A 53734-nucleotide genomic window follows, 5' to 3' on the forward strand; every position below is an offset into this window, starting at 1 on the left:
TTCTTGAGCAAGTTCATCGCGATCTGCAGAAACGCGTCCTTGTCCATCATCACCGGCGGCAGCGACGGATCGAACCGCTCCTCGATCACCATCCCGCGCGCAAAGCCCGCCAGCGCAACGCGCCGCGCATGGTCGAGCAGCGGATAGATATTGTGCGGCGCCAGCTTGGGCGGGCGCGTATCGGTGAAATCCTGCATCCGGTCGATCAGCGCGGCGATGCGATCGACCTCGGTCGTGATCAGCTGGGTCAGCTCGGCGCGCGTCTCCGCATCATCGTCGCCGCTCAGCAACTGCGCCGCGCCGCGAATTCCCGACAACGGGTTCTTAATCTCATGCGCCAGCATCGCCGCCGCACCCACCGCCGCGCGCGCGCCCGCGCTGCGATCCGCGCCGACCGACAGCCGGCGCGACGTCGGCGCCTGATGCAGCGTCACGATCCGCCAGCCGGGATGTTCGGTAATCGGTTGCTCGATGAAGTCGACCCGCGTGCGCGGCGACCGCGTCGGCTCGATCTCGACATCGAACGCGGCAAAGCCATGCCCGTCGCGCCGCCCGCCATAGCCCTCGGGCAGCGCAAAGATGCGGTCGAGCCGCTGCCCCAGCATCGCCTTCTCACTATGATTGAGCAGATGCTCGCACGCCATATTGGCGCGCGTCACCCGATCCTGCGGGTCGAGCACCAATGCGGCGCACGGCAACCCGCCGAAAATCTCGGTCAGGTCCGGCTCACCCGGCTGCGGCGGCGGCCTCAGGCCGCTTCGCGTGACGGCCATGATCCCAGCGCAGGCATGCCGCGGAACGGCGCATAGAATTCGTCGAGCATGCCCAGCACAGTCGCCGCCTTGGGCTCCTGGTTCACCTTGTTGCGGAACTCGGCCGAACCGGGCAGCCCCTTGGTATACCAGCCGATATGCTTGCGCATCAGATTGACGCCGGTCATCTCACCATAGTGATCGAGCATCATCGCGTAATGCTCTGCGATCAAAGCATATTGTTCGTCGATGCCCGGGTCGGGCCGCTCACCCTTGCCGGTCAGCGCGTCCATCACGTGGCGCAGCACCCACGGCTTGCCATAGGCGCCGCGCCCGATCATCACGCCGTCTGCGCCGGATTGCGCCAGCGCCGTCCGCGCATCCTCGATCGTGCAGATATCGCCATTGACGATGACCGGGATCGACACCGCATCCTTGACCTTGCGCACAAACGCCCAGTCGGCGCTGCCCTTGTACATCTGATTGCGGGTGCGGCCGTGCACCGTCACCATCTTCGCGCCCAGCTCCTCGGCGACGCGCGCCAGCTCGGGGGCGTTCAGGCTGTCATGGCACCACCCCATACGCATCTTCACCGTCACCGGCACGCTGACCGCCTTGACGCACGCCTCGATCAGCTTTGCGGCAAGGTCCGGCACCCGCATCAGCGCCGACCCGGCGTCGCCATTGGTCACCTTGCGCACCGGACAGCCCATGTTGATGTCGATGATCGCCGCGCCGCGATCTTCGTTCAGCTTCGCCGCCTCGGCCATTTCATAGGGCGTGCAGCCGACCAGCTGCATCGACACCGGCTCCTCGATCGGATCCCACGCCGCCTTCTGCACCGACTGCCGCGTCTCACGGATCGCTGCCTGGCTCGCGATCATCTCGGTAACGTTCAGCCCCGACCCATAGCGCCGCACCAGCCGCCGGAACGGCAGATCGGTGACACCCGTCATCGGCGCCAGAATCACCGGCGTCTCGACCGTGACCGGCCCGATTTGGATAGGTTTAAGCGTCATCATAGTGCCTGAAAAATAGGCACGAGCGCCTACAGCGGCAATCGGGCAGATGCAAGCGCGACAGCCGGAGCCCCCTCCCTTCCTCTTAAGCCCCTCCCGCTTGCGGGAGGGGTTGGGGAGGGTCTTCTTCTAAGGCCCGAAGGACACTAGGGCAGCGGGACCGCCTCCGGAACTGGCAATGATTCCAACACTGCCCGCAATTCGCGATTTCGCTCTGCATACTGCTTCGGTTCACAGCCGAAATCGGCGATATACCACTGCCCGCCATACGAACCGCGCCAGTGGATCGTCACCCCGCCCTGATCGGTCACTTCCTCACCCTCGCATGTTCGCTCCAGCAGTGCCCCAGCCTCGGCCTCGTCGACCGTTTCATCCAACCGCCGAAATCGCTCAAGACGCCGCTTCAGTTCGTCATAGCGCTCGTTCGAGAGCAAGAAGCCGCCTCGATCGACCCGCCCCGTATGGAAATTTGATCGGACAAAGGCACCTTTCCCCTTGCCGTCGATCGCCACCTCTAACCCCGGTGCGCGCAGCTCGATCCTGTCGAACGCCGGCCTTTGCGATTCAAAGCAGCCGGTCAAGCACAGCAGTAAGAGGCAACCTGGAACCCATCGCATGGCTGGGACCGTCGCATGCCGAAGTGAGTTCGACAATTGCCCGAGTTGCTTTCCTACACGGCCCGGCCTCGCTAGGCAGATCCAATGCAGTTTCCCCTACCCATTTTTGCCTCTCGTGCAGCTGCCGCGCATCCGACGCCCGGCCGTCGTGACACTGTCGCCTTGCTGCCGGGCACTGTCGCGCAATTGTCGCGCTATCGTCGCGTGACGGGCGTTTCCATGTTCAAACGCGTCATGTCAGCATCGCTCGACTGTCGCCTAAGCGTCACATCATGACCACCGCAGCCATCATCGTCGCTGCTGGAAAAGGCACCCGCGCAGGCGGAACCGTGCCCAAGCAGTTCGCCCCGCTCTGCGGAAAGCCAATGGTTTCTCATAGCGTTACCGCACTAACCTCCCACCCGCTGATAACCCAAGCCATCATCGTCATCGGCGAAGGACAGCAGGACCACCTCCGCGCAATACCCCTCCAAAACGTCCGCTTCGTCCAAGGCGGGGCCGAGCGCCGCGACTCGGTCCGCGCCGGGCTGGAGGCACTGGAGGGCAAGGGGGTGACCCGCGTCCTGATCCACGATGCCGCCCGCCCGTTCATTCCGTCAGCGGTGATCGACGCCCTGCTCACCGCGCTCGACAATAGCCCCGGAGCGGTCCCCGCCCTCCCCGTCGCCGACACGCTGGCCAAGGGCAGCGAAACCCTCGGCGACAATGTCCCGCGCGCCGGACTCAACCGCATCCAGACGCCCCAGGCGTTCCACTATGACGCCATCCTCGCCGCCCACCGTGCCTGGCCCGACGGCGACGAAGCCACCGACGACGCCCAGATGCTCCGCCGCGCGGGCCATGACGTCAGCCTCGTCCCCGGAGACGCAATGCTCGAAAAAATCACCCACCCCGCCGATTTCGCCGCTGCCGAGGCGCGTCATGCCGCCAATCTCATCTCGCGCAGCGCGATGGGGTATGACGTGCACCGCCTCGCCGTCGGTGAGGAACTCTGGCTCGGCGGCGTGCTGATCCCGCATGACAAGGGGCTGGCCGGGCACAGCGATGCCGATGTCGCGCTCCACGCCATCACCGACGCGCTGCTTGGCACGATCTGCGCCGGCGATATCGGCATGCACTTCCCGCCCAGCGACCCGCAATGGCGCGGCGCGGCGTCCGACCGCTTCCTCGACCACGCCGCGTCGCTGGTGCGGGCAGCGGGCGGCATCATCGACTTCATCGACCTGACGCTGATCTGTGAGGAGCCCAAGATCGGCCCGCACCGCGAAACGATCCGCGCGCGCATCGCCGAAATCCTGAAGCTGCCCGTCGCGAAGGTCAGCCTCAAGGCCACCACCACCGAACGCCTCGGCTTCACCGGCCGCGGCGAAGGGATCGCCGCACAGGCAATGGCTACCATTCGCATCAAGGGGGATATCGAATGACCAAATTCGCAACGCCGTTGCGCATCGCACTCTGCGCCGCGCTGGCCTTGCAGTCGGTTCACGCGGCGCAGGCACAGGCCGCTGACTGCATGCCGGCAAAAGAGGCGGAAGCGCTGTTCCTCACCATTGGCCCGACTTTCGTCAACCAGATGGTCAAGACCTGCACGGGAACGCTCGCTCCCGACTCGTATCTGCTGCGTAGCGGTCCCGATCTTGTGAACCGCATCAAGGCGGCGGCCGCTGGCCGCGAGGACGAAGCCGTCGCTGCGTTCAAGCGGTTCGGCGACGGCGAATTTGAGGGCTTGGACACTGAGGCCGTCCTTCCTCTCGTCCGGGACACGATGGGGGCTATGATTGCAAAAGATCTCCGCGCCAAGAATTGCGGCGGCTTTGACGCCATCTTCGCCCAGCTGGATCCTCTGCCTGCTGCGAATCTCGCCGGGGCGATCGTCGCGATCGTACAGCTTGTCGATGCGGACCGCCCCGCATCGCGAACGAAACGTAAAAAGAAGAGCGGTTCAGACTTCGATATCTGTCCGGTCTCTACAAAGCCCTGACGGGGCCGCCACGTCGCGGCTGCCGACGGAGTAAGTCCATGCGTTTCCGCCACCTCGCCACCACCGCCCTGTTCTGGACCGGCCTCGCCGCGTCCAGCGTTCAGGCCCAGCCGCGCCCCTGCCTAACCGATGGCGAGGCAGAGGCGCTGTTTCAGGTGCTGCTGCCCGACATGGTGAGCGAGATGGGCCGCGTCTGCACCGCCCTGCCCCCCTCCGCCTTTCTCCGCCGCCCCAACCCGGCCTTCGCCGCCCGCCTCCAGTCCGGCGTCGCCCCGGCGCTTCCGGCGGCACGCAGCGGCATCGCCAAGCTGCTCGGCCCCGATATGCAGGCCATCGCCGGGTCGATGTTCGTTCTCCCCGCGATCAAGGTGATCGTCGTACCGCTCGCCGGGCAGATGATCGAACCCGCCGATTGCCCGAAGCTCGACAAGATCGTCGCCAATCTCGCGCCCCTGCCGCCCAAAAATCTGGCTGGCGTGTTCGTCGGCATGGCACAGCTCGACGCCGACCGTCGAAAAAGCGGGCCAAAGCTGCCGCTTTGCCCTATGGCGCGGCCCAAATGATGGACACGATTCTCCCCGCCGAACTCGTCGATGCCGCGCGCCGCGTCGTTGAAGCCAACCGCGCCGCCGGCCGCACCGTCGCGGTTGCCGAAAGCTGCACCGGCGGCCTGGTCTGCGCCGCGATCACCGAGATTCCGGGCTCGTCGGAGATTCTGATCGCCGGGTTCATCACCTATTCCAACGCCGCCAAGACCAAGCAGCTGAAGGTCAGCCGCGACGTCCTCGAAACCTTCGGCGCCGTATCGGTCGCTACTGCCTGGAGCATGGCACAGGGCGCGCTAGAGCAAAGCGGCGCGGACGTCGCGGTCGCGATTACCGGCGTTGCCGGCCCCGGCGGCGGCACCGACAAGAAGCCGGTCGGCCATGTCGTCTTTGCCCGTGCCGAAAAGGCGGCGGACCCAGAGGTCATCGTCGCCGACACCCGCGACTTCGGCGATCTCGGCCGCGGCGGCGTGCGCCTTCAGGCGGCGTTGTGCGCGCTCGAACTGCTGCTGCCCGCCGCCGACTCAGAGTAAAGCGCCGCCGCGCGCTGTTCGAACGCGCCGATCATCATCCGCAGCGCACGGTCGAACACCTGCCCCGCGAGCATTTCAAACACGCGGTTCTTGAACGAGAAATCGACCTCGAAATCGACCAGCACCCCGCCCTCGCCATCGGGCCGGAATTTCCAGTCATTGTGCAGGTGCTTGAGCGGGCCTTCGAGATATTCGACCCGAATATGCCCCGGCCGCTGCTTCTGCACCCGGCTGGTAAAGGTTTCGCGCAGCCCCTTGAACCCGACCATCAGGTCCGCGACCATCTCGGTCTCACTATTCGACCGGACCCGCACCGCGCTGACCCAGGGCAGGAACTCGGCATAACGGCCGACATCGGCGACCAGATCGTACATCTGTTCCGGCGTGTAGGGCAGCCGGCGAGTCTCGGCGTGACGCGGCATCAGACGGAAACCACCGCCTTTGCGAGCTTGGCATCGCGTGCCGCCTTCATCTTCGCGAAATCATCGCCGGCGTGATAGCTCGACCGGGTCAGCGGCGAGGACGCGACCAGCAGGAACCCCTTGGCCCGCGCGATCGCGGCATAGGCATCAAACGCCGCCGGAGTCACGAAGTCCTGCACCTTGGCGTGGCGCGGCGTCGGCTGGAGATACTGCCCCATCGTCAGGAAATCGATGTCGGCGCTGCGCATGTCGTCCATCACCTGATGAACCTCCAGTCGCTCTTCGCCCAGCCCCAGCATGATGCCCGATTTGGTGAAGATCGACGGGTCGAGCTTCTTGACCTGCTCCAGCAACCGGATCGACGCATAATAGCGCGCACCGGGGCGGATCGTCGGATAGAGCCGCGGTACGGTCTCGAGATTGTGGTTATAGACGTCCGGCCGCGCAGCCACGATCATCTCGACCGCGGCCTCATGCTTGTTGCGGAAATCCGGCGTCAGGATCTCGATCGTCGTGCTCGGCGACGCCTTGCGGATCGCCTCGATCACCTTGACGAACTGCTTAGCCCCGCCATCGGGCAGGTCGTCGCGGTCGACCGAGGTAATCACGATATGCTCCAGCCCCATCTGCACCGCCGCGTCGGCGACGTTGTTGGGCTCCATCGGGTCGACCGCACGCGGCATGCCGGTCTTGACGTTACAGAAGGCGCAGGCACGGGTGCAGGTGTCGCCCAGGATCATCACGGTCGCGTGCTTCTTGCTCCAGCACTCGCCGATATTCGGGCACGCCGCTTCCTCGCACACCGTAGTAAGGCTCTTCGAACGCATCAGCGCGCGCGTCGCGGCAAAGCCGGCCGAGGTCGGCGCCTTGACGCGGATCCAGTCAGGCTTGCGCTGGCGGGCAGCAGGTTCGGCGGGGCGCGCGACGGGCGTGGGATCGTTCATTGCGCGCAGATAGCGTCCCGCGCGGCATTTTCCAACCGGGGGCTTTGCGCCTTGCGTCCCCGTAACGTCAGCGGTAACGCGCCCGCTCGATGAGCTTCGTCGAACCCTTTCTCAGCCCGGTGATCCTGTTCTTCCTGCTCGGCGCATTCGCCGCGCTGGCCCGATCCGATCTGGCGATCCCGGAGCCGATCGCTAAGGCGATGTCGCTCTACCTGATGGCCGCGATCGGGCTGAAGGGCGGCGTCAGTGTCGCCGCCCATGGGTTGGAGGCGGGCCTGATCTGGGCCGCGCTCGCCGCGCTTGCGCTCAGCTTTCTGATCCCGATCCCGGTGTTCGGCCTGTTGCGCGGTTTTGGCCGGCTCGACTCCACCAATGCCGGTGCGGTCGCCGCGCACTATGGCTCGGTCAGCGTGGTCACCTATGTCACCGCGACGGAGATGCTGCGGATCGCCGGCACACCACCAGCCGGTTACATGGTCGCGGCGTTGGCCCTGATGGAGACCCCAGCGATCGTCACCGGCCTGCTCCTGGCGCGGCGCGCTAGCGGTGCGACGGCGCGCGTCGATGAACGAAGCGGGCTGTGGCATGAGGTCCTGCTCAACGGCGCTGTCGTCCTGCTCGTCGGCAGCTTCGTCATCGGCATGATCGCGGGTCCCGACCGATTCGCCCCGGTGGCCCCGGTGTTTGAAGGCGGGTTTCGCGGCATCCTGTGCCTGTTCCTGCTCGACATGGGGCTGATTGCGGTGCGGCGCCTGCGCGAAGCGCGTGCGCTGACGGTCCGTCTCGCCACGCTCGCGCTGCTGATCCCGGTGGCCAACGGCATGCTCGGGGTAGCGGTCGGTAGTGCAATCGGTCTCGACATCGGCTCCGCCGCAGCGCTCGGCGTACTCGCGGCGAGTGCGTCCTACATCGCGGTGCCGGCTGCCATGCGCCTTGCTTTGCCTGCCGCCGATCCTGGCTTGTATCTCGCTATGTCGCTGGGCATTACGTTCCCATTCAATGTGGTGATCGGCATCCCCCTGATTGCCACGGTGGCGAGGATGCTGGGCACATGACGGACACCGTCGAGCGGGTTCGCGTCGAGATCCTGGTGGACCAACCGCTGTTGCGGCGAGTCGAACAGATTGCTCGGGATGTCGGCATCAATGGTTACACCCTGCTTCCATCGCTCGGCGGGCTTGGTGCGTCGGGCCCATGGCGCGACGATCAACTCAGCGGCGCACAGGCCAAAATCTTATTTCTGACAATCACTTCCCGAACGCGCGCTGAGCGACTAACCGACACGCTGTCCGACCTGCTCGACAGCCATGGGCTGTTGCTGGTGATCAGCCGGGTCGAAGTGGTACGAGGCGCGAAGTTCGAGTGACGGAAACCAGATTCACTAATCTCGTCGCAGGCTATCATCGGTTCAGGGAAAGCGGCTGGCGCCAGCAGCGCGACCGCTGGGCCGCACTGTCCGAAGGGCAGAGCCCCCGGGTGATGGTCATCGCCTGCTCCGATAGTCGCGTCGAGCCCGCCCAGATCTTCGATACGTCACCGGGCGAGATTTTCGTCGTGCGCAATGTCGCGAACCTGGTTCCCCCGTTCGATAATGACGGTGGTCGCCATGGCGTCTCCGCCGCAGTCGAATTCGCCGTGACCAAGCTCGAGGTCGAGGAGATCGTGGTGATGGGCCACGGAATGTGCGGCGGTGCCCATGCCGCGCTGACCGAAATGTTTCAGGACAGCCCGCCGGGCGATGGCGGCTTCGTCCATGCCTGGGTCAGCCTGCTCGACGAGGCGCGCGAACGGGTGAAGGCGCAATATGGCGACGGTCCACAGGCATCGCGCGAAATGGAGCTGGAAACCGTCCGCACCTCGATCGCGAACCTCCGCACCTTCCCGTTCGTTCCGACGCGCGAAGCGGCGGGCAAGCTGACGATCCACGGCGCATACTTCGCGATCAGCGACGGCATCCTGCACCTGATGGGTGAGGACGGCGCGTTCAATCCGGCCTGACCAGCGCGCGTTCCCCGACCGATTCATCCCCGGCAAACGCATCGCGCCGCAACAGGCGAAAACTGATGCAGGCACCCCCGCCGACCGCCCGGCCCAGGTGCACGTCGCTGTCGTGCGCCGCCAGGATTCGCTTGACCACGGACAGCCCCACCCCGCTGCCGCCGGTGGTCGAAACGCCGGGTTGGGGAAGGGCCTCGGAAGAAAATCCCGGCCCATTGTCCTCGATCGAAATCTCGATCCAGTCGCCCGCCGCGCGTGCCCGCATCGTGACATGGGGGGCATTGTCAGCCGGCGCAGCCTGTATCGCGTTCCTGAGCAGGTTGGCGACCACCTGGACCAGCTGAATCCGGTCGCCCAGGATATCGCCAACCCCCGCATCGACATGTACCGCCACGATCGACTCTGCCTCGGGACGCCCGGCCACAACCATCCTCAACGCATCCTCGAGCAACAGCCGCACATCGGCGAACTCGGCGTTGATTTCGCCACTTTGCAACAATCTGCGCATGCGCACGACAATCTGCGAACATCGGTCGATCTCCGCGCGTGCATGCGACAATTCGGCCAGTCCCGCAGTTCCGCGCACGCCCTCAAGCGCCCGCTGTACGACAACGATATAGTTGGACGCCGCCGATAGCGGCTGCGCGATTTCGTGCGCGATCATCGTCAGGTCGGCGCCTGCAGACTGGATCATCAATCGCTCGATCAAGCCCGCCTGTTCGGCGGCAAGCGTCTCGTGCGCCTGGATCGTCGCCATCATTTCGGCCTGCACGTCGAGTCGGTTGCGCGCCACCCCGACATAACTGCAGATCGTGCGCAGGAACTGAAGCTCGGCTGCTGAAAACGGCTCGGGCGCGCGCCGCCCAAACCCCAGCGTGCCGATCAGCGTTTCCCCATGGATCAGCGGCGTGCAGGCATAGCTGTCGAGCCCCACGGCGCGGATAAATTCGGTCATTGGGTCGGAGCTGGCCAGCACATTTTCGGCGAGGCAGGGGACCCGGTCGCGCGCGACGACGCCACAGACGGCCTGTCCGAACGCCAGCCTCTGTCCCAACTCGATCTGCGCGGGCGTCAATCCTCCGCTTCCCTCAAGCCGAAGCGCTGAGTCCCCATCGACCAGATAATGAAATAGACGTCGATCCGCAGTTCCTCCCGCACGCGATCGAACAGGTAATCGATCATGCGGCGCGGGTCGGAAGCGGCGAGCATCTTGGCGGCGCATTCCGCAAGCAGCTCCAGCAACCGGTCCTTATCCTGCTCCAAGCAGCACCCTCCATCATGCCCGCCGGTTCAAGCCGGTCGACACGGCGTAAACGCCAATCCATCGGGCGTGGTCGATCCGCAATGTCCCTTAAACCTGTCGGTGTAGAGGTTCGCACTGCGCAAACTGAGCCATTCCCGACCAGTCTCTCCCGCCAAGCGCGCCGAACCGCCCTGTTGCTGCGCCGGGCAGGACTGTGCGCACGACCCCGCAACAGACTATGGAATCGGCGTGCGCAGTTCAGGCGTACCTGTATGCGGGGAGTATCACATGACGGCTCAGCGTTTGCTGATCGAAGGGCGCGTGCAACGCGTCGGATATCGCGACTGGGCGGTGCGCACCGCGCGCCAGCTGGGCGTAACCGGTTGGGTTCGCAACCTTCAGGACGGACGGGTCGAGATACTGGCGGATGGCGAGGATGTTGCGCTCGACACCTTTGTCGACCGCTGCCGCGAGGGGCCGAATATGGCGCATGTCGAGCGTGTTGACACGCATCCCGCCGAACTCGGCAATGTGAAGGGCTTTACCAAGCGGTTTACCGCCTGATTTGCGGCCGGTCAGTCTTCGACCAGCTTCATCAGCCGCCGCTCGACCGGGGCGAGCACCGGGCCGAGCTCATGGCCGCGCTTCAGCACCGCGCCCGATTCGTTGACCAGCGCCCACATGCCCTGACGGTTGCGCAGCGCCGGGCGTTTCTCGACCCGAAACTCGGGCCGCTCGGCGGTGCGGCGGAACGCAGCGAAGACAGCGGCGTCGCGACCCAGGTCGATCGCATAATCCCTCCAATGGCCCGCCGCGACCATCCGCCCATATAGGTCCAGGATCCGCATCAGCTCGGCCCGGTCGAACCCGACCTGGCTCGGTGCGCCCCGTGCGGGAAATGGCGTGACGTTCGCGCTCACGCCCGGTCGCGCTGCTCCGGCTGGCGCTCGGCCGCACGCTCAGCCAGCAAGTCGTCGAGCCGCTTGCGCATCGTTTCAAGCTCGCAGCGCATCAGCTCTAGCTTCTGTGTCGCCGGATCGTACAGTTCGCTGCACGGCGTACCGTAGGGGACGAAGTCCTTCTTCCACGCCTCCGCCTCGACCAGGGTCGGTTTGGCCGGAATGCCGACCATCACCGCGCCCTCGGGTACATCCTTGGTCACCGCGGCATTCGCCCCGACACGGGCGCGCGGGCCAACCGTGATGGGGCCGAGCACTTGCGCGCCAGACCCGATGATCACCCCGTCCGCAAGCGTCGGATGGCGCTTGCCCGCCACACCATTGTCGGGGCTGGTCCCGCCCAGCGTGACGCACTGATAGATGGTCACATTGTCCCCGATCTCGGCCGTCTCACCGATCACGACAAAGCCATGGTCGATGAAAAAATTGCGCCCGATCGTGGCCCCCGGGTGAATGTCGATCGCGGTCAGCCAGCGCGACAGATGGTTCACCGCACGCGCCAGGAAAAACAGCCGGGCGCGGAACAGGCGATGCGCGACGCGGTGCCAGAACAGCGCCCACACCCCAGGGTAGAGCAGGATTTCTGCACGGCTGCGCGGCGCCGGGTCGCGGGCGCGGATAGAATCGAGATAGGCTGCGACGCCGCCGAACATGATCAGGCCCCTTTTCGAACAGCCGCCTATTTAGTGAGGTCGGTTCGGCAATTCCAGCGTGGCGAGGATTTCGCTTGTCGCGGCTAAACACGATGTATCTTGTGGGAATTGTCGCCGCCCGGCACATCAAGCGGCCGATCCAGAGCAGGTGCGTGCATGTTTGAAGGTTTCGATGTCCAGGCCCTGCTTCCGTTCATCGCGGTCGGCTTTGCCGCACAGATCGTCGATGGCGCGCTCGGCATGGCGTTCGGAGTGATTTCGAGCACCTTGTTGGTCAGCGTTCTCGGCGTGCCCCCTGCCACGGCGTCCGCCGGGGTCCATCTTGCCGAATGCTTCACCACCGGCGTTTCGGGAATCAGCCACGCAATCCACAAAAATGTGAAGTGGAAGCTGTTCTTCCGACTGCTGATCCCCGGCGTGATCGGCGGCGTTACCGGCGCCTATCTGCTCAGCACGCTCGATGCCTCGGTCACGCGGCCTTATGTCATGAGCTATCTTGCGCTGATCGGCATTTATTTGCTGTGGCGCGGCATCAGCTTTCCGACCCGCCACCATCGCGAGCCCAAGATCGTCGAGCCGCTCGGGCTTGCCGGCGGTTTCCTCGATGCGGCAGGCGGCGGCGGTTGGGGCCCGGTCGTTACCAGCAACCTGCTGATTCAGGGAACCCAGCCGCGCTACACGATCGGCACGGTCAACAGCGTCGAGTTTTTCCTGACCCTGTCGGTGTCGATCACCTTCATTTTCCACTTGGGATTCTCAGCATTTACCGAGGCCGTCGTGGGCCTGCTGATTGGCGGCGTGATTGCCGCTCCGTTCGGCGCGATCCTTGCCAAGCGGGTCCCGACCAAGACGCTGCTAATCTTGGTGGGAGTCGTTCTGACCCTGACCAGCAGCTACAGCGTCTATCGCGCGATCACCTGAAAAACCGATTAACTGCGCCCGGCTGATTGATTTGATCGATCAGCCATAGCGACTCTTCCAATTTGGATGTGCTGCGCCGCACCCTATATGCGGCATTGCACAAGCTGCACTGCACCATCCAAAGGAGAACAGAAAATGGCGCTCATCGGAAGCGAGCTCAAGCCGTTCACGGCAACCGCATTCAAGGAAGGCAAGTTCGTCGAGGTCACCGACGCCGACGTGCGCGGCAAGTGGGCTGTGTTCTTCTTCTACCCGGCCGACTTCACCTTCGTCTGCCCGACCGAGCTGGAGGATCTGGCCGACATCTACCCGACCCTGCAGAAGATGGGCGTCGAGGTCTATTCGGTGTCGACCGACACGCATTTCAGCCACAAGGCATGGCACGACACCTCGCCCGCGATCGGCAAGATCAACTATTACATGCTGGGCGACCAGAACCACACGCTGTCGAAGAATTTCGACGTGCTGCGTGAGGGTCAGGGCCTCGCCGACCGCGGTACCTTCGTGATCGATCCCGAAGGCGTGATCCAGCTGGTCGAGATCACCAGCGAAGGCGTCGGCCGCAACGCGGCCGAACTGCTCCGCAAGATCAAGGCGGCACAGTATATTGCGGCGCATCCCGGCGAAGTGTGCCCGGCCAAGTGGGAAGAGGGCGAAACCACCCTCGCCCCGTCGCTCGACCTCGTCGGCAAGATCTAAGCCGGACGCTTAATCGCACCCGCCCCTCCCCCAGTTTGGCGGGTGCGAACGCGGCCCAGGGCTCTCCTCACCGATGCCCCGGGCCGTTTTGATTTCAGTTCAAGGAGTTTCCCCGATGCTCGACGCGCACCTCAAGCAACAGCTCGAAGGCTATCTCGTCCATATCCGTGAGGCGATCGAACTCGTCGCGAGCCTTGGCGACGATGCGAAGTCGCGGGAGCTCGAAGGCCTCCTCACCGAAATCGCGAGCCTGTCGGGTAAGATCGCGCTGATCCGCAAGGATGACGACAAGCGTACGCCCAGCTTCATGATCCGCCGCGCCGGCACCGATATCGGCGTGCGCTTCGCCGGCATCCCGATGGGGCATGAATTCACCAGCCTCGTGCTCGCCTTGCTCCAGGTCGGCGGCCACCCGTCCAAGGCGGCGCAGGACGTGATCGAAGCGGTCAAGGGCCTCGACGGCGATCTCCACTTCGAAACCTATTTCTCGCTCAGCTGCCAGAACTGCCCCGACGTGGTGCAGGCGCTCAACCTGATGGCGGTGCTGAACCCGAAGATTAGCCACGTCGCGATCGACGGCGCGTTGTTCAAGGATGAGGTCGATGCACGCCAGGTGCTCGCCGTTCCCACCGTATATCTGAACGGTGAGCTGTTTGGCTCGGGTCGGATGGAGCTGGAGCAGATCGTCGCCAAGCTCGACAGCGGTGCCGAGGCCAAGGCAGCCGAGAAGCTTGCCGCCAAGGAGCCGTTCGACGTGCTCATCGTCGGTGGCGGCCCCGCGGGCGCGGCCTCGGCGATCTATACCGCGCGCAAGGGCCTGCGCGTCGGTATCGCGGCCGAGCGCTTCGGTGGCCAGGTGCTCGACACCATGGGCATCGAGAATTTCATCTCGGTCCCTTACACTGAAGGCCCCAAGCTTGCCGCCCAGCTCGAAGGTCACGTCAAGGAAAACGGCGTCGACATCATGAACCTGCAACGCGCGGAAAAACTCATCCCGGCTGCGCGTGAAGGCGGATTGCATGAGGTCGTGCTGGCCAACGGAGCGAGCCTCAAGGCTAAGACGATCATCCTCTCGACCGGCGCGCGCTGGCGCCAGATGGGCGTGCCCGGCGAGGACGAATATCGCAACAAGGGCGTAGCCTATTGCCCGCACTGCGACGGCCCGCTGTTCAAGGGCAAGCGCGTGGCGGTGATCGGCGGCGGCAATTCGGGTGTCGAGGCAGCGATCGACCTTGCCGGCATCGTCGGTCACGTCACGCTGATCGAATATGATAGCCAGCTGCGCGCCGACGCGGTGCTTCAGCGCAAGCTTGGCAGCCTGCCGAATGTTCAGGTCATCACCTCGGCCCTGACGACCCGCGTGAATGGTGCGGAAAAGGTGACCGGCCTGACTTACAAGGACCGCAATACCGGCGCCGAGCATGACATCGCGCTAGAAGGCATCTTCGTGCAGATCGGCCTCGTCCCCAACACCGAATGGCTCAAGGATAGCGTCGCGCTCACCCCGCGCGGCGAGATCGAGATCGATGCGCGCGGTGAGACCAGCCAGCCGGGCATCTTCGCCGCCGGTGACGCCACCACCGTTCCGTACAAGCAGATCGTGATCGCGATGGGCGCAGGCTCGACCGCCGCACTTTCGGCCTTCGATTACCTCATCCGGCTCCCCGCCGAAGAGATCGAGGCCGCGGCTGCCTAAACCCCGATGACGCCGCCCCCGTGGAATGCGGGGGTGGCGTTATCGTAAACACCACTTATATCCGCGCCATCAATCGATTGGATCGATCATGGCGCAGACTTACCTTCCGACGCTCAAGCAGCTGCAATATCTCGTCGCGCTGAAAGACCACGGCCATTTTGGACGCGCCGCCGAGGCATGCTTCGTCACCCAGTCTACCCTGTCGGCGGGCCTGCGCGAACTCGAAACACTGATCGGCGTCGTGCTGGTAGAGCGCACCCGGCGTGTCGTCCGCTTCACGCCATTGGGCGAGCGCATCGTCGACAAGGCGCGCCGCGTGTTGCGCGAGGCGGATGAACTTGCCGACCTCGCCCGCGCCGCCGGGCGGCCGCTTTCAGGCGAAATGCGGATGAGTGTGATCCCGACCATCGCCCCATTTCTGCTGCCGCGCATCCTGCCCCGGCTCCGCCGCGACTATCCCGACCTCAAGCTGTTCCTGCGCGAAGAGCCGAGCGGTGCTGCGTGCGAAAGTCTGCACACCGGTCGCACCGATTGCGTCCTGCTCGCCCTCCCCTATGCCTGTGGCGATGTCGAAACCGCGCCACTGTTCGATGATCGGCTGTTCGTCGCCTTCCCGGAAGGTGAATATGAACCCGTTCATGCGAGCGTGACCGCCAGCGAAATCGACGAGACGCGCCTGCTGCTGCTGGAGGACGGGCATTGCCTCAAGGACCACGCGCTTGCCGCGTGCAACCGCCCGGAGCTGCGCGCCGAAGCGACGATGCTGGGTACGTCGTTGCATACGATGGTCCAGATGGTGGACAACGGCTTGGGCGTGACAATGCTGCCCGAAATGGCGATCGCCGCCGGTATCCTCGACCACACCCATATCACGGCACGCCCACTTCAGGCCGACAATCCGTCGCGCCGCATCGCCTTGGTTTGGCGCAAGGCAAGCCCGCGGGAACGGGACTTCAGGCTGCTGGCGGAGGTGCTCGCTCAATCCGGGGCGAGTAGTGCCTAAACGGCCCAGCGCGCCGCCGCCTGCCCGTCGCTCTCCCGCGCGTCGACCCAGCTGACCGCCCTCCCGCGATGCTCCCGCTTCCAGAAGGGCGCGTCGGTCTTCAGCCGATCGATCAGGAACGCACACGCTTCCAGCGCTGCCCCGCGATGCGCGGCTGCGGTCGCGACCAGCACGATCCGCTCGCCCGGGTCCATCGGCCCCACGCGATGCACGACGACGGCGGAGACCAGCCCCCAGCGCGCCATCGCCTGCTCGGCAAGGTCGCACAGCACCGCCTCGGTCATGCCGGGATAATGTTCAAGCTCCAGGCAGGTCACCCCGTCATCGCCGCGCACCACGCCGATAAAGCTGGCGATGCCACCCGCGCCGCTTTCCGCGATCCCGGCCAACTCGATCCCGACATCGATCGGCGCGGTGTCGACCGAAACGCGGATCATCCGCCGGTCACCGGGGGAAAGATCGCGACCTCGCGCGCTGCGCCCAGCTGCGTGTCGAGCGCGACGAACTTCTGATCAACCGCCGCGCGCAGCCGCGTCATATCGGCCAGCGCCGCCGCATGCGCATCGCTACACCCGCGCAGCCAGTCGATCAGGTCAGCAACCGTCCGCACCGCCTCGGGCGGCTGAACATCCTCCTCGCCCACACCGATCGTCTCGCGGACCCAGGCGAAATAGAGTAGCCGCATCAGCTGTCCATGTGCCGCAAGCCGACGCGCAGATAGTCCCATCCGGTGATCAGCGTCAGCGCCGCAGCAGCCCACAACATTGCCAGGCTGGTGTCATGGATCCAGCCCCATGCCGGCAATGCTCCCGCCAGAATCAATCCGCCCAGCGATGTCAGCTGCAGCGCAGTCTTCCACTTGGCCAGCGCCGATACTGGCACCGAAACCTGGATCCCACCGAGAAACTCGCGCAACCCGGAAACGGCGATCTCCCGCAACAGAATCACCAGCGCGGCGATCATGTGGATGCCGGGAATCAGCTCCTTTGCGCAGAGGATCAGAATCACCGCCGCGACCATGATCTTGTCCGCGATCGGATCGAGAAACACGCCCAGCTTCGACACCGTCCCCCGCGACCGCGCGAGATAGCCGTCGAAATAGTCGGTGATGCCCATCAGGCAGTAAGTCGCAAAGCCAAGGGCGTAGCCTGCCTCCCAGCGCGGCCACCACAGGAAGAACACCAGCAGCGGGACGGTGACGATTCGCGACAGCGTCAGGACGTTAGGCAGCGTCAGCATCATCTGCCTCTAGCACCGCATGCCGCCGCGATCATCCCCTGTTGGCAAAACGATATCCGGTTGCCGCACCCCGTGCCCCCCGGCTATGCGTGCGCCAGTTTCGACGGACGAAGGCCCGCCACGCATATGAACAACGCGCTCGGACTGCTCAAAGAGCGCCGGTTTCTCCCCCTGTTCGTCACGCAATTCCTGGGGGCGTTCAACGACAATCTGTTCAAGACTGCGATGGTCCTGTTCGCCACCTATCAGGTGCTGAACGATCCAGAGACGGAATTCATGTTCAACGCGCTCGCCACCGGCGCCGCGCTGCTCCCGTTCGTCTTGCTCTCGGCACTGTCCGGCCAGCTCGCCGACACCTATGACAAGGCGCAGATCATCCGGTGGGTAAAGACCGCCGAGATCGGGATCATGCTCTTCGGCGGCGGCGGGATCATCGTCGCGCATTTCGGTTATCCGATGATCGGGGTCGGCATGATGCTGGGCGCGGTGCTGATGCTTGGAACCCACTCCACCTTCTTCGGCCCGATCAAATATGCGATTCTGCCGCAGCATCTGAAGGAGGACGAAGTCCTCGGCGGCACCGGTATGGTCGAGGCCGCGACCTATCTTTCGATCCTGCTCGGCACCGTGGTGGCGGGTTGGGTATCGATCGAGACCGCTGGCTGGCTGACGCTGATCGTCGCGGTGATCGGCTGGTTCACCGGGCGCATGGTCCCCGCCGCACCGCGTCAGGGCGCAAAGCTCAAGCTTAACTTCAACCCGTTCACCGCATCTTGGCGGCTCATTGCCAACACGATGCACATCCCGCGCCTGTTCTGGGCGATCTGCGCGATCAGCTTCTTCTGGACGATGGGCGCGGTGCTGATTGTGATCTTCACGCCGCTTGCCAAGAATGTGCTGACGTCCACCAAGGAAGTCGCCAGCCTGATGATCGCGACCTTCTCGGTCGGTGTCGCGATCGGCTCGGTGATCATCAACGCAATGCTCAAGGGTGAGATTTCGGCGAAATACTCGCCTATCTCGGTGATCGCGATGGCGGTCTTCATCGTCGCCTTCTCGTTTGAATCGCGCTTCTGGATCCCCGCTGCGCCTGGCGAGCTCTACGACATGATCGGCTTCATCGTGATGCCACAGGCCTGGCTGGTGCTCGCGACGTTGATGGCGATCGCGATCGCTGGTGGCATGTTCGTGGTCCCGCTCTACGCATTCCTCACAACCACCGTGACCAAGGATCAGACTGCCCGCACAGTGGCGGCGAACAATATCGTCAACGCCTTCGGGATGGTGCTGGGCGCATTGCTGGTGATTGCGATCACCGCATTGAGCTTCGGGCCGGCGGATCAGTTGCTGTTCGTCGCGGGCATGGCGATCATCTCGGCGTGGATCGCCCAGCGGCTGCACCGCGCCTGCGACTAACGCAGCGCGGGCCGTTCAGAAAATGAACGTGTAGATACAGACAAAGAACGCCGTGAAGCTCATGGCGAACAGCTTGAGGTCGCCATCATCCTCACGGCGACGCACCTGCGCGCGTACATGGGGGAGGTTGGCCCGAAAGGGGTGGCTCCGGCTGGCGCCGGTCAGGATGAGGTCGCGTCGCATGGCAGGAAGTTAACGCGCCGTTTACACTTTCGGCCATCCCTAAAGGATCGTTAACGCCTGTGCCGATGCGGGACGGGCAGGCCACCCTCCGGCTCCGTACGAGCCAAAGAAAAGGCCGGTAGCGCGATGCGCTCCGGCCTGTTTCTTCAAAGGGATGGTGGAGCCGAGGGGGATCGAACCCCTGACCTCTGCAATGCCATTGCAGCGCTCTCCCAGCTGAGCTACGGCCCCATCCGTTCCGGGAAGGCGATGGCCTTTAGCAGCCACCGCGCGGTGTGCAACCGCTTTTTTCCCCGGGTTTCAGGTTTCTTCGTCGGTGTCGCCGGTATCGACGCCCAGATCGTCGTCGCCGCCCAGATCGACGTCATCGTCGGGCGAACCCTCGGCGTCCTCGTCGATGTCCAGATCCTCGTCACCCAGATCAGTGTCGTCCTTCTTCACCTTCTCGATGTCCGCCTTCACCGCCTCGAACGGCAGCGGCTGCTTCGACTTCAGGATTGGCTCGGGCTCCCAGGCATAGCCGCAGCTGATGCAGGTGACCGGCTCATCCTTGGTCAGATCGTAAAAGCGCGTTGCGCATTTCGGGCAGGTCCGCTTCGTGCCCCATTCCGGCTTCACCATGTGCCGCTCTATGCCTTTTCGTTCGAATTTACAGGGATGACGGGAAACTAGTCCCCGTTGAAGTGGCGCGCGCCTTGCCATAGCGCAAGCCCCCTGTCAAAGCCGCGGCCAATGAGCGCACATTCTCCCCTCCCCCTTGCCATTTCCGCCCGCGGCCCGTTGCGCGGCACCGTCACCGTTCCCGGCGACAAGTCGATCAGCCACCGCTCGCTGATGTTTGCCGGACTCGCGGTCGGTGAAAGCCGGATCGAAGGGCTGTTGGAGGGAGAGGATGTGCTCGCCACCGCCGCGGCGATGCGTGCGATGGGGGCGACGATCGAGCGGGACATGGACGGCATCTGGCACGTGGCAGGCGTCGGCGTGGGCGGACTGCTCCAGCCGCAGACGGCGCTGGAGATGGGCAATTCCGGCACCTCGACCCGTCTGCTGATGGGCCTGGTCGCCAGCCACCCGATTACGGCGACCTTTACCGGCGACGCATCGCTGTCGAAGCGCCCGATGGGCCGCGTGATCGACCCGCTGTCGGCGATGGGTGCGGAGTTCACCGCCAGCCCCGGTGGTCGCCTTCCGCTCACCATGCGCGGCCTCTGCCCCGCCGTGCCGATCGACTATACGCTCCCGGTCGCGTCGGCCCAGGTCAAGTCGGCGGTGCTGCTCGCCGGGCTCAACACGCCGGGCATTACCCGGGTGATCGAGCCCGTCCCGACCCGCGACCATAGCGAGCGCATGCTGCGCGGCTTTGGCGCAGATCTGACGGTCGAGGAGGCGCCAGAGGGCCGTGTGATTGCGATTCGCGGTGAGGCCGAGCTCAAGCCACAGCAGATCACCGTTCCCGGCGACCCGTCATCCGCCGCATTCTGGATGGTCGCCGCTTCGATCGTGCCGGGCTCCGATATCGTCATCGCCAATGTCGGCCTCAACCCGACGCGCACCGGGATCATCACGGCGCTTCGGATGATGGGCGCGGACATCACCGAACTGAACGCACGCGAGGTTGGCGGCGAGCCCGTCGCCGACCTCCAGGTCCGCCATGCCCCGCTGAGCGCGATCGAGGTGCCGCCCGATCTCGCCCCCAGCATGATTGACGAATACCCCGTGCTGTTCGTCGCCGCCGCCTTCGCCAGCGGGCGCACCGTCGCGCGCGGAGCGGAGGAGCTGCGGGTCAAGGAATCGGACCGAATCGCGGCGATGGTCGCGGCGCTCGCTCCCAACGGCGTGCAGCTCGAAGAGTTTGAGGACGGCCTCGCCATCCACGGCAATGGCGGCGACCTGCTCCCCGGTGGCGCACAGATCGCCTCGAAACTCGATCATCGTATCGCGATGAGCATGGCCGTGGCTGGACTTGGCGCGCGCAATGCCGTGTCGATCGACGATGCCAGCCCGGTCGCGACCAGCTATCCGGGTTTCTTCCCCACTCTCGACCGACTGACCGACCACCAGCCATGATCATTGCCGTCGACGGACCTGCAGCTTCCGGCAAGGGCACCATCGCCCGCGCGCTTGCCCGCCATTATGCCCTCCCGCATCTCGACACCGGGCTGCTCTATCGCGCCGTCGCTGCCACCGTGTTGCGCGACGAGCTCGACCCCGCGCAGGAGGCGGATGCGGTCGCCGCGACCAGCTTCGACGACCTGCTGCTCGCTGACGAATGGCTGCGCACCGACGAAGTGGGACAAGCCGCGTCGGTTGTGTCGGCGCATCCGCTGGTGCGTTCGGCGCTGCTGCAGCGACAGAAGCGCTTTGCCGCCCAACCCGCTGGCGCGATCCTCGACGGGCGCGATATCGGCACGGTGATCGCCCCCGACGCCGACGCCAAGCTGTTCGTCAAGGCAACCCCGATGATCCGCGCCCGTCGCCGCCATGCGGAACTGCGTAAAGGCGGCTCCTCGGTCAGCCTCGACCGCGTGCTCGCCGACATCCGCGCGCGCGACGAGCGGGACAGCAAACGCAGCGAAGCCCCGCTGATGGCAGCACCTGACGCCGCAGTACTCGACACGAGCTTCCTCTCGATCGAAGCAGCGGTGCAAAAGGCGATCCAGCTGGTTGACGCGCAGCTTGCGCAGCGGGCTTCGCGCTAATCCTGTCGCGCGCCGGGTGCCTGCACCGCCCGCGCCTGCATCGCAGCAATCATCTGCACCTGGATCAGCGCGCCCCGAATGTCCTGGCGATAGCTCGCGCGCTCCGGCGTTAGTTGCAGCGCGCGCCCGAGCCACGGGATCGCCGCTTGAGGCTGCCCGGCCCGCGCGAGCGCCATGCCGTAGAAAAAGGCTGGCCCAGGATGTTCAGGTGAAAGGGTCACGCCGCGGCGAAATGCGAGGCCCGCTGCGGGCGACATCGTCCCCTGATCCGCTTCCACCAATGCCATACCGAGCCACGTCCACAGGGCCGGAGATTGCGGCGACTGACGCACCGCCCCCAGCATCAGCTGTGCCGCCGTATCGGCCTTGCCCGACCGGATCAGCGCGTCTGCGGGATAAAAGGCATAATCGAGCGTGGTGAACTGTCCGAACATCGCAGACCGCAGCTCCCGCATCCGCGCCACGCCCGCTTCGTCCACCGCCACGGCCTTGCGCGCTGCGGCAGGCGCCCCGGGAAGCGCAGGCCGTGCCTGCAGTGCATAGCCAGTGGCACCGAGCATCAACGCGGCCGCCCCGAAACTCCACAAGTTCCGCGGCGCCCCGAACAGCGCGAGCAGGCCCAGCGCCACCACGCCGATCAACGCCAGCATCACCCATCCCATCAGCCGCGCCTCCTGCGAAAACTGCCGCGCGCGATCCACAGCCCCAGCGTCAGCAGCGCCAGCGGTGCCAGCCACAGCGGCGCGGTGGCCAGCGTCAGCGGCGGGTCATAGCTCACATAGCTGCCATAGCGTTCGATCAACCACGCCCGCACGGCCTCGGGCTTCTCCCCCGCGGCGATCTTCTGACGCACGATGCGGCGCATGTCCGCCGCCATCGACACATCGCTATCGGCAATCGACTGGCCCTGACAGACCAGACAACGCAGCTCGAACATCAACTCGGTCGCCGCCGCCTCCTGCCGCGCATCGGGCAGCTGGTTATAGCCGAGATCGACAGGCGCCGCCGACGCAGCCAGCGCAATGGCAAGCAGCACGCTCATCGCGCCGCCTCCAGCGCGGCGAGCAGCTTGGGCACGTCATCCTCACGGATATCGCCAATATGCTGCATCGCGATGCGGCCCTGTCCGTCGATCACGAACGTCTCAGGCACGCCCGACGACCCGATCCCAATCTGCACCGCGCGCTGGCGATCGTCGCCGATCCGCGCATAGGGGTCGCCATAGCGCGCCAGGAACCCGGCCACCGCCTCCGGCGTATCGGCAATCGCGATCGCGTCGATCTGCACCCCGGCGGCCTTGAGCTGCATCAGCTGCGGCGCTTCGGCGATGCACGGCACGCACCAGCTGGCAAAGACATTGAGCAGACGGGGCTTGCCAGTGGCTAGGTCCGCACGGCTCAGGCCCTGTTTGCCCTGAACCATTGCAGGCAATGCGAATTCGGGCAGCGGCTTCCCGACCAGCGCCGACTTGACCACCGCCTCGCCGCTCCCGCGCAGTCCATATATCGCGACCGACACCAGCGCGGCAAAGCCGATCAACGGCAACCACAATTTCCAGCGGCTCATTCCGCCTCCTCCCGCCGCCGCGCATTGCGCCGCTCGCGGAACAGCCGTCCGAACAGTGACAGCGCCCCGCCCAGCGCGATCAGCCCGCCGCCGAACCAGATCAGCGTCACGAACGGCTTCCACCACAGCCGCAACTGCCAGCGCCCCTGCGCGTCCTGCTCGCCAAGCACGGCATAGAGCTGTCCGTTCCAGCGCGTCTCGATCGCTGCCTCGGCGGTATCGGTCGGGGGCGAGGGATAGAAACGACGCTGCGGGCGCATCAGGATTGTGGAACTGTCATCGCGCCGCGCGGTCAGCCGCCCCTCAACCGCCGTCCAGTTATCGCCGATCGCAGGTCCAACGCCATCCAGCACGACCCGCCACGGCCCAACCTGATAAGGCTGACCATAGACCGCCGCGACCAATCGTTCCTTGGTAAAGGCACTGTCCGCCGCCATACCGGCCAGGCTTACGGCAACACCGAAATGCGCAACCACCATACCCCAGGTGAAGAGCGGCGTGCGCAGCAGGTTGCGCTTCCACAGCGGCGCAAAGCTCGCAACCGCCAGCCCAGCGGCCAGGCCGAGCGCCACCAGTTCCATCCAGCCCGTGTCGCTCGCGAAAACGAACGTCGCCGCCATTGCGAGCATGGCCGCCGCGACCGGGGCCGTCAGCTTGCCCAGCACCGCATTGGCGTCGTCCCGCCGCCATTTGAGCAGCGGCCCGATCGCCATCGCCGCGACCAGGATCAGCGCGATCGGCCCCGTGGTCTTGTTGAAGAAGGGCGGCCCAACCGACAATTGCTCACCCATCGCCTGCGCCGCGATCGGATACAGCGTACCGATCAGCACGATGCCCAGGATCACGGTGAGCAGCAGATTGTTGAGCACCAGCCCGCCCTCACGGCTCAGCGGATCGAAGCCCTGCCCGGCCCGCACCGTCCCTGCGCGCAGCGCGAACAGCAGCAGCGCACCGCCGATATAGAGTGCCAGCAGGACGAGGATGAACGACCCACGCGTCGGATCGACCGCAAACGCATGCACGCTGGTCAGAATGCCCGAGCGCACCAAGAATGTGCCCAGCATCGACATCGAGAATGCGACGACCGCCAGCATCAGCGTCCAGGCACGCAGCCCGTCCCGCGCCGCCAGCACGTTAACCGAATGGAGCAGCGCCGTCGCGGCGAGCCACGGCATGAGTGAGGCGTTTTCGACCGGGTCCCAGAACCACCAGCCGCCCCAGCCCAGCTCATAATAGGCCCAATAGCTGCCCGCCGTGATCCCGATCGTCAAAAACACCCACGCGGCCAGCACCCAGGGCCGCATCGCGCGTGCAAAGGCCGGACCGACCACGCCGGTCACCATCGCACCGACCGCGAACGAGAACGCAACCGACAGCCCGACATAGCCGAAGTAAAGCGTGGGGGGGTGGAAGGCGAGGCCAGGGTCCTGCAGCAACGGGTTGAGCCCCAGCCCATCCACCGCCGCCGGATCGAGCCGCGCGAACGGGTTCGATGCGATCAGCAGGAACGCATAGAAACCCAGCGCAATCGCCGCCTGCGCCGCGAGCGTGGCGGTCAGCGTCGCGCGATCAAGCTGCCGCTCCAGCAAGGCAATCGCGCCACCCGACAGCGCGAGCACAGTGACCCACAGCAGCATCGAGCCTTCATGGTTCCCCCATGTGCCCGCGATCTTGTACAGCATCGGCTTGGCCGAATGGCTGTTCTGCGCGACCAGCAGCACCGACATGTCCGACTGGACAAACAGGGTGATCAGCAGCGCGAACGAGAGGGCCGCAAGCAGCCCCTGCACGATCGCCACCGGGCGCACCGCTGCGATCAGGTCGCCGCCCGACGGGCTGGCCTGCATGCGCAGGCCCAGCCCCGCCGCAAGCAGCTGGAGCAGCGCCAATGCCGCCGCGAACCACAGCGCCGCCAGTCCGGCCTCGGCAATCATCGTGTCATGTTCTCCGGCGCGGGCATCTTGTCGGCGATCTCCGGCGGCATGTAGCGCTCGTCATGCTTGGCAAGCAGATTGTCGGCGGTGAAGCTGCCATCGGGCATGAACTTCCCTTCAGCCACGACGCCGGAATGTTCCTTGAACAGGTCCGGCGCAACACCGGTAAAGCGCACCGGGACGGTCCCGCCATTGTCCGCGACAATGAAGGTGATGGTGACGCCATCGGCCAGCTTCTTGATGCTGCCCGCCTGCACCATGCCGCCCAACCGCACCGCGCGGCCGGGCTCGGGCGCCTTGGTCGCCAGATCGCTCGGCGTGTAGAAAAACGCCGCTTCGTCGCGCAGCGCCGACAACGCCAGGCCGCTCGCCCCGCCGATTGCGGCAAGCGCAAGCAAGCCGAGCGTCAGCCGTTGGTGCTTCGCCTTCATCGCCGGTCCTTCATCGCGTCCGCAGCCGCCTCGGCCCGCCGCATCGCGCGCCAGCTGAACAACGACAGGCCGCCGATCCCGGCAACCACGACGACATAGGCGGCGATGATGAACGGCCAGTGGTTCATGCCGCGAGCCTCCGCATCCGCGCCTCGACCCTCTGCTCCGCCAGCATGGCGCGCATCCGCATCAGCACGATCCCACCAAATAGCAGCGAAAAGCCGGGCAGCGTCAGCAGCAGCGGCCACAGCATCGAATCGTCGATGGTCGATTTGGTCAGCGTCAGGCTCTGTCCCTGATGCAGCGTGTTCCACCACACCACCGAATAGCGGATGACCGGCAGCAACACGGTACCCGCGATCCCGAACAGCGCCGGAATCCGCCCGTCCCCGCCCCGCTCGCGATCGGCGCGTTCCAGCGCGATCCAGGCGATATAGATGAAGAACAGCAGCAGCATCGATGTCAGCCGCCCGTCCCACTCCCACCAGGTGCCCCAGGTCGGACGGCCCCAGATCGATCCGGTGATCAGGCACAAAGCGGCGAACACCGCGCCCACTGGCGCAGTCGCCCGCGCGGCCAGCGCCGCCAGCGGATGCCGCCACACCAGATAGGCAAAACACGCGATCGCCAGTGCGCTCCACCCACCCATGCCCAGCCATGCGCTCGGCACATGGATGTACAGGATGCGGACGCTTTCCTTTTGCAGATAGTCGGGCGGCGTTTGCGTCAGGCCACCCCAGGCGCCGACAAGCGTCATCAGCAGCCCGCTCCAGAACAGGATGGGCGTCAGCGGGCGCGCGATCTTGAGGAAGCGCGTGGGGTTGGCGAGTGCGTGGATCACGGCGTTTGGCCGCTCTTAGGCGGATTCGCCGGCAAGTCCAAATGCGATGTGCGGGATGACCCGCGCGATCAGGCGATCAGCGCCTCGAACTCGTCCTCGCTCAGCGGGATCTGGAACTCCAGGCCGGCTTCGAAGTCGTTCGACCAGACCACACGGGCGGCCCAGTGGCCGACATGCGGCAGGGTCAGCCAGATGACCGAATCGCGGCGGACTTCGGAGTAGGTCTCGATCTTCGCACCATGGGTCGACAGATCGACCACCTTGCACAGCGCGCGGTCTAGCCCGCCGCGACCGACCTTGACATCGAGCGACACCGGCGCACGCGGCGCGCGGCGGCGGCCCAGCACGGCCGGTTCGAATTCTGCGGTGAAACTGCGCTTGCCGGTGAAAACCATGCGCAGAGCCTAGGTCACGATGGCTAAAGCCGCGTTAACGGCTTGCCACAATGCAAACGGCCCGCCCCGGGCGTCCGGGACGGGCCGTGTATCGGGTTCAGCCGGGCATCACGCCCGCGCCGCTCACTTCTTGGAGAGCGAGAGACCACCAAAACGCTTGTTGAAGCGTGCAACCTGGCCGCCGCTGTCGAGCATCTGGCCGCGACCGCCGGTCCATGCCGGGTGCGCGAGCGGATCGATTTCCAGCTGCATCAGATCGCCTTCCTTGCCCCAGGTCGAACGCGTCTCATAGACGGTACCGTCGGTCATCTGGACCTTGATCATGTGATAATCGGGGTGCGTATCGGGCTTCACGTGTCTATTCCTTGAATTGAGCGCCGGTTTCCGACCGGCAATAAGAAGGCGCGGCCCCTAACAGAGCCGCGCGCTTCATGCAATGGAGTTCAGGGGCGTGGCGCTGCCGCCAACCAGAATCAAGCGCTGGGCGGGTCCGCGATCATCGCTGTGAACTCGCACTCGGTCGCCAGATCGTCGCCGAGATATGCCTTACCCGCGAACTTGCAGATTCGCGCACGCTTCTGCACGAACGCGACCTCAAGCCGCAGCAACACGCCCGGCTCGACCGGCTTCCGGAATTTCACGCCGTCGATCGACATGAAATAGACCAGCTTGCCAGTGCCGGCGAGGCCAAGGCTCTCGACCGCGAGCACACCCGCCGCCTGCGCCAGCGCCTCCACCTGGAGGACGCCGGGCATGATCGGCCTTCCCGGGAAATGCCCCTGGAAGAACTCTTCGTTGATCGACACCGCCTTGATCGCGACGATTCGCTCGTCAGGGATCAGCTGCTCGACCCGATCGACGAGCAGCATCGGATAACGATGCGGCAGCGCCGCCATCACCCGCGTCACGTCGAGCGGGCCAATAGCGGCCCTTCCTTCGGCGGCTTCGCTCACCGGCCGGTGGGCGCCGGCTGAGTCGGCTGCGCTGCGGGAGCCTGCTGCTGCTGCGGCGGGGGCGCAACGGTCTGCACGCTCGGCAGCTGCTGGTTGAGCGCCGCCAGCACCGCATCGGTAATGTCGATGTTGGTCGCCGAGTAGAGGGTCGCATCCTTGGCCAGCGCGATATGCGCGCCGCGCTGCTGCGAAATCTGCTCGATGACCGGCATCATGCGCTGCGCAACCTGCTGGTTCACATACTGCACGTTGCGCTGGAAGGTCTGCTGGCGCTCGGCGAACTGCTGCTGCGCGGTTTGCTGGCGCTGCTGGAACGCCTGAATGCGCGCGGTAAGTGCGGCATCGGGCTTGCCATTGGCTGCCTTGAGCGCCGCCTGAAGCGCGGTTTCTTCGGTCTGCAGCGGGGTCGCCTGCTGCTGTGCGAACTGCTGCAGCTGCGTGCGCTGTGCCTGCAGCTGCTGCGCCGCGGCGGTGCAGGCGGTGCAGCTGCTCATCACACGGTCGGTATCGACGATCGCGATCTTGGTGTCGACCAGCGCCTGCGCTGCCGCCGCACCGGCGCCAAGCGTGACGCCCGCGACCGCAACCGCGGCGAGAATGGTTTTGGTGTTACGCATCAGAAGGAAGTCCCTACGTTGAATGTGAAGAGCTTGGTGTCGTCACCCTTCTGGGTGAGGAAAGCATGGGCAAGGTCGAGCCGCAGCGGCCCGAACGGCGAGTTCCAGTTGACGCCGATGCCGACCGACAAACGCGGCTTGGGCGAATTGCCCAGGAAGTTCTCGATGAACGGATCGGTCGTGATGTTGTAGACCGAGTTCACCGACGTGCCCGAGCACGCCCCGCCAAGAGTGGCCGAATAGCCGATCGAACAGGTCGTGAGCTGCCCCGGCGCCACCGAATCGGTCAGCGGCACCGCAAACAGGGCGCGCCCTTCCGAATCGAACTGCGGCGTCTGGATCGGCAGCAGCGATGGCGAACCGTCCGCGTTGAACAGCAGATTGCCGGACCCATCGGTCGCCTGGGTAAAGTTCGCGGTCTTGTTCGGCTCGCGCACGCCCCAATTGGCGCCGGCCATGAAGAAGATCGACGGGCGAATGCCCATTTCACGCGCGCCCGCGCCCAGCGGGATCTCGAGCTCCAGCTTGCCGAGATAATAGGCCCGACCGCCGATCGCGTCGTCGAAGATCTGTTCTTCGTTGGTGATCAGCGCCTGGTTCCCCCCTGCGACGCTGCCGGTATAGCTGACGCGCTGGATGCGCGGGCCGACGCCGCGGATGTCGAACCCACGGAACTGCGGCTCGCCAAGGAAGAAGCGATCGGTGATGCGGACCGGATCGACGCCCGGAGCGGCGTCTTCAAGGCTGTGGATATAGCCACCCTCAAGCCCGGCGGAGAAGATGAACCCGCTGCCGATGTTCCAATATTTGTCGGCGTCGAAACGACCGCGCAGATACTTTACGTCACCACCAAGACCCGCAAAATCGGTGCCCAGCACCAGCCGCTGGCCGCGCGTCGGGCGCAGACGGCTGTTCAGGCTGTCATAGATCAGCGACAGGCCGACGCTCGAAGTCCAGCGCTTACCCAGCGCCTCGCACAGATAGCGACCGGCCTTGAGCGGATCGCACGCACCGTTGGTGAAGAACGTGCTCTCGTCCAGCGTCACCGAATCATGCGTCAGCGAATAACGGCCCGACAAGGTCCAATATTCGGTCAACGGCACGCCCAGCACGACCTGACCGCCGGTTGACACCTGCTGATAGGTGGTGCGGCGGTCGGTGCCGAGATAGTTGAACGAGTTATAGTCGCGGCGGAAGATCGTACCGCCCAGCGCAACGTTCTGATCGAACAGATAGGGCTCGGTGAAGCCCAGCTCGACCGACTTCGAATAGCTCGAATAATCGGCCGACAGGCGCAGATCCTGGCCCTTGCCGCGGAAGTTGCGCTGGCGGATCGAGCCCTGGAAGATGAACCGCTCAAGGCTCGAAAAGCCCGCCGACAGCGTCAGTTCGCCGGTCGATTTTTCCTCGACATTGGCGGTCAGGATGACGCGGTCGGGTGCCGATCCTTCCTTCTGCTCGATCTCGAACTTCTCGTTGAAATAGCCGAGCGAGTTGATGCGGTCCTGCGACCGCTTGACGAGGAAGGTGTTGAACGCGTCGCCCTCGGCCAGACGCATTTCGCGACGGATCACCTTGTCCTGCGTCTGGGTGTTGCCGGTGATGTCGATCCGCTCGACATAGGTGCGGCGCGCTTCGGCGATGTTGAAGTTGATCGACATCGTCAACTTCTCGCGATCACGCTGGAAGTCGGGGCTGACATTGGCAAAGGCGTAACCGAATGCGCCGGCCGTTTCCGACAGCTGGTCGATCGTATCCTCGACCAGCTTGGCGTTGTACCAGTCGCCTTCCTTCATCGCGAGGCCCTTGGCGAGCGCCTCGTCGTCGAAGTCACGGATGTTGCTGTCGACCGAAACCTTGCCGAATTTGTAGCGCGGGCCTTCCTCGACCACATAGGTGATGATGAAATCGCGCTTGTCCGGGGTCAGTTCCGCCACTGCCGAAACGACGCGGAAATCGGCATAGCCTTCGGTCAGATAGAATTGGCGCAGCTTCTGCTGGTCATAGGCCAGACGGTCCTGATCATAGCTCGTGTTCGAGCTCATGATCGTGGTCAGGCGCGCCTGCTTGGTCGCCATCTCGCCGCGCAGCTTGCCGTCGCTGAACTGCTCGTTGCCGATGATGTTGATCTGGCGGACCTTCGATTTCGGCCCTTCGCGCACCTCGAACACGATATCGACGCGATTCTGGTCGAGGCTGACCATCTTCGGCTCGACCGTCGCGGCAAAGCGGCCCTGACGGCGATACAGCTCGACGATCCGGGCGACGTCGGCGCGCACCGCCGTGCGGGTGAACATCTGGCGCGGGGCGAGCTTGATTTCCTTGACGATCTTGTCGTCCTTCAGGCGCTTGTTGCCCTCCAGGATGACGCGGTTGATCACCGGATTTTCACGCACGCGCAGCACGATGTCGCCGCTCTCGACGCCCTCGATCGTGACGTCGGCGAGCAGCTCGCTCGCCAGCACGTCGCGGATCGCCTGATCGAGGCTCTCGGTCGTGTAGGTCTGCCCGACCCGCAGGCGGGTGTAGGACAGCACCGTCTCCGGCTCGAGCCGCTGCGTGCCCTCCACCCGCAGCGTGCGGATGGTGCGCGTCTCCGCCGCAACCGCCGGAGCGGGCTGCTGCGCTGCAGGTGCGGGCGCCGGGGCCGGAGCCTGCTGGGCCTGAGCGGCGGTGGCGAGCGCGAACCAGGTCGTGCCAGTCAGCAGGACCGCGGAGGCGCGCACGCCGAATTTCGTAACCTTGAGTGCCGTCACCATCCCACCCCAGTCGGATCCAAGAAATATTGGTCGGAAGCCTGCGTCCATTTGCACGCCCTGCCCCAACCGGTTCAGCCGATCAACCCGGCCAGGCTTTTCCACACGCCAAATGCGCCCAGATCGTTGAATGTCACCAGCAGCATCAATGCCAGTATCGCCATCATCCCGCCGCGAAACGCCCATTCCATCACCTCAGGCTCGACGGGCTTCCGGCGCACCGCTTCGACGGCATAGAACAGAAGATGGCCGCCATCCAGCACCGGGACTGGCAACAGGTTGATGAATCCGAGATTAATCGAGATGAGCGCGGCCATGATGATGAACTGCTCGAAGCCGAGCGAGAGCATCTCCCCGGAAACCTTGGCGATTCGCAGCGGCCCGCCCAGTTCGCTGACCGGCACCCGGCCCATGATCAACTGACCCAGGCCATCGATCATCGTCCCGACGAGAGACACGGTTCGGTTGAACCCGACGATCGGTGCCTGCCACAGCGAAACCGGCGTGCGCACGATCTCGTCGCTCGGCGCGATGCCCAGAACGCCGCGGCTCGTTTCGTTGCCGAAGCGGTCCTTTTCGACCCGCCGACCGATCACCGCCTCGGTGCTCGCCGGCTGTCCGTCGCGCACATAGTCGATCTGGACCTTCATCCCCGCACGCAGCGAGGTGAAGCGCATCATGTCCTCAAAGGTTTCGACCTCACGCCCGCCAATTGCGACGAACCGATCGCCGGGCTTCAGGCCAGCTGCCGCCGCGGGGGTGCCGGGCTGGATCGGCCCGGCCACCGCCGGCATCTTCGCCTCGCCATAGGCAAAGGCAAACGCGCCAAGAATCGCAATCGCCACGATGAAATTCGTGATCGGCCCTGCCGCGACGACAATCGCGCGCTGCCACAGCGGCTTGGCCTGAAAGGTCTGCGCCCGCTCCGCCGCCGGCAACGCCAGCCATTCGGGGCTGGGCTGCCCCGCCGGGTTCATGTCGCCGGCGAACTTGACATAGCCACCCAGTGGCAGCCACCCGAACTTCCACCGTGTCCCGCGCTTGTCGGCAAAGCCCGCGACCTCGCGTCCGAACCCGATCGAGAATGCCTCGGCCTTGATCCCGAAATAGCGACCGGCAGCGTAATGACCTAGCTCGTGCACGAACACGAGCGGCCCGATGATCAGGATGAAGGCGATCAGGTAGAGGAAGAAACCGGGATTTTCGGTCAAGCGACGCAGTCCTTCACACGCTCACCCGCCAGTGTCCGCGCCTCCGCGTCGATCGCCAATACCTGATCGAGCGTGTCCGGCGCGGCCGGGTCGTAGCGATCGAGGGTATCCGAGACGATTGCGGCAATTTCAAGAAAGCCGATCCGCCGCGCGAGGAAAGCCGCGACCGCTACCTCGTTCGCCGCGTTCAGGATCGCCGGGCGCGCCCCGCCCGCCGCCAGCGCCTCCCGCGCCAGCTTCAGGCACGGGAAACGCTCATAATCCGGCGCCTCGAAATCCAGCCGCCCGATGGTGGCAAGATCAAGGCGCTGGCACGGAGTCTCCATCCGCCGCGGCCATGCCAGCGCATGCGCGATCGGCACCCGCATGTCGGGCGAGCCGAGTTGCGCCAGCACCGACCCGTCGACATATTCGACCATCGAATGGATCACCGACTGGCGATGGACGATCACGTCGAGCTGGTCGGGCGTCACCGGGAACAGGTGGAACGCTTCGATCAGTTCCAGCCCCTTGTTCATCATCGTCGCCGAATCGACGCTGATCTTAGCACCCATCGACCAATTGGGGTGCGCGACGGCCTGTTCAGGCGTGATCGCACGCATTTCGTCCAGCGTGCGCTCGCGGAACGGCCCGCCACTCGCGGTCAGGATGATGCGTGCGATGCGATCGGCATTCTGCGTCTCAAGACACTGAAACACCGCATTATGTTCGGAATCGACCGGCAGCAGCGTCGCGCCGGTCGCGGCGGCCGCCTGCATCATCACGTCGCCCGCCGACACCAGCGACTCCTTGTTCGCCAGCGCCACCGCTTGCCCGCCTTCCAGCGCCGCCAGCACCGGTTTCAGCCCGGCCGTCCCGACGATCGCCGCCATCGTCCAGTCCGCACCCATCCGCGCCGCATCGCACACCGCATCGGGACCGGAGGCGACCGCGATCCCCGTTCCCGCCAGCGCCTCGGCCAGCGCCTGGTGACAGGTCGGATCGGCGACGACGGCCAGCTTCGCCGACACGCGTTTCGCCACCCCCGCCAGCTTGGCGACGTCGCAATTGGCGGTCAGCGCGACGACCTCGAACGCGGCGGGATCGCGCTCGATCAGGTCGAGCGTCGACGTGCCCACCGATCCGGTCGCACCCAATATCGTTACGCGTTTCATCAATATCCCTGAATCACGACCAGCAGCGCGGCGATCGGAGCGACCGGCACCAGCCCGTCGAGCCGGTCGAGCACACCGCCATGCCCGGGCAAGACGGTCCCCGAATCCTTCACCCCCGCGCGCCGCTTGAGGTGACTTTCGTACAAATCCCCCGCCTGTGCCAGCACCGCCAGCACCGGCGTCGCCAGCACGAGCGTCAGCGGCAGGCCCCATAGCGTCAGCAGCAGCGCAAAGCCCGTCGCCGCGATCACCCCGCCGACCAACCCGGCCCAGGTCTTGTTCGGGCTCACTGTGGGCATCAGCTTCGGTCCGCCGATCGCGCGCCCGGCGAAATAGGCCCCGATATCGCACGCCCACACCAGGGCCATGGCCCAGAACGCCAGCAACAGCCCGCCGTCATGCCCGCGCAGATAGAGCAAGGCGAGAACCGGCAGCCCGACATAAATCGCCCCGGCTCCCAGCGGCCCGCTGCGCGTCACGATCGCGAGGAAGAAGAACGCGGCAAAGATCAGCCCCAACGCCAGAAAGCTCGGTCCCGCCGCCCAGGGCGACATGATCGCCAGCGGCACCATCAGCGCATATTGCGCCAGCTTGCGCTGCCCGGCATCCGCGCCGTGCAGCCCGCCCCATTCATGGATCATTGCCAGCGCGCCCAGCGTCACCAGCAGCCAGAATGCAAAGTCGCCGAACCACAAGGCCGCCGCCGCCACCGCGATCAGCGCGACCCCGACCACGGCACGCGTGCCCAGGTCGGCGTTCTTGCGGGGCGGAACCGGCGTCACAGCCCCCCGAACCGGCGCTGCCGCCGCCCGAACTGCGCAATCGCATCGGCCAGCGCAGCGCCATCGAAATCCGGCCACAAGGTTTCGACGAACAGCAGCTCGGCATAGGCCGCCTGCCACAGCAGGAAGTTGGACAGCCGTTGCTCGCCCGATGTGCGGATCAACAGGTCGAGCGGGGGCAGGTCATGCGTGGCCAGCGCGTCGCTGAACATCGCCTCGTCGATCGCCTCGGGAGCGACCTCGCCGGCCTTGGCCGCGCTGGCCAGCCGCCGCGCCGCCGCAACAATCTCGGCCTGCGCGCCGTAATTCAGCGCGATCACCAGCGTCGCCCCGGTGTTGACCGAGGTCCGCGCAATCGCCTCGTCGATCATCGCCACCAGATCGCCCGACAGCGCGTGATAGTCGCCAATCACGCGCAACCGCACATTCTCGGCCACCAGATCCTTCAGTTCATTCTTCAGGAAATGGCGCAGCAACCCCATCAGGTCGCGTACTTCCTCCTCGGGACGCCGCCAATTTTCGGACGAAAAGGCGTAGAGGGTCAGCACCTCGACGCCCTGCTCGCGCGCCGCCTTCGACACGCGACGCACCGCCTCCACGCCCTGCTTGTGCCCGGCGATGCGCGGCAGCCGCCGGGACTTCGCCCAGCGACCATTGCCGTCCATGATGATGGCGACGTGGCGGGGGACGGCCCCGCCTTCCGGTCCAGCCGGAAGAGGCGCGGAGGCCGCGGTCACTTGCCGAGAATTTCCTTTTCCTTGGCACTCGCCGCCGCGTCGATCTCCGCGATCGTCGCGTCGGTCAGCTTCTGGACGTCGGCCTCATGCCGCTTGCGATCGTCCTCGCCAAACTCGCCCTTCTTCTCGTCGGTCTTCAGGCTGTCCATCCCGTCGCGGCGGACATTGCGCACCGCGACGCGCGCGGCTTCGGCATATTTGCTGGCAAGCTTGGCCAGCTCCTTGCGGCGCTCTTCGGTCAAATCGGGGATCGGCAGGCGCAGATTCTGCCCGTCGACGATCGGGTTTAGGCCCAGGCCGGCTGAGCGGATCGCCTTGTCGACCGGGCCGACATTCGACTTGTCCCACACCTGCACGCTCAGCATGCGCGGTTCGGGCGCCGACACCGTCGCAACCTGATTGAGCGGCATGTGCGACCCGTAAACCTCGACCGTCACCGGCTCGAGCAAGGTGGTGCTGGCACGCCCGGTGCGCAGCCCGCCCAGGTCATGCTTCAGCGATTCGACCGCGCCGTGCATCCGGCGCTCCAGATCGGCCTTGTCATATGCGGCCATAGCTCAGGTTCCTCTTATTCTGTCTTAACTTAAGCGGATACGGGCGGGTTGCGGACGATGGTCGACGTACCTTCGCCGCGCAAGACCGCTTCCAAAGTGCCCTCGTCGCGGATGTTGAACACCACGATCGGAATGTCGTTGTCGCGGCACAATGCCACCGCAGTCGCGTCCATCACCTTGAGGTTGTCGACCAGCACGCGGTCGAAGGTCAGTTCCTCATAGCGGGTCGCGTCGGCGACCTTTTTCGGGTCGGCATTATACACGCCATCGACGCTGGTGCCCTTGAACAGCGCATCGCAATTCATCTCGGCGGCGCGCAGAGCGGCGGTGGTGTCCGTGGTGAAGAACGGCAGACCCGTGCCCGCGGCAAAGATCACCACACGGCCCTTCTCCATATGCCGCATCGCCTTGCGCCGGATATAGGGTTCGCTGACCGACGCCATCGGGATCGCCGACTGCACGCGGGTATCGACGCCCAGCCGCTCGAGCGTATTCTGCATCGCCAGCGCGTTCATGACCGTAGCGAGCATGCCCATATAATCGGCGCTCGCCCGCTCGAACCCCTGCGCGGCACCCGCAAGCCCGCGGAAGATATTCCCGCCCCCCACGACCATGCAGATCTCATACCCCGCCTCGGTCGCCGCCTTCACCTCGCGCGCGACGCGCTCACAGGTGGCGGGATCGATGCCGAACTGCCCCTGCCCCATCAGCACTTCGCCGGAGAGTTTGAGGAGGATGCGTTTGAAGCGTGGCGCGGTCATCTGGCCCTATTGTGTGTCGGGGGTTGGGAGCGGCGCGGACCTTAGGCGCGGGCGCGTGCGAAGCCAAGCGGGGAAACCGGGGATGCGCGACTTGGCCGGGTAGGCGTACCTCGCAAGGTAGCGGCCCCATTCAAGGATCACGCAATGTCTGCAGTCTTAAGACTAACCGAGCCGCTCTATGTGGCGCCGAACCAATGTGAAGCCGCCTTCTTAACATCTTCTGGAATAGCTTGCCTTGAGCCATGGTCAGGCGAAGGCCCGATAATTCTGGAGTAAGTTAGATCATCGAAATCAAAATCGAACGTGTAGCATAAACCGTCTCTTGTGACGAACGTGCCTGTGACCGTATCGTCACCGTCTGGAGTGACATCGACGAACATCACGTCGCCACGATCAAATCCAAAATGCTCCACATTTTTAAAGAGATACTTCGAATCGTTTTTGCCCGGATGATTCCAGAATATCGTTCCACCGCGAATCCGCTCGTTGAAGTCGATCAAGGTGGATATCGCGTCTCTCATTCCGGCCCCTCGCGTCGCCTTCGATGAGATGGTATATGGCGCGCATGAACGCCGAACGCGAAATCTTCGAACGCCCCGATGAGGCGGAAGCCGATAGGCTTTCCGACGCAGAAGCTGACGCGGATATCGCGGCAGGGCGCGTCGTGGATCATGAGGAAGTGGCCGCGTGGCTGGCGACGTGGGGAAAACCCGATGAGAAGCCAGCGCCGGAAGAATGGTTCAAATAGTCTGGACACAGCGCGCGCTTGTTCGCCTGCGCTTGATCCGGTCTATGTAGAGCAGTTTGATCCCACAGCCGCAGAGCTATTGGCCAGCCGACTAGTGGACGCCGCGAACAGTCTCCGCGATTTTCCACATCGCGGACGGCCTGCCGAGCGAGGACGGCGCGAGCTGGCGACCGTTCCACCTTACGTCATTCGCTATCTGGTGAAGGGGCAGCGCGTCTTTATCAACGACATCAAGCACGGCCGCCAACGCCACGACTGACCAGCAAAAAAGGGCGCGGCCATCGCTGCCCGCGCCCTCCTTGTTCCGTAAGGATCGAACGATCAGCCGGCCGCAGCTGCCGTCGCCGCCACTTCCGCTGCGAAGTCGCTCTCTTCCTTCTCGATACCCTCGCCGAGCTGGAAGCGGACATAGTCGACCAGCTTGATCGACGCGCCGGCGTCCTTGCCCGCCTGTGCGATCACGTCGCCGACCGGGGTCTTGCCGTCCATGACGAACGCCTGGGTGAGCAGCGCGTTCTCCTTCTTGAACTTCTCGACCGGGCCGTTGAGGATCTTGGCTGCGACCTCTTCCGACTTGCCGACGATCTTGTCGGCGTTCTTTTCGCGCAGGATCGCGGCTTCACGCTCGACGACCTCGGGGTCGAGGTCTTCGATCGACAGCGCCAGCGGGAAGGCAGCGGCGATGTGCATCGCGATCTGCTTGCCCAGCGGCTCGAGCACGTCGACGCCCGCGTCCGATTCGAGCGCGACCAGCACGCCGATCTTGCCCAGGCCCGGGGCCGCAGCGTTGTGGACGTACGGGATCACCGCGCCGTTGGTCACTTCGACCTTCTTCGCGCGACGCAGCACCTGATTCTCGCCGATCGTGGCGATGTTGGCCACCAGCACCTCGTCGATGGTGCCACCGGCGATCGCCTGCGCCTTCAGCGCCTCGACGTCATCGATGCCCTTGTCGAGCGCCACACCGGTCACTTCGCGAACGAAGCCCTGGAAAATCTCGTTCTTCGCGACGAAGTCGGTCTGCGAGTTGACCTCGACGGCCACGCCCTTGGTGCCCGCGACGGCAACGCCGACCAGGCCTTCAGCAGCGGTGCGGCTGGACTTCTTGGCGGCCGCGGCCAGGCCCTTCGAACGCAGCCAGTCGCTGGCCGCTTCGATGTCACCATTGGTCTCGGTCAGCGCCTTCTTGCAGTCCATCATGCCGGCGCCGCTCTTCTCGCGCAGTTCCTTGATGGCTGCTGCAGTGATCTCGGCCATGTTCTTGTTCCTCAGTTTAAGCGGTTAGCTTCAAATATGGTGCGGGCGGGACAAAGCTCAAACGCCCTGCCCCGCCCCCATTACGGTTCGATGACCAGAGCGCTTACGCGTCGATCTGGCGCTCGCCCTCGGCTGCGGTTTCCGGGTCGGTCGCTGCGGCCGGCGCTTCCGGCTCGGCTTCGACGGCCGGAGCCGGCTCGGCCAGCGCGGCTTCGACCGGCGGCACTTCGGCTGCACCGAAATCGCCGCTGCTCATCTGCGCCTGGTTGTTGCCGCGGGTTGCCGCGATCGCGACGGCTTCGCAGTACAGGCGGATCGCGCGGCTGGCGTCGTCATTCGCCGGAACCGGGAATGCGATGCCGTCGGGCGAGACGTTCGAATCGAGGATCGCGACGACGGGGATGCCCAGCGTGTTGGCCTCCTTGATCGCCAGCTCTTCCTTGTTCGCGTCGATCACGAACATGATATCGGGAACGCCGCCCATGTCGCGGATGCCGCCGAGCGACAGCTCGAGCTTGTCCTTCTCGCGGGTCAGGTTCAGCACTTCCTTCTTGGTCAGGCCGTGCGTGTCGCCCGACAGCTGCTCTTCCAGCGTCTTGAGGCGCTTGATCGAGTTGCTGATGGTCTTCCAGTTGGTGAGCATGCCGCCCAGCCAGCGATGGTTGACGAAATGCTGGTTCGACTTGCGCGCTGCCTCGGCAATCGCTTCCTGCGCCTGGCGCTTGGTGCCGACGAACAGCACCTTGCCACCGCCGGCGACGGTCGAGCTGATGAAGTCCAGCGCGCGCGCGAACAGCGGCACGGTCTGCGACAGGTCGATGATGTGAACGCCGTTGCGGTCGCCGAAGATGTACGGCTTCATCTTCGGGTTCCAGCGATGGGTCTGGTGACCGAAGTGTGCGCCCGATTCGAGCAACTGCTGCATGGAGACGACAGGTGCCGCCATAGGGATAGATCCTTCCGGTTGAGCCTCTGGGAAGCGAGTGACCGTGAGCCGAAAGGCCCGCAGCACCGGGTTATGTTGCTTCCCATGCGGGGTTGAAGGTGGCGCGCTTAGTCGAGTTCACGCGATAGCGCAAGAGAACAAAAGCGGATTACGGTGCTTGACGGGTGGAACGTTAATGGAACATAAAGGGTTCACACAGCGGACAGGGAACCTTGGCCGCGCCTGAGCGTCGCGAATCGTCAGGATTCCAGTCGCTTAGGAAGAATCCGGGAGGCTTATGATGGTCGCTGTTCTTGCCACGTTGTTGTTCACCGCCGCGTTTGCCGCGTCGCTGTGGGCGATGTTTGTCACGATTGCGCCGCGCATCGATTATATGCGCGCTCTGCTGCGCGGTGACACCGTCCCGGCACTGGCACCGGTTCAGGCACCGCGCGTGCGGGTCACGCCGCGGGCGGCACCCCGCCGGATTTCGGCCCCGCTGCAGGCCGCGGCATAGTGCGCGCATAGGATCGCGCGCTGAACGGCAGCGTTGCGAGATAGGCAAGGCAGATGACAGTCAGCGTCTGCCATGGCGCAGTCACCAGCGCGGCAGCGAGAATGACGACGACCACGAGTGCCTCGAACCGCACATTGCGGCGCAGGCGCAGGGATTTCCACGAATAGGTGGCGATACTCGACACCATCAACAGGCCGACGAACGCGACCCATGGCGCGACGATCCAGGGCGATCGCGCGAGCGGCTCCTCGCTCCACAACCAGACATAGATCGGCAGCATCGCCAGCGCAGCCCCTGCCGGTGCCGGAATTCCGGTCAGGAACCCAGCCAGCTTGCGCGGCTGCACATCGTTATCGAGCTGAGAGTTGAACCGCGCCAGCCGCAGCGCGCAGAATACGGCGTAAAGCAGCGCGACGATCCAGCCGAGCTTGGGCACGGTCATCAATGACCAGAGGTAGAGGATCAAGGCCGGGGCGACCCCGAATGAAATCGCGTCGGACAGGCTGTCCAGCTCTGCCCCGAAGCGACTTTCGGCGCGCACCATCCGCGCCACCTGGCCATCGATGCCGTCCAGCGCACCGGCCAGCATCACCATCAGCACCGCGCGCTCCCATTCCTCGCCAATGGCGAAGCGGATGCCGGTCAAACCCGCGCACAACGCCAGCGCCGTCACCGCGTTCGGCGCCACCGCGCGCAGCGGAAGGCCGCGCATCTGGCGACGCGGGCGCAGACTCATTGCGCCACGCCCTGAGCCGGCGCGCCACCCTTCAGGCCGACGATGGTCTCACCCGCCAGGCAGCGCTGCCCCAGCGCCACTTGCGGCGCGTAATCATCGGGCAGAAACACGTCGAGGCGGCTGCCGAACCGGATCAGGCCGAACCGCTGCCCTGCAGCAACGATGTCGCCCGGCTTGACGAAGGTCACGATCCGCCGCGCGACAAGGCCCGCAATCTGCGTGAAACCGACGCGCGTGCCGTCATGGGTTTCCATTACGAAATGCTGCCGCTCATTTTCCTCGCTCGCCTTGTCGAGGTCGGCGTTGAGGAACTTGCCTGCAATATAGACGACCTGACGGATCGTTCCGGCCATCGGGGTGCGATTGATATGGACGTCGAACACGGACATGAAGATCGAAACGCGCACCCGCGTCGCTTCGTTCAATCCCTCCGGTCCCGCAATCTCGCGCGGCACCGGCACGCGCTCGATCATCGTGACCAGGCCATCGGCGGGCGAGATGATCATCCCCTCCCCCTGCGGCGTTACGCGGATCGGATCGCGGAAGAAGGCGGCGACCCAGATCGTCAGGCCGATCAGCGCAAAGCCGAGCTCATCCCAGATCGCGAAGAGGAACAGGATCGTGATCGCCGCAGAGATCAGCACATATTTGCGACCCTCGGGATGGACCGAGGGGAAGCGCCACTTGACGGTATTGGTGACGACGGGCGGGGTATCGAGTGAGGACATGGGCTGGGGTCTAGCTGTGCCATCCCCGCAACACAATCCTGTGTGGCACGTGGCAATACCGGTGTCTGCCATAGCTTGATCGCGCGCGCGCTTGCTCCTAGACGCACCGCCAAACCCTTCCTCCCGGATATGAACAGGAAAGCAAGCATGGCGAAGATCAAGGTCAAAAACCCGGTCGTCGAAATCGACGGCGACGAAATGACGCGGATCATCTGGGAGTGGATCCGTGAACGCCTGATCAAGCCGTACCTCGACATCGACCTGAAATATTACGACCTCAGCGTCGAGAAGCGCGACGAGACCAACGATCAGATCACGGTCGATGCCGCCAACGCGATCAAGGAATATGGCGTCGGCGTGAAGTGCGCGACGATCACCCCGGACGAGCAGCGCGTCGAGGAATTCAACCTCAAGGAAATGTGGAAGTCGCCCAACGGCACCATCCGCAACATCCTGGGCGGCGTGGTGTTCCGTGAGCCGATCGTCATCAGCAACGTGCCGCGCCTGATCCCGGGCTGGACCAAGCCGATCGTCGTCGGCCGTCACGCATTCGGCGACCAGTATCGCGCGACCGACTTCAAGGTCCCCGGCGCCGGCAAGCTGCGTCTGGTGTTCGAGGGCGCGGATGGCCAGGTCATCGACCGCGAAGTGTTCAACTTCCCCGGTTCGGGCGTCGCGATGGCGATGTACAATCTCGACGATTCGATCCGCGATTTCGCGCGCGCATCGTTCAACTACGGCCTCAACCTCGGCTGGCCGGTTTACCTGTCGACCAAGAACACCATCCTCAAGGCTTATGACGGCCGCTTCAAGGATCTGTTCCAGGAAGTGTTCGAGACCGAAGGCTTCGACGCGAAGTTCAAGGACGCCGGCATCGTCTATGAGCACCGCCTGATCGACGACATGGTCGCCAGCGCGCTCAAGTGGAGCGGCGAGTTCGTGTGGGCGTGCAAGAATTATGACGGCGACGTCCAGTCGGATCAGGTCGCACAGGGCTTCGGTTCGCTGGGTCTCATGACCTCGGTCCTGCTCTCGCCCGACGGCAAGACGGTCGAAGCAGAAGCGGCGCACGGCACCGTCACCCGCCATTATCGCCAGCATCAGCAGGGCAAGGCGACGTCGACCAACCCGATCGCGTCGATCTTCGCCTGGACCGGCGGCCTCAAGTTCCGCGGCAAGTTCGACGACACGCCAGAGGTGACCAAGTTCGCCGAAACGCTGGAGCGCGTCTGCATCCAGACCGTCGAGAGCGGCAAGATGACCAAGGATCTCGCGCTGCTGATCGGCCCGGATCAGCCTTGGATGACCACCGAGCAGTTCTTCGAGGCGATCCGCCAGAACCTCGAAACCGAAATGGCCAGCTGGGCGTAAGCCCGCTGCCACCGGCGACCGAAAGGGCCGCGTTCCGACACGGGACGCGGCCTTTTTCATTGCCGGCGAGGCGGGTGGGCCAGTTGTGCCGCGTCGCACAACGGCGGTGACAAATGGTTTCGCACCCAGCTAGGGTGGGCATATGGCCCTCGACCTCTCCAATAGCGGATTCAGCGACGCACTCGTGATCCTTGGCGCGGCCGGGATCGTGATTCCCGCATTCACACGCTTCCGGATCAGCCCCGTGATTGGGTTCATCCTGGTCGGTGCGCTGGTTGGCCCGGCGGGGCTTGGCCAGCTCGTCGATGCTTTCCCGTGGCTGTTCTACTTCACCATCTCCGACCCGGAATCGATCGAGCCCTTTGCCGAACTGGGCATCATCCTGTTGCTCTTTTCGATCGGCCTGGAGCTTTCGTTCAAGCGCTTGTGGACGATGCGCGGCCTGGTCTTTGGGGTCGGCGCGGCGGAGTTGCTCGGCGCAGGTGCTCTGATCGCGACCGGCCTGTATGTCATGGGCCAGCCCTGGACCGGGGCAATGGGGCTTGGTTTAGCGCTCGCCATGTCATCGACCGCGCTGGTGCTCCCGATTGCCGGAACGACCAGTGCGGTCGGCAAATCGGCGCTGGCCATGCTGCTGTTCGAGGATCTCGCGCTGGTGCCGATCGTGTTCCTGCTCGCGGCGCTTGCGCCCGCCGCAGCCGATGCAGGCGTCGGCGACTTCATGATGACGCTGCTGCGCGGCGGCGTGGTCGTCGCGCTGCTATTCCTGGGTGGCCGCTTCTTCCTGCCCCGGCTGTTCGCACAGGCCGCACGGACCAAGTCGCCCGAACTGTTCCTCGCCGCCAGCCTGCTGGTGGTGATCGTCGCCAGCCTCGCCACCACGGTGGTCGGCCTGTCGCCGATCGTCGGCGCGCTCCTAGCCGGGCTGCTGATCGCGGAGACCGATTATCACAGCGAGGTCGAGGTGATCACCGCACCGTTCAAGGGGCTGGCGCTCGGCGTGTTCCTGATTACCGTCGGCATGCGGCTCGACCTGCGCATGATCATGCAGGATTGGGCGCTGTTGCTGGCCGCGATCCTCGGCGTGATGGCGATCAAGGTCGGCGTGACCATGGCGCTGCTCAAGCTGTCGGGCGCGCGCACCGGTACCGCGGCGGAGGCCGGGGTGCTGATGGCGAGCCCGTCGGAGACCACGCTGATCGTGCTCGGCGTCGCGGCGGCGGCAGGCCTGATCCAGCCGTCGACGGCAGCCTTCTGGACCACCGTCACCGCGATCGGCCTGACCATCACCCCCCTTCTCGCCCAGGCGGGTCGCTTTGCATCGCGCAAGATCGAGGAACGCGACGGCGTGCGCGGCGATGCAACGGCCGAAGAAGTGGTGCCCGGCGGCACGGTGATCATCGGCTTCGGCCGCGTCGGTCGCACCGTCGCCGACATGCTGCGCGCGCATGACAAGCCCTATGTCGCGGTCGATGCCGATATCGACGGCGTCGCTGCTGCGCGGCGCGAGGGTTACAGCGTCGTATTCGGCGACGTCGCCCGCGCCGAATTGGTCGACCGCTTGCGCCTCGGCCACGCCAAGGCGCTGATCCTGACGATGGACGACCCCGTTTTGACGGTGCGCCTGACCCGTCGCGTGCGTAGCTGGGTTCCCAATATCCCGATCATCGCCCGCGCCCGCGACGCCGCGCACGCCGCCGAACTATACAAGGCCGGTGCGACCGACGCCGTGCCCGAAACCCTTGAAAGCTCGCTACAGCTGTCCGAAGCCGCCCTTGTTGACCTCGGCGTCGCGGTCGGCCCGGTAATCGCATCGATCCACGAAAAGCGCGACGAAATGCGCAAGGCGATCAAGGAAGCCGCCGGCCTCGAACGCGAGCCGCGCATCCGCCGGGTGCGACAGGGCGAAGCCGAGGCCTGAGCGCCCCTACCCCATCCGCGCCCGCACCACGCGCTTCAGCACGTCGAGCGGCATCGCACCCTTGCGCAGCACATCGTGGAATTGGCGCGGGTCCCAATTCGCACCGGCCTTGGCCTTCGCCTCATCGCGCAGCTCGACCCAGACGGTGTGACCGATCTTGTAGCTGCACGCCTGGCCCGGCCAGACCGTGTAGCGATCGATCTCACCCTGGCTGCGGCCGCGCGCGATGCCCGTGGTGGCAATAAAGTAGTCGGTCGCCTGCTCCCGGCTCCAACGCTTGGCGTGCATGCCACTATCGACCACTAGCCGCGTCGCGCGGAACAGCAATGACTGGAGATAGCCGACCTGCCCGAGCGGGTCGCCATCATACATGCCCATCTCGTCCGCCAGCTGCTCGGTATACAGCGCCCAGCCCTCGCTATACCCGCTGAAGCCGCCACGCCGGCGGATCAGTGGAATATCCTGCGATTCTAGCGCCAGCATCACCTGAAGGTGATGCCCCGGCACCGCCTCATGATAGCTCAGCGTCGCAAGGCCGAATTTCGGCCGGTCGAACGTGTCGCGCAGGTTGATGTAGTAAATGCCCGGCCGCGAGCCATCGAGCGTCGCGGCCTGATAATAGCCGCCCGGCGCACCGGCCTGAATCGCCGGAGGCACGCGGCGCACCTCGACCGGCGCCTTGGGCAGGGTCGCAAACTGTTCGGGGAGGCGCTTCTCCATCGCCCGCACTTGGGCACGCAGCGCCTCCAGCAACGCCTCACGGCCGGGATCGGTATTGGGAAACAGCTGGTCGGGCCGCTCGTTCAGCGCGACCAGCCGCGCGCCGACGGTGCCATCGCGCATCCCCTGTGCTTTCAGGATCGCGTCGATCCGTCCGCTGATCTCGGCCACTTGTTCCAGCCCGATGCGGTGGATCGCGTCGCCCGACAGCCGCGTGGTCGTCGCGGCTTCCGCCGCTGCGGCGTAATAGGCCTCGCCATCGGGCAGCCGCCACACGCCCGCATCATGCGTCGCTCTGCTCCGCAATTCGGTGACCAGCGCACGCTGGCGATCGAGTGCCGGGAAAACCTTGTCGGCGACGATCTTCTCCGCCTGCGCGCCACGCTCGGGCGGCAGTTTCGCCGCCTCCAGCTTCGACTTGAAGCCGACGACCAAGCCGAATTCGCCCGGCGCCTTGTTGCGCAGCGAAGCAAACTGCCTCAGCGTGGTGTCGAGCACATAGTCCGGTGCAAACACCCCCCGCGCCGCGTCGGCGCGCTGGCGCTCGCTCTCCTGATCGAGCACCACGGCAAATGCCTCGAGCCGGGCGAGATAGGCGTCGGCATCGACCGCGTCGCGCACCCGGTGCTGATTGTCGAGAAAGTCCGGCACATCCTGATAGGCACCGGTCAGCTGGCTCAGCCGGTACGGGGCATAACGCCCGCCGGCCGAACCATAGGTAAAGCGCTCGCGCCCCGCGATGCTGCGTTCGAGCTGATAGGTGACGATGTCGTAATCGAGTCGGGCATTCTCACCCAGCGTGGCTGGGTCGATCGCGCGAATGGCGGCCAGTTCGCGCTTCGCCCGGGTCAGGTCGCGCGCTTCATCCGCTGCACTCCGCCCCGACAGCTGAGATTTCAGCGCCGCATTCGCGCCGGTATCCAGACCAAGCGCCGTCGCCCCTTCCGGACTTTCGGTCAGGCGGTCGTTGAAAATCCGGTCGAGCAACGCGCGCAGCGCTGCGTCGCCCGACCCGGTGGCCGCCTCACCCGGACCGCGCGCAGCGGCGGGGATGCTGGTGGCCAGCGCCGCAGCGCCGATGGATTGAACGAACGAGCGGCGGCGCAGGGTCATCAGCGAACGGTGTCCGGATTATTTGTCGAGGGCAGGCACACGCGCCACACAAGCCGCCAGTGCCGACACGGTCGCACTGTCCTGACTGCGCAGCTTCGGTTCCAGCTGTGCCGACAGCGCGGGCACCTCGGCATCCACCGTCTTGCTATTCTTGCCCGCCGCGCGTCCAGAATCGGCTGCTGCCATGCCCCAGTAGATGAGGTGGTCGAACAACTGCGATTCCTGCGGCGTGCCCTTGCCGATCTTCAGCGCGGCATGGGTCAGCGCGGCGCAGTTCAGCGCCTCGGGATAGGGGACAGTCTTGCCCTGCGCCGTGGCGGCGGGGGCGGCGATGAGGGCCGCTGCGATTGCAGCGGCCGTCCAAACATGATCACGCAGTTGCTTTCTCCTCGGCAAGCGCCGTCTTGACTGCATCGATCGCGGCCTGGGCGTTGCCGCCCTCGGGACCGCCACCCTGCGCCATGTCCGGCCGCCCGCCGCCGCCCTGCCCGCCCAGCGCGGCGACGCCACGCTTGACCAGCTCGACGGCACTGAAGGTGCCGGTCAGGTCGTCGGTGACACCCACCGCGATCGCTGCACGCCCTTCATTTACCGCGACAAAAGCTACCACAGCTGAACCGATGCGGCCTTTCGCCTCATCGACCGCACCGCGCAGTGCCTTGGGGTCGAGCCCGTCGAGGATCTGGCCGACGAAGTTCACGCCGCCGACCTGCTCGGGACCCGCCGGTGCCGCAGCCCCGCCGCCACCCATGGCCAGAGCCTTCTTCGCCTCGGCCAGTTCCCGCTCCAGCTTGCGCCGTTCCTCGACCAGCGCCGCGACGCGGGCACCGACTTCATCGGGTGACGTCTTGAGCGTTGCCGCCACCTCGCGCAGCTTCGCGTCGCGCTCGCCCAGCCAGACGCGCGCCGCTTCGCCGGTCAGCGCCTCGATCCGGCGCACACCGCTCGACACCGCGCTTTCGCTGACGATCTTGAACACCGCGATATCGCCGGTCGCCTTGACGTGCGTCCCGCCGCACAGCTCGACCGAATAATGTTTCTCGGTCAGGCGGCCCATCGACAGGACGCGGACCTCGTCACCATATTTCTCGCCGAACAGCGCCAGCGCACCTGCGGCAACCGCGTCGTCCGGGGTCATCAGCCGCGTGCCGACGGTATCGTTGGCGCGAATCTCCGCATTCACCTCGGCCTCGATATCCGCAATCTCCGCCGCGCTCAGCGCCGAGGGGTGCGAGAAGTCGAAGCGCAGGCGATCTGGCGCAACCAGCGATCCCTTTTGCGTGACATGCCCGCCAAGCCGGTTGCGGAGCGCGGCGTGCAGCAGGTGCGTGGCCGAGTGATTGGCACGAATCGCATCGCGGCGCGTGACATCGATCGCCAGCTTGACGGTGTCGCCGACCTTGATCTCGCCGCGCGCCAGCGTCGCCTGATGCGCGTGCAGCCGGCCGAGCGGCTTGGATGTATCGCTGACGATCGCCTCGGCCACGTCATTGCCGATCGTGCCCGCGTCGCCCATCTGGCCGCCGCTCTCGCCATAGAAGGGCGTCTGGTTGGTGAGGATCGTGACCTCGTCCCCCGCGCCGACGCGGTCGACGCGCACGCCGTCCTTGACCAGCGCCACCACCTGGCCCTCGCCCTCGGTCGCGCTATAGCCGGTGAATTCGGTGCTCCCCAGTTCTTCGGCGATGTCGAACCATACTTCGTCGCTGGCCTTGGCGCCCGAGCCCTTCCACGCGGCGCGCGCGGCATCCTTCTGACGCTTCATCGCCGCGTCGAACCCGTCCCGGTCGACCTTCATCCCCTGCGGACGCAGCGCATCCTCGGTCAAGTCATAGGGGAAGCCATAGGTGTCGTAGAGCTTGAACGCGGTCTCGCCGGGCAGGGTATCGCCCTCGCCCATCGACCCCGTCGCCTCGTCCAGCAGCTTGAGGCCGTTCGCCAAGGTCTGGCGGAAGCGGGTTTCCTCCTGCAACAACGTTGCCTCGATCAGCGGCTGCGCGCGGACCAGTTCGGGATAGGCGCCGCCCATTTCCGCGACCAACGCCGGCACCATGCGGTGCATCAACGGCTCCTTCGCGCCAAGGATATGCGCGTGGCGCATCGCGCGGCGCATGATCCGGCGCAGCACATAGCCGCGCCCTTCATTGGCCGGCAGCACGCCATCGGCGACCAGGAAGCCGGACGTGCGGATATGGTCGGCGATCACGCGATGGCTCGCCTGATTGTCGCCGGTCGTCGCCGACCCCGTCAGCGCGCCGCTCTCGGCGATCAGTGCCTTGAACGTGTCGGTGTCGTAATTGTCGTGCACGCCCTGAAGCACCGCCGCGATCCGCTCCAGCCCCATGCCGGTGTCGATGCTCGGCTTGGGCAGGTCGCCGACAATCTGGTCCGCCTCCTGCACATGCTGCATGAAGACGAGGTTCCAGATCTCGACAAAGCGGTCGCCATCCTCTTCCGGGCTGCCCGGGGGGCCGCCCCAGATATGGTCTCCATGGTCGTAGAAGATCTCCGAGCACGGCCCGCACGGACCATCCGACCCCATCGCCCAGAAATTATCCTTGGTCGCGATGCGGATGATGCGCTCTTCGGGGAGCCCAGCGATCTTCTTCCACAGCTCGAACGCCTGATCATCGGTGTGATAGACCGTCGCGGTCAGCTTGTGCGCCGGCAGACCCCATTCCTTGGTCAGCAGCGTCCAGGCATGCAGGATCGCCTGCTCCTTGAAATAGTCTCCGAACGAGAAATTCCCGAGCATTTCGAAGAAGGTATGATGCCGCGCGGTATAGCCAACATTGTCGAGATCGTTATGCTTGCCGCCCGCGCGCACGCACTTCTGGCTCGACGCCGCAGTGGTGTAGGGCCGCGTCTCCAGCCCGGTGAACACGTTCTTGAACGGCACCATGCCAGCATTGACGAACATCAGCGTCGGATCGTTGTGCGGCACCAGCGGCGCGGACGGAACGCGGGCATGGCCCTGGCCCTCGAAATAGTCGAGGAAGCTGCGGCGGATATCGTTGGTCGAGGTCATTTGCGCGACTTAAGCGCGCGCGCGCGTTCGCTCAAGCGAAACGGTTCGATCAGGGTGATTGGTAGGCTAGCGGCCGTTGCAACGGGCTTCAATTCGCCACCGCCGATGGCGGTCTTTGACGACGTTGGCCGGGATGGAAAACTCGATGACCGAGCATCCTCCATCAGCGATGCTCGGAAGTTCATCGCTGTTCTTCAGCCAGATTCGCTCACCAGCTTTCAGGGCTGACCGAAATGCCGCCGACTCTTCACAAGGAACGGTGCCTTTACCCATTTCCTCGCATTCGGCATCGGACGGCGTGTCAGGGAAGTGGTAGGTAAAAACCGCACGAACCGATCCGTCTCGCTCCTGCAAATAGTATCTCGCGTATTGATCAAGTGAACGGGCTTCGCCAGGCATGACGACGCTCGTTTCGATCTTATCCATGAGCAAAGCATTTGGATCGGCCGGTTCAGCGTCGCAGCCAAACAACAAGATGCTTGGGATGACGGCGAGAACTTTCACCCAATCGGCTCCTCAATCGACACCGGCGGCACGCTGAACCATTTCGGCCCTGCCTCGGTCATGTGGAAGCAATCTTCCAGCCGCACCCCGAATTTGCCCGGCAGATACAGGCCGGGTTCGTTCGAGAAGCACATGCCCGGCGCCAGCTTTGTCGCCTCGCCGCGCACCAGGTTGATCGGCTCGTGCCCGTCCATGCCGATGCCATGGCCGGTGCGGTGCGACAGGCCGGGAAGCTTATAGTCGGGGCCATAGCCCAGCGTCGCATACCATCCGCGCACAGCATCATCGACGCGACCCGCCGAAACGCCAAGCTGCGCGGCAGCGAACGCGCGCTGCTGCCCGGCGCGGACATGTTCCCACACCTTCCGTTGCTCCGCATTCGCCGCGCCATGAACAAAGGTGCGGCTGATATCGCTTTCATAGCCATGGACCCGCGCGCCGCAGTCCATCAGCACGACTTCGCCCTTCACGACCCGTTGCGGCTTGCCCGTGCCGTGCGGATAGGCCGATGCCTCGCCCAGCAGGATCAGGTTGAACGCCACCTGCCCGCCCAGCTTGACGGTCGCCGCAGTCATCAGCGCGGCGATATCAGCGGGGGTCATGCCCGCCTCGATCCGGGGGTAGGTCCAGCGATAGGCGGCAAGCGTCACGTCCGCGGCCTTCTGCATCAGCGCGATCTCGGCCGGCGTCTTGAACATCCGGCACCCGCGCACGACCGGGTTGGCCGACACGATCTTCACGCCTGCCAGCGCCCGCCACATGCCGTCGACCGCAAAGAAGCGCGCGGTTTCCTCGATCCCCAGCGGGCGACCGAGCAGCTTTTTCTCGCGCAGGAACCCGGCGACCACCGCGAACGGGTCCTCATGCTCCTGCCACACCCGGATTTCCGCCGGGATGCCGAGCGATTCGCGGACCGACGGCTCCTCGAAAAACGGGGTGACGATGATCGGATCGCCCTCGACCGGGATCACCGCCGCGGTCAGCCGCTCGCTCCGCCCCCAGCGCACCCCGGTGAAATAGAGCAGGCTCGCCCCCGGCTCGATCAGCACCGCGCCGATGCCGTTCGCCTTCATCAGCGCCTGCGCGCGGGCGAGCCGAGCGGCGCGCTCCTCCCGACCGATCGGCGCCGCGTCGCCGGTGATCGGCTGGAGCGCCGACAGGTCGCTTTCTGCCGCCCGCGCGACGGCGGAAAATCCGATCGGCGCCAGAGCTCCCGCCGCGAGCAGTCCGCGTCGGGAGAGCCTCATGCGGATGCCTCGGCTGGCTCCTTCTCACCCGCCGACACGATCGTCGCGAGCACCAGATCGCCGATCACGTTGAGCACGGTGCGGCACATGTCGAGGAAGCGATCAACGCCCAGCACCAGCCCGATCCCCGCCGGCGGGACGCCGACCATGCCCAGGATCAGCGCGATCACCGGCAGCGACCCTGCGGGAACACCCGCCGTGCCGATACCGCCAAGGATGCACACCAGCATCACCGTGATCTGCTGTCCCAGCGTCAGATCGACGCCAAAGAACTGCGCGAGGAAGATCACCGTCACCCCCTCGAACATCGCGGTGCCGTTCTGGTTGGCAGTCGCACCGATGGTCAGCACGAAGCGCGACACCTTGGGCGGCAGCTTGAGCTTGGTTTCGGCGACCCGCAGTGCGGTCGGCAGCGTTGCGTTGGACGACGCGGTGGAGAAGGCCATCACCGCCGCCTCTTGCGTCTGGCGGAAGAAGGCGAGCGGGTTCTTGCGCGCGAGCAGGAGCAGCAGGATCGGAAAGATGATGAACATCTGCGTCCCGAGCGCCGCCAGCACCACGCCGACAAAGGCGAGCAGCCGCACCAGCAGTTCCCAGCCGAACAAAGCGGCGAGGTTGAACATGAAGCAGAAGACCGCGATCGGCGCGAGGCGAATGACGAGGCCGATCAGCCGCATCGACACCTCGAATACGCCCTCGATCCCGCGCTTGAGCGTCTGGACGTGCGGCTTGTCGAGGGTCAGCAGGATGCCGATGCCAAAGAATAGCGCGAAGAACATGATCGCGAGGATGTCGTTCGCGGTCATGGCCGCGACGACATTGGTGGGAACAATGTTGAGGATCGCATCCACCCCGGTCGGCGTGGTGGCGGTGCGGTCGAGGATAGCGCCCGCGCTATCGCCCGACGCGGCAAGCAGCGCCTGTGCCTCGACGCGATCCACCCCGGCGCCGGGCTGAAGCAGGTTGACCAGCACCAGGCTTACGATCACCGCAATCGTCGAAACACAGATGGTCAGCACCAATGTGCGCAGCCCGACGCGTTTCAGTGCCGCGATCTCACCCATTTCGGCGATGCCGACGACGAGTGCCGAGAACAGCAGCGGGATCACCAGCATGAACAACAGGCGCAGGAACACCTGACCGATCGGGCCGGTGACATAGGTCGTTACCGTCTTGACCCATGCCGCGTCGGCCGAGGTGAAATGCACGAACAGGCCGAGGGCCAGGCCGAGCACGAACCCGCCCAGCATCTGCCATTGCAGCGTCGATTCGCGCCGCTGCTCAATTACCGCCTCTGCGCCCGACATGCGTCCCCCTCAAATTGTTGCGGCGTCACGCATAGGCATAGGGGCCGCCCTTGGCGAGAGCCGTCTGATAGGCCGGGCGGGAGTGAACCTTGTCGAGCCACGCGATCGTCGCCGGACGCGACGCGTCGAGCCCGCCGCGCGACCGCGCCGCTTCCAGCGGAAAACTCATCATCACATCGGCGGCGGTCATCGCATCGCCAGCGAACCAAGGGCGGCTGGCGAGTTCGGCTTCGACGAAATCGAGATGGACGTCGATCATCGGCTGGATCTTCTTCTGCGCCGCCTTGCCGAAGATCGGCACGCGCATCAGCACCAGCTTGACCAGCAGCGGCGGCATCATCGAGCCCTCGGCATAATGCATGAAGTGGCGATAGCGCAGCGCCGACTCGCGATGCGCAGGCGCGCCCAGCTTGCCGTCCGCCTTTTCGACCAGATACTCGATGATCGCGCCGGTTTCGGCAACGGTGCGCGGCGAATCGTTGGTGGGATCGGCATCGACGATCACCGGCGACTTGCCCAACGGGTGGACCGCGCGCAGCTCGGGCGGGGCCAGCATCGTCTTGGGGTTCCGCGCGTACCGCTTGATATCGTACGGGAGCCCGAGCTCCTCAAGCAGCCACAGCACCCGCTGCGACCGCGAGTTTTCGAGATGGTGGACGGTGATCATCGCTACGTGCTCCATTGCCGGTCCCGTGCGGGTTTGCGCGGTTGTGCGCGGATGCCGCGAAAATGGAAAGAGGCTCCAACGCCCTGAACCCGCCGCGCTCCACGATCAATGCGCGCCACACGAAGTTTGCGCGACGAGGGTCTAGCCTCGCGCACCTCGCTGCGCTATTTTCAAGCCGTCGCGTGACTGGCGAAGCAGGTGGCACCACCGTGGAGCGCGACCTCGCAATGCCGCTCGCCTGGGCATCCTCTGATTGACGGAGCCCGTATGTCCGACCCGACGCATATCCCAAACTGGAAACGCCTCGACGCGCAGATCACGACGTCGGGCCAGCCGAGCGAGGCTGAACTCTCGGAGCTTGCGGCGATGGGCGTGCGCCATGTCATCAATCTCGCGCTACACACGCATGAACGCGCGCTACCCGACGAGGCGGCGAGCGTTGCTGCGGCGGGCATGACCTACACCCATATCCCGGTCGCGTTCGATGCGCCGAGCGAGGCGGATTTCGCGCGCTTCTGCAGTGCGCTGGCTGCGCTGGGAGATGCGCCTGTCCACGTCCACTGCATCCTCAATCTGCGCGTGTCGGCGTTCTTCTATCGGTATCGCCGCGATGTGCTCGGGTGGGAAGCGGCGGCAGCGCGTGCGTCGATGGAGGCGCTGTGGCAGCCGGGAGGCGTGTGGGCGGCCTTCATCGGGGATACCGACAGCGTCGCACTGGCGCACCGCCCGCC

65 protein-coding genes, 1 tRNA gene and 1 riboswitch (2 of these 67 only partly in view) are annotated in these 53734 nt (G+C 65.2%); of the genes, 21 read left to right on the top strand and 45 right to left on the bottom strand.

All coding sequences use genetic code 11. From position 1 onward, the window contains the following. From KYX69_RS07150 to KYX69_RS07160, 3 genes are all read right to left on the bottom strand, one after another. Window positions 1-773, bottom strand: the 5' portion of a protein-coding gene (locus KYX69_RS07150; protein WP_300495472.1) for an ATP-binding protein. Its footprint begins 331 nt before the window's first position; only the first 773 of its 1104 coding nucleotides appear in the window; it begins with the start codon at window positions 771-773; the stop codon falls past the left edge of the window. Beyond that, complete coding sequence (gene dusB / locus KYX69_RS07155) at window positions 749-1774, bottom strand: tRNA dihydrouridine synthase DusB (RefSeq protein WP_300495474.1); 1026 nt, start codon at window positions 1772-1774, stop codon at window positions 749-751. The genes KYX69_RS07150 and dusB overlap by 25 nt, the downstream gene beginning before the upstream one ends. A 143-nt stretch (window positions 1775-1917) precedes the next feature. Then, complete coding sequence (locus tag KYX69_RS07160; protein ID WP_300495476.1) at window positions 1918-2352, bottom strand: hypothetical protein; 435 nt, start codon at window positions 2350-2352, stop codon at window positions 1918-1920. 308 nt (window positions 2353-2660) lie between these two features. On the opposite strand from KYX69_RS07160, the gene KYX69_RS07165 reads away from it, so the two are divergent. Genes KYX69_RS07165 through KYX69_RS07180 form a run of 4 tightly spaced genes read left to right on the top strand, consistent with a single transcriptional unit; the run spans window position 2661 to window position 5447 of the window. Continuing rightward, the gene (locus KYX69_RS07165) at window positions 2661-3812 is read left to right on the top strand and encodes a bifunctional 2-C-methyl-D-erythritol 4-phosphate cytidylyltransferase/2-C-methyl-D-erythritol 2,4-cyclodiphosphate synthase (RefSeq protein WP_300495479.1); all 1152 of its coding nucleotides are present in this window, start codon (window positions 2661-2663) and stop codon (window positions 3810-3812) included. Continuing rightward, window positions 3809-4369: a hypothetical protein gene (locus tag KYX69_RS07170; protein WP_300495481.1), complete on the top strand. Its 561-nt coding sequence runs from the start codon at window positions 3809-3811 to the stop codon at window positions 4367-4369. Before KYX69_RS07165 ends, KYX69_RS07170 begins: the two co-directional genes overlap by 4 nt. A gap of 38 nt (window positions 4370-4407) precedes the next feature. After that, a complete protein-coding gene (locus tag KYX69_RS07175) occupies window positions 4408-4932 on the top strand; it encodes a hypothetical protein (RefSeq protein WP_300495482.1) in 525 nt (174 codons plus the stop codon). Further along, the gene (locus KYX69_RS07180) at window positions 4929-5447 is read left to right on the top strand and encodes a CinA family protein (protein WP_300495484.1); all 519 of its coding nucleotides are present in this window, start codon (window positions 4929-4931) and stop codon (window positions 5445-5447) included. The genes KYX69_RS07175 and KYX69_RS07180 overlap by 4 nt, the downstream gene beginning before the upstream one ends. Here the strand turns inward: KYX69_RS07180 and KYX69_RS07185 are convergent. Together KYX69_RS07185 and lipA are read right to left on the bottom strand one after the other, a co-directional pair. Continuing rightward, entirely contained in the window at window positions 5393-5869 is a 477-nt protein-coding gene (locus tag KYX69_RS07185) for a type II toxin-antitoxin system RatA family toxin (RefSeq protein ID WP_300495486.1), read from the bottom strand. The two genes, KYX69_RS07180 and KYX69_RS07185, sit on opposite strands and share 55 nt — an antisense overlap. After that, window positions 5869-6813, bottom strand: a complete 945-nt coding sequence (gene lipA, locus KYX69_RS07190; RefSeq protein ID WP_300495488.1) for a lipoyl synthase — start codon at window positions 6811-6813, stop codon at window positions 5869-5871. Before lipA ends, KYX69_RS07185 begins: the two co-directional genes overlap by 1 nt. 89 nt (window positions 6814-6902) lie before the next feature. On the opposite strand from lipA, the gene KYX69_RS07195 reads away from it, so the two are divergent. Genes KYX69_RS07195 through KYX69_RS07205 form a run of 3 tightly spaced genes read left to right on the top strand, consistent with a single transcriptional unit; the run spans window position 6903 to window position 8811 of the window. Further along, window positions 6903-7868: a sodium-dependent bicarbonate transport family permease gene (locus KYX69_RS07195; protein ID WP_300495489.1), complete on the top strand. Its 966-nt coding sequence runs from the start codon at window positions 6903-6905 to the stop codon at window positions 7866-7868. Beyond that, window positions 7865-8179: a hypothetical protein gene (locus KYX69_RS07200; protein WP_300495491.1), complete on the top strand. Its 315-nt coding sequence runs from the start codon at window positions 7865-7867 to the stop codon at window positions 8177-8179. The genes KYX69_RS07195 and KYX69_RS07200 overlap by 4 nt, the downstream gene beginning before the upstream one ends. Next, window positions 8176-8811 (top strand): carbonic anhydrase, encoded by a 636-nt coding sequence (locus KYX69_RS07205; protein WP_300495494.1) that lies wholly within the window; start codon window positions 8176-8178, stop codon window positions 8809-8811. The genes KYX69_RS07200 and KYX69_RS07205 overlap by 4 nt, the downstream gene beginning before the upstream one ends. Here KYX69_RS07205 and KYX69_RS07210 read toward each other — a convergent pair. Both KYX69_RS07210 and KYX69_RS07215 read right to left on the bottom strand, forming a co-directional pair. Next, window positions 8798-9886: an ATP-binding protein gene (locus KYX69_RS07210; RefSeq protein WP_300495497.1), complete on the bottom strand. Its 1089-nt coding sequence runs from the start codon at window positions 9884-9886 to the stop codon at window positions 8798-8800. The genes KYX69_RS07205 and KYX69_RS07210 overlap by 14 nt on opposite strands. Further along, window positions 9883-10074, bottom strand: a complete 192-nt coding sequence (locus KYX69_RS07215; protein ID WP_300495499.1) for a hypothetical protein — start codon at window positions 10072-10074, stop codon at window positions 9883-9885. The genes KYX69_RS07210 and KYX69_RS07215 overlap by 4 nt, the downstream gene beginning before the upstream one ends. A gap of 268 nt (window positions 10075-10342) precedes the next feature. Between KYX69_RS07215 and KYX69_RS07220 the strand changes: the two genes are divergently transcribed. Then, window positions 10343-10618 (top strand): acylphosphatase, encoded by a 276-nt coding sequence (locus tag KYX69_RS07220; protein WP_300495502.1) that lies wholly within the window; start codon window positions 10343-10345, stop codon window positions 10616-10618. An 11-nt stretch (window positions 10619-10629) separates the two neighbouring features. Here the strand turns inward: KYX69_RS07220 and KYX69_RS07225 are convergent, their stop codons facing one another. Further along, window positions 10630-10974, bottom strand: a complete 345-nt coding sequence (locus KYX69_RS07225) for a DUF2794 domain-containing protein (protein WP_300495504.1) — start codon at window positions 10972-10974, stop codon at window positions 10630-10632. Continuing rightward, window positions 10971-11666 carry a serine O-acetyltransferase EpsC gene (epsC, locus tag KYX69_RS07230; RefSeq protein ID WP_300495505.1) on the bottom strand — a complete coding sequence of 232 codons (696 nt, stop codon included), beginning with the start codon at window positions 11664-11666 and terminating at the stop codon, window positions 10971-10973. Before epsC ends, KYX69_RS07225 begins: the two co-directional genes overlap by 4 nt. 156 nt (window positions 11667-11822) lie before the next feature. Here epsC and KYX69_RS07235 point away from each other — a divergent pair, with 156 nt between their 5' ends. The 4 genes from KYX69_RS07235 to KYX69_RS07250 all read left to right on the top strand — a co-directional run bounded on the left by KYX69_RS07235 (window position 11823) and on the right by KYX69_RS07250 (window position 15985). After that, the gene (locus KYX69_RS07235; protein WP_300495507.1) at window positions 11823-12587 is read left to right on the top strand and encodes a sulfite exporter TauE/SafE family protein; all 765 of its coding nucleotides are present in this window, start codon (window positions 11823-11825) and stop codon (window positions 12585-12587) included. 135 nt (window positions 12588-12722) lie between these two features. Further along, window positions 12723-13286 (top strand): alkyl hydroperoxide reductase subunit C, encoded by a 564-nt coding sequence (gene ahpC / locus KYX69_RS07240; RefSeq protein ID WP_066662779.1) that lies wholly within the window; start codon window positions 12723-12725, stop codon window positions 13284-13286. 115 nt (window positions 13287-13401) lie between these two features. After that, window positions 13402-14982 (top strand): alkyl hydroperoxide reductase subunit F, encoded by a 1581-nt coding sequence (ahpF, locus tag KYX69_RS07245; RefSeq protein ID WP_300495511.1) that lies wholly within the window; start codon window positions 13402-13404, stop codon window positions 14980-14982. A gap of 88 nt (window positions 14983-15070) precedes the next feature. Beyond that, entirely contained in the window at window positions 15071-15985 is a 915-nt protein-coding gene (locus KYX69_RS07250) for a hydrogen peroxide-inducible genes activator (protein WP_300495513.1), read from the top strand. Here the strand turns inward: KYX69_RS07250 and KYX69_RS07255 are convergent. Genes KYX69_RS07255 through pgsA form a run of 3 tightly spaced genes read right to left on the bottom strand, consistent with a single transcriptional unit; the run spans window position 15982 to window position 17224 of the window. Beyond that, window positions 15982-16422, bottom strand: a complete 441-nt coding sequence (locus KYX69_RS07255; protein WP_300495514.1) for a molybdenum cofactor biosynthesis protein MoaE — start codon at window positions 16420-16422, stop codon at window positions 15982-15984. The genes KYX69_RS07250 and KYX69_RS07255 overlap by 4 nt on opposite strands. Further along, entirely contained in the window at window positions 16419-16670 is a 252-nt protein-coding gene (moaD, locus tag KYX69_RS07260) for a molybdopterin converting factor subunit 1 (RefSeq protein ID WP_300495515.1), read from the bottom strand. The genes KYX69_RS07255 and moaD overlap by 4 nt, the downstream gene beginning before the upstream one ends. Continuing rightward, the gene (gene pgsA / locus KYX69_RS07265) at window positions 16670-17224 is read right to left on the bottom strand and encodes a CDP-diacylglycerol--glycerol-3-phosphate 3-phosphatidyltransferase (protein WP_300495516.1); all 555 of its coding nucleotides are present in this window, start codon (window positions 17222-17224) and stop codon (window positions 16670-16672) included. The genes moaD and pgsA overlap by 1 nt, the downstream gene beginning before the upstream one ends. Before the next feature lie 126 nt (window positions 17225-17350). On the opposite strand from pgsA, the gene KYX69_RS07270 reads away from it, so the two are divergent. Beyond that, complete coding sequence (locus tag KYX69_RS07270) at window positions 17351-18640, top strand: MFS transporter (protein ID WP_300495517.1); 1290 nt, start codon at window positions 17351-17353, stop codon at window positions 18638-18640. Window positions 18641-18655: 15 nt separating this feature from the next. Here the strand turns inward: KYX69_RS07270 and KYX69_RS07275 are convergent, their stop codons facing one another. The 3 genes from KYX69_RS07275 to KYX69_RS07285 form a co-directional block, all read right to left on the bottom strand. Beyond that, window positions 18656-18823: a hypothetical protein gene (locus KYX69_RS07275; RefSeq protein ID WP_300495518.1), complete on the bottom strand. Its 168-nt coding sequence runs from the start codon at window positions 18821-18823 to the stop codon at window positions 18656-18658. A gap of 155 nt (window positions 18824-18978) precedes the next feature. Further along, a tRNA-Ala gene (locus KYX69_RS07280) sits at window positions 18979-19054 on the bottom strand. A gap of 69 nt (window positions 19055-19123) precedes the next feature. After that, window positions 19124-19444: a TIGR02300 family protein gene (locus tag KYX69_RS07285; protein ID WP_300495519.1), complete on the bottom strand. Its 321-nt coding sequence runs from the start codon at window positions 19442-19444 to the stop codon at window positions 19124-19126. Window positions 19445-19555: 111 nt separating this feature from the next. Here KYX69_RS07285 and aroA point away from each other — a divergent pair, with 111 nt between their 5' ends. Together aroA and cmk are read left to right on the top strand one after the other, a co-directional pair. Next, entirely contained in the window at window positions 19556-20890 is a 1335-nt protein-coding gene (aroA, locus tag KYX69_RS07290; RefSeq protein ID WP_300495522.1) for a 3-phosphoshikimate 1-carboxyvinyltransferase, read from the top strand. After that, window positions 20887-21522, top strand: coding sequence for a (d)CMP kinase (gene cmk / locus KYX69_RS07295; RefSeq protein ID WP_300495525.1), 636 nt, complete (start codon window positions 20887-20889; stop codon window positions 21520-21522). The genes aroA and cmk overlap by 4 nt, the downstream gene beginning before the upstream one ends. On the opposite strand, the gene KYX69_RS07300 is transcribed toward cmk, so the two are convergent. The 19 genes from KYX69_RS07300 to KYX69_RS07390 all read right to left on the bottom strand — a co-directional run bounded on the left by KYX69_RS07300 (window position 21519) and on the right by KYX69_RS07390 (window position 36714). Further along, window positions 21519-22184 carry a hypothetical protein gene (locus KYX69_RS07300; protein WP_300495528.1) on the bottom strand — a complete coding sequence of 222 codons (666 nt, stop codon included), beginning with the start codon at window positions 22182-22184 and terminating at the stop codon, window positions 21519-21521. The two genes, cmk and KYX69_RS07300, sit on opposite strands and share 4 nt — an antisense overlap. Beyond that, window positions 22184-22564, bottom strand: a complete 381-nt coding sequence (locus KYX69_RS07305) for a cytochrome c-type biogenesis protein (protein WP_300495531.1) — start codon at window positions 22562-22564, stop codon at window positions 22184-22186. Before KYX69_RS07305 ends, KYX69_RS07300 begins: the two co-directional genes overlap by 1 nt. Next, complete coding sequence (locus KYX69_RS07310; protein ID WP_300495534.1) at window positions 22561-23088, bottom strand: DsbE family thiol:disulfide interchange protein; 528 nt, start codon at window positions 23086-23088, stop codon at window positions 22561-22563. The genes KYX69_RS07305 and KYX69_RS07310 overlap by 4 nt, the downstream gene beginning before the upstream one ends. Then, window positions 23085-25022 carry a heme lyase CcmF/NrfE family subunit gene (locus KYX69_RS07315; protein ID WP_300495538.1) on the bottom strand — a complete coding sequence of 646 codons (1938 nt, stop codon included), beginning with the start codon at window positions 25020-25022 and terminating at the stop codon, window positions 23085-23087. The genes KYX69_RS07310 and KYX69_RS07315 overlap by 4 nt, the downstream gene beginning before the upstream one ends. Continuing rightward, entirely contained in the window at window positions 25019-25453 is a 435-nt protein-coding gene (gene ccmE, locus KYX69_RS07320) for a cytochrome c maturation protein CcmE (protein WP_300495541.1), read from the bottom strand. Before ccmE ends, KYX69_RS07315 begins: the two co-directional genes overlap by 4 nt. Then, window positions 25450-25581 (bottom strand): heme exporter protein CcmD, encoded by a 132-nt coding sequence (ccmD, locus tag KYX69_RS07325; RefSeq protein ID WP_300495543.1) that lies wholly within the window; start codon window positions 25579-25581, stop codon window positions 25450-25452. The genes ccmE and ccmD overlap by 4 nt, the downstream gene beginning before the upstream one ends. After that, window positions 25578-26294: a heme ABC transporter permease CcmC gene (gene ccmC / locus KYX69_RS07330; RefSeq protein WP_300495545.1), complete on the bottom strand. Its 717-nt coding sequence runs from the start codon at window positions 26292-26294 to the stop codon at window positions 25578-25580. Before ccmC ends, ccmD begins: the two co-directional genes overlap by 4 nt. 68 nt (window positions 26295-26362) lie before the next feature. Next, entirely contained in the window at window positions 26363-26689 is a 327-nt protein-coding gene (locus KYX69_RS07335; protein WP_300495548.1) for a PilZ domain-containing protein, read from the bottom strand. A 123-nt stretch (window positions 26690-26812) separates the two neighbouring features. Continuing rightward, complete coding sequence (rpmE, locus tag KYX69_RS07340; protein ID WP_066660932.1) at window positions 26813-27043, bottom strand: 50S ribosomal protein L31; 231 nt, start codon at window positions 27041-27043, stop codon at window positions 26813-26815. A 119-nt stretch (window positions 27044-27162) separates the two neighbouring features. After that, window positions 27163-27642 (bottom strand): 3-hydroxyacyl-ACP dehydratase FabZ, encoded by a 480-nt coding sequence (gene fabZ, locus KYX69_RS07345; protein ID WP_300495550.1) that lies wholly within the window; start codon window positions 27640-27642, stop codon window positions 27163-27165. Next, a complete protein-coding gene (locus tag KYX69_RS07350) occupies window positions 27639-28259 on the bottom strand; it encodes an OmpH family outer membrane protein (protein WP_300495552.1) in 621 nt (206 codons plus the stop codon). The genes fabZ and KYX69_RS07350 overlap by 4 nt, the downstream gene beginning before the upstream one ends. Further along, window positions 28259-31018, bottom strand: coding sequence for an outer membrane protein assembly factor BamA (bamA, locus tag KYX69_RS07355; protein WP_300495554.1), 2760 nt, complete (start codon window positions 31016-31018; stop codon window positions 28259-28261). The genes KYX69_RS07350 and bamA overlap by 1 nt, the downstream gene beginning before the upstream one ends. A 71-nt stretch (window positions 31019-31089) precedes the next feature. Further along, window positions 31090-32226 (bottom strand): RIP metalloprotease, encoded by a 1137-nt coding sequence (locus KYX69_RS07360; protein ID WP_300495556.1) that lies wholly within the window; start codon window positions 32224-32226, stop codon window positions 31090-31092. Then, window positions 32223-33380, bottom strand: coding sequence for a 1-deoxy-D-xylulose-5-phosphate reductoisomerase (locus tag KYX69_RS07365; protein WP_300495558.1), 1158 nt, complete (start codon window positions 33378-33380; stop codon window positions 32223-32225). The genes KYX69_RS07360 and KYX69_RS07365 overlap by 4 nt, the downstream gene beginning before the upstream one ends. Continuing rightward, window positions 33380-34162 carry a phosphatidate cytidylyltransferase gene (locus tag KYX69_RS07370; protein ID WP_300495559.1) on the bottom strand — a complete coding sequence of 261 codons (783 nt, stop codon included), beginning with the start codon at window positions 34160-34162 and terminating at the stop codon, window positions 33380-33382. The genes KYX69_RS07365 and KYX69_RS07370 overlap by 1 nt, the downstream gene beginning before the upstream one ends. Then, window positions 34159-34899, bottom strand: a complete 741-nt coding sequence (locus KYX69_RS07375) for an isoprenyl transferase (RefSeq protein ID WP_300495561.1) — start codon at window positions 34897-34899, stop codon at window positions 34159-34161. The genes KYX69_RS07370 and KYX69_RS07375 overlap by 4 nt, the downstream gene beginning before the upstream one ends. Then, a complete protein-coding gene (gene frr / locus KYX69_RS07380) occupies window positions 34896-35453 on the bottom strand; it encodes a ribosome recycling factor (protein WP_300495563.1) in 558 nt (185 codons plus the stop codon). Before frr ends, KYX69_RS07375 begins: the two co-directional genes overlap by 4 nt. Before the next feature lie 29 nt (window positions 35454-35482). Continuing rightward, on the bottom strand, window positions 35483-36214 hold the full coding sequence (gene pyrH / locus KYX69_RS07385; RefSeq protein ID WP_300495566.1) for a UMP kinase: 732 nt from the start codon (window positions 36212-36214) through the stop codon (window positions 35483-35485). A gap of 176 nt (window positions 36215-36390) precedes the next feature. Next, window positions 36391-36714 (bottom strand): hypothetical protein, encoded by a 324-nt coding sequence (locus tag KYX69_RS07390; protein WP_300495569.1) that lies wholly within the window; start codon window positions 36712-36714, stop codon window positions 36391-36393. 65 nt (window positions 36715-36779) lie between these two features. Here KYX69_RS07390 and KYX69_RS07395 point away from each other — a divergent pair, with 65 nt between their 5' ends. Both KYX69_RS07395 and KYX69_RS23185 read left to right on the top strand, forming a co-directional pair. Further along, a complete protein-coding gene (locus KYX69_RS07395) occupies window positions 36780-36962 on the top strand; it encodes an antitoxin (RefSeq protein ID WP_300495572.1) in 183 nt (60 codons plus the stop codon). Beyond that, on the top strand, window positions 36928-37221 hold the full coding sequence (locus KYX69_RS23185) for a type II toxin-antitoxin system RelE/ParE family toxin (protein WP_367280182.1): 294 nt from the start codon (window positions 36928-36930) through the stop codon (window positions 37219-37221). Before KYX69_RS07395 ends, KYX69_RS23185 begins: the two co-directional genes overlap by 35 nt. Window positions 37222-37283: 62 nt before the next feature. Here the strand turns inward: KYX69_RS23185 and tsf are convergent, their stop codons facing one another. Together tsf and rpsB are read right to left on the bottom strand one after the other, a co-directional pair. Further along, a complete protein-coding gene (gene tsf, locus KYX69_RS07400) occupies window positions 37284-38219 on the bottom strand; it encodes a translation elongation factor Ts (RefSeq protein ID WP_300495575.1) in 936 nt (311 codons plus the stop codon). 103 nt (window positions 38220-38322) lie between these two features. After that, entirely contained in the window at window positions 38323-39165 is an 843-nt protein-coding gene (gene rpsB, locus KYX69_RS07405; RefSeq protein ID WP_300495577.1) for a 30S ribosomal protein S2, read from the bottom strand. A 280-nt stretch (window positions 39166-39445) separates the two neighbouring features. Between rpsB and KYX69_RS07410 the strand changes: the two genes are divergently transcribed. Then, entirely contained in the window at window positions 39446-39661 is a 216-nt protein-coding gene (locus KYX69_RS07410) for a hypothetical protein (protein ID WP_300495580.1), read from the top strand. Here KYX69_RS07410 and KYX69_RS07415 read toward each other — a convergent pair. Both KYX69_RS07415 and KYX69_RS07420 read right to left on the bottom strand, forming a co-directional pair. Next, a complete protein-coding gene (locus tag KYX69_RS07415; RefSeq protein WP_300495582.1) occupies window positions 39606-40397 on the bottom strand; it encodes a phosphatidylcholine/phosphatidylserine synthase in 792 nt (263 codons plus the stop codon). The genes KYX69_RS07410 and KYX69_RS07415 overlap by 56 nt on opposite strands. Then, window positions 40394-41125 carry a phosphatidylserine decarboxylase gene (locus tag KYX69_RS07420; protein ID WP_300495584.1) on the bottom strand — a complete coding sequence of 244 codons (732 nt, stop codon included), beginning with the start codon at window positions 41123-41125 and terminating at the stop codon, window positions 40394-40396. Before KYX69_RS07420 ends, KYX69_RS07415 begins: the two co-directional genes overlap by 4 nt. 147 nt (window positions 41126-41272) lie before the next feature. On the opposite strand from KYX69_RS07420, the gene KYX69_RS07425 reads away from it, so the two are divergent. Together KYX69_RS07425 and KYX69_RS07430 are read left to right on the top strand one after the other, a co-directional pair. Then, entirely contained in the window at window positions 41273-42496 is a 1224-nt protein-coding gene (locus KYX69_RS07425) for an NADP-dependent isocitrate dehydrogenase (protein ID WP_300495587.1), read from the top strand. Window positions 42497-42638: 142 nt separating this feature from the next. Then, on the top strand, window positions 42639-44417 hold the full coding sequence (locus tag KYX69_RS07430; protein WP_300495589.1) for a cation:proton antiporter: 1779 nt from the start codon (window positions 42639-42641) through the stop codon (window positions 44415-44417). Between the two features lie 6 nt (window positions 44418-44423). On the opposite strand, the gene KYX69_RS07435 is transcribed toward KYX69_RS07430, so the two are convergent. The 7 genes from KYX69_RS07435 to KYX69_RS07465 all read right to left on the bottom strand — a co-directional run bounded on the left by KYX69_RS07435 (window position 44424) and on the right by KYX69_RS07465 (window position 53003). After that, window positions 44424-46244: a DUF885 family protein gene (locus tag KYX69_RS07435; RefSeq protein ID WP_300495685.1), complete on the bottom strand. Its 1821-nt coding sequence runs from the start codon at window positions 46242-46244 to the stop codon at window positions 44424-44426. Window positions 46245-46268: 24 nt separating this feature from the next. Then, window positions 46269-46646: a hypothetical protein gene (locus tag KYX69_RS07440; protein ID WP_300495591.1), complete on the bottom strand. Its 378-nt coding sequence runs from the start codon at window positions 46644-46646 to the stop codon at window positions 46269-46271. Next, a complete protein-coding gene (gene alaS, locus KYX69_RS07445) occupies window positions 46621-49278 on the bottom strand; it encodes an alanine--tRNA ligase (RefSeq protein ID WP_300495594.1) in 2658 nt (885 codons plus the stop codon). The genes KYX69_RS07440 and alaS overlap by 26 nt, the downstream gene beginning before the upstream one ends. Before the next feature lie 66 nt (window positions 49279-49344). Further along, entirely contained in the window at window positions 49345-49782 is a 438-nt protein-coding gene (locus tag KYX69_RS07450) for a hypothetical protein (RefSeq protein ID WP_300495597.1), read from the bottom strand. Beyond that, window positions 49779-51029: a Xaa-Pro peptidase family protein gene (locus KYX69_RS07455; protein ID WP_300495599.1), complete on the bottom strand. Its 1251-nt coding sequence runs from the start codon at window positions 51027-51029 to the stop codon at window positions 49779-49781. Before KYX69_RS07455 ends, KYX69_RS07450 begins: the two co-directional genes overlap by 4 nt. Further along, on the bottom strand, window positions 51026-52336 hold the full coding sequence (locus KYX69_RS07460) for a dicarboxylate/amino acid:cation symporter (RefSeq protein WP_300495601.1): 1311 nt from the start codon (window positions 52334-52336) through the stop codon (window positions 51026-51028). The genes KYX69_RS07455 and KYX69_RS07460 overlap by 4 nt, the downstream gene beginning before the upstream one ends. 25 nt (window positions 52337-52361) lie before the next feature. After that, window positions 52362-53003, bottom strand: a complete 642-nt coding sequence (locus KYX69_RS07465) for a glutathione S-transferase (protein WP_300495604.1) — start codon at window positions 53001-53003, stop codon at window positions 52362-52364. A gap of 172 nt (window positions 53004-53175) precedes the next feature. Further along, window positions 53176-53254: riboswitch (ZMP/ZTP riboswitch) on the top strand. 16 nt (window positions 53255-53270) lie between these two features. Between KYX69_RS07465 and KYX69_RS07470 the strand changes: the two genes are divergently transcribed. Then, window positions 53271-53734 carry the 5' portion of a protein tyrosine phosphatase family protein gene (locus tag KYX69_RS07470; protein WP_300495607.1) on the top strand. Its footprint extends 22 nt past the window's final position, so only the first 464 of its 486 coding nucleotides appear in the window; the start codon lies at window positions 53271-53273; its stop codon lies beyond the right edge, outside the window.

The organism is Sphingomonas sp., from assembly GCF_030145815.1.
GTDB lineage: Bacteria > Pseudomonadota > Alphaproteobacteria > Sphingomonadales > Sphingomonadaceae > Sphingomonas.

Excerpts from the sequence above, each read along its gene's own strand:
- KYX69_RS07195 (WP_300495489.1), top strand. The coding sequence starts at position 6,903 with ATGAGCTTCGTCGAACCCTTTCTCAGCCCGGTGATCCTGTTCTTCCTG.
- KYX69_RS07200 (WP_300495491.1), top strand. The coding sequence starts at position 7,865 with ATGACGGACACCGTCGAGCGGGTTCGCGTCGAGATCCTGGTGGACCAA.
- bamA (WP_300495554.1), bottom strand. The coding sequence starts at position 31,018 with ATGGTGACGGCACTCAAGGTTACGAAATTCGGCGTGCGCGCCTCCGCG.
- KYX69_RS07305 (WP_300495531.1), bottom strand. The coding sequence starts at position 22,564 with ATGAGCGTGCTGCTTGCCATTGCGCTGGCTGCGTCGGCGGCGCCTGTC.
- KYX69_RS07170 (WP_300495481.1), top strand. The coding sequence starts at position 3,809 with ATGACCAAATTCGCAACGCCGTTGCGCATCGCACTCTGCGCCGCGCTG.
- KYX69_RS07250 (WP_300495513.1), top strand. The coding sequence starts at position 15,071 with ATGGCGCAGACTTACCTTCCGACGCTCAAGCAGCTGCAATATCTCGTC.
- KYX69_RS07315 (WP_300495538.1), bottom strand. The coding sequence starts at position 25,022 with ATGATTGCCGAGGCCGGACTGGCGGCGCTGTGGTTCGCGGCGGCATTG.
- KYX69_RS07185 (WP_300495486.1), bottom strand. The coding sequence starts at position 5,869 with ATGCCGCGTCACGCCGAGACTCGCCGGCTGCCCTACACGCCGGAACAG.
- rpsB (WP_300495577.1), bottom strand. The coding sequence starts at position 39,165 with ATGGCGGCACCTGTCGTCTCCATGCAGCAGTTGCTCGAATCGGGCGCA.
- epsC (WP_300495505.1), bottom strand. The coding sequence starts at position 11,666 with ATGTTCGGCGGCGTCGCAGCCTATCTCGATTCTATCCGCGCCCGCGAC.
- KYX69_RS07165 (WP_300495479.1), top strand. The coding sequence starts at position 2,661 with ATGACCACCGCAGCCATCATCGTCGCTGCTGGAAAAGGCACCCGCGCA.
- KYX69_RS07310 (WP_300495534.1), bottom strand. The coding sequence starts at position 23,088 with ATGAGCCGCTGGAAATTGTGGTTGCCGTTGATCGGCTTTGCCGCGCTG.
- KYX69_RS07415 (WP_300495582.1), bottom strand. The coding sequence starts at position 40,397 with ATGAGTCTGCGCCCGCGTCGCCAGATGCGCGGCCTTCCGCTGCGCGCG.
- KYX69_RS07175 (WP_300495482.1), top strand. The coding sequence starts at position 4,408 with ATGCGTTTCCGCCACCTCGCCACCACCGCCCTGTTCTGGACCGGCCTC.
- KYX69_RS07455 (WP_300495599.1), bottom strand. The coding sequence starts at position 51,029 with ATGAGGCTCTCCCGACGCGGACTGCTCGCGGCGGGAGCTCTGGCGCCG.
- lipA (WP_300495488.1), bottom strand. The coding sequence starts at position 6,813 with ATGAACGATCCCACGCCCGTCGCGCGCCCCGCCGAACCTGCTGCCCGC.
- dusB (WP_300495474.1), bottom strand. The coding sequence starts at position 1,774 with ATGATGACGCTTAAACCTATCCAAATCGGGCCGGTCACGGTCGAGACG.
- alaS (WP_300495594.1), bottom strand. The coding sequence starts at position 49,278 with ATGACCTCGACCAACGATATCCGCCGCAGCTTCCTCGACTATTTCGAG.
- ahpF (WP_300495511.1), top strand. The coding sequence starts at position 13,402 with ATGCTCGACGCGCACCTCAAGCAACAGCTCGAAGGCTATCTCGTCCAT.
- pgsA (WP_300495516.1), bottom strand. The coding sequence starts at position 17,224 with ATGCTGACGCTGCCTAACGTCCTGACGCTGTCGCGAATCGTCACCGTC.
- tsf (WP_300495575.1), bottom strand. The coding sequence starts at position 38,219 with ATGGCCGAGATCACTGCAGCAGCCATCAAGGAACTGCGCGAGAAGAGC.
- KYX69_RS07420 (WP_300495584.1), bottom strand. The coding sequence starts at position 41,125 with ATGTCCTCACTCGATACCCCGCCCGTCGTCACCAATACCGTCAAGTGG.
- moaD (WP_300495515.1), bottom strand. The coding sequence starts at position 16,670 with ATGCGGCTACTCTATTTCGCCTGGGTCCGCGAGACGATCGGTGTGGGC.
- ccmD (WP_300495543.1), bottom strand. The coding sequence starts at position 25,581 with ATGAACCACTGGCCGTTCATCATCGCCGCCTATGTCGTCGTGGTTGCC.
- KYX69_RS07235 (WP_300495507.1), top strand. The coding sequence starts at position 11,823 with ATGTTTGAAGGTTTCGATGTCCAGGCCCTGCTTCCGTTCATCGCGGTC.
- KYX69_RS07285 (WP_300495519.1), bottom strand. The coding sequence starts at position 19,444 with ATGGTGAAGCCGGAATGGGGCACGAAGCGGACCTGCCCGAAATGCGCA.
- KYX69_RS07365 (WP_300495558.1), bottom strand. The coding sequence starts at position 33,380 with ATGAAACGCGTAACGATATTGGGTGCGACCGGATCGGTGGGCACGTCG.
- ccmE (WP_300495541.1), bottom strand. The coding sequence starts at position 25,453 with ATGAAGGCGAAGCACCAACGGCTGACGCTCGGCTTGCTTGCGCTTGCC.
- KYX69_RS07335 (WP_300495548.1), bottom strand. The coding sequence starts at position 26,689 with ATGGTTTTCACCGGCAAGCGCAGTTTCACCGCAGAATTCGAACCGGCC.
- KYX69_RS07275 (WP_300495518.1), bottom strand. The coding sequence starts at position 18,823 with ATGCGACGCGACCTCATCCTGACCGGCGCCAGCCGGAGCCACCCCTTT.
- cmk (WP_300495525.1), top strand. The coding sequence starts at position 20,887 with ATGATCATTGCCGTCGACGGACCTGCAGCTTCCGGCAAGGGCACCATC.
- KYX69_RS07180 (WP_300495484.1), top strand. The coding sequence starts at position 4,929 with ATGATGGACACGATTCTCCCCGCCGAACTCGTCGATGCCGCGCGCCGC.
- pyrH (WP_300495566.1), bottom strand. The coding sequence starts at position 36,214 with ATGACCGCGCCACGCTTCAAACGCATCCTCCTCAAACTCTCCGGCGAA.
- KYX69_RS07430 (WP_300495589.1), top strand. The coding sequence starts at position 42,639 with ATGGCCCTCGACCTCTCCAATAGCGGATTCAGCGACGCACTCGTGATC.
- KYX69_RS07220 (WP_300495502.1), top strand. The coding sequence starts at position 10,343 with ATGACGGCTCAGCGTTTGCTGATCGAAGGGCGCGTGCAACGCGTCGGA.
- KYX69_RS07350 (WP_300495552.1), bottom strand. The coding sequence starts at position 28,259 with ATGCGTAACACCAAAACCATTCTCGCCGCGGTTGCGGTCGCGGGCGTC.
- KYX69_RS07395 (WP_300495572.1), top strand. The coding sequence starts at position 36,780 with ATGAACGCCGAACGCGAAATCTTCGAACGCCCCGATGAGGCGGAAGCC.
- KYX69_RS07425 (WP_300495587.1), top strand. The coding sequence starts at position 41,273 with ATGGCGAAGATCAAGGTCAAAAACCCGGTCGTCGAAATCGACGGCGAC.
- ahpC (WP_066662779.1), top strand. The coding sequence starts at position 12,723 with ATGGCGCTCATCGGAAGCGAGCTCAAGCCGTTCACGGCAACCGCATTC.
- KYX69_RS07460 (WP_300495601.1), bottom strand. The coding sequence starts at position 52,336 with ATGTCGGGCGCAGAGGCGGTAATTGAGCAGCGGCGCGAATCGACGCTG.
- KYX69_RS23185 (WP_367280182.1), top strand. The coding sequence starts at position 36,928 with ATGAGAAGCCAGCGCCGGAAGAATGGTTCAAATAGTCTGGACACAGCG.
- KYX69_RS07270 (WP_300495517.1), top strand. The coding sequence starts at position 17,351 with ATGAACAACGCGCTCGGACTGCTCAAAGAGCGCCGGTTTCTCCCCCTG.
- KYX69_RS07410 (WP_300495580.1), top strand. The coding sequence starts at position 39,446 with ATGGTCGCTGTTCTTGCCACGTTGTTGTTCACCGCCGCGTTTGCCGCG.
- KYX69_RS07300 (WP_300495528.1), bottom strand. The coding sequence starts at position 22,184 with ATGGGATGGGTGATGCTGGCGTTGATCGGCGTGGTGGCGCTGGGCCTG.
- KYX69_RS07465 (WP_300495604.1), bottom strand. The coding sequence starts at position 53,003 with ATGATCACCGTCCACCATCTCGAAAACTCGCGGTCGCAGCGGGTGCTG.
- KYX69_RS07255 (WP_300495514.1), bottom strand. The coding sequence starts at position 16,422 with ATGATCCGCGTTTCGGTCGACACCGCGCCGATCGATGTCGGGATCGAG.
- frr (WP_300495563.1), bottom strand. The coding sequence starts at position 35,453 with ATGGCCGCATATGACAAGGCCGATCTGGAGCGCCGGATGCACGGCGCG.
- aroA (WP_300495522.1), top strand. The coding sequence starts at position 19,556 with ATGAGCGCACATTCTCCCCTCCCCCTTGCCATTTCCGCCCGCGGCCCG.